Annotated in this window: 53 protein-coding genes (1 of these 53 running past the window's edge); 27 read left to right on the top strand and 26 right to left on the bottom strand. The window is 45.6% G+C overall.

Translation table 11 applies throughout. The annotated features are described in order from the left end of the window. The 10 genes from dapE to KFE26_RS16570 form a co-directional block, all read left to right on the top strand. Positions 1–536, top strand: the 3' portion of a protein-coding gene (dapE, locus tag KFE26_RS16615; RefSeq protein WP_198573325.1) for a succinyl-diaminopimelate desuccinylase. It extends 604 nt beyond the left edge of the window; only the last 536 of its 1140 coding nucleotides appear in the window; its start codon lies off the left edge, out of view; its stop codon occupies positions 534–536. Further along, positions 530–1243, top strand: coding sequence for a M15 family metallopeptidase (locus tag KFE26_RS16610; RefSeq protein WP_212601083.1), 714 nt, complete (start codon positions 530–532; stop codon positions 1241–1243). Before dapE ends, KFE26_RS16610 begins: the two co-directional genes overlap by 7 nt. 148 nt (positions 1244–1391) lie before the next feature. Continuing rightward, positions 1392–2222 (top strand): alpha/beta fold hydrolase, encoded by an 831-nt coding sequence (locus KFE26_RS16605; protein WP_212601082.1) that lies wholly within the window; start codon positions 1392–1394, stop codon positions 2220–2222. 325 nt (positions 2223–2547) lie between these two features. Further along, positions 2548–3726 (top strand): porin, encoded by a 1179-nt coding sequence (locus tag KFE26_RS16600; protein ID WP_212601081.1) that lies wholly within the window; start codon positions 2548–2550, stop codon positions 3724–3726. A 10-nt stretch (positions 3727–3736) separates the two neighbouring features. After that, complete coding sequence (locus KFE26_RS16595; RefSeq protein ID WP_113939603.1) at positions 3737–4174, top strand: phosphate ABC transporter substrate-binding protein; 438 nt, start codon at positions 3737–3739, stop codon at positions 4172–4174. 298 nt (positions 4175–4472) lie between these two features. Then, positions 4473–5090: a carbonate dehydratase gene (can, locus tag KFE26_RS16590; protein ID WP_028760064.1), complete on the top strand. Its 618-nt coding sequence runs from the start codon at positions 4473–4475 to the stop codon at positions 5088–5090. A gap of 193 nt (positions 5091–5283) precedes the next feature. Beyond that, a complete protein-coding gene (kdnA, locus tag KFE26_RS16585; RefSeq protein ID WP_028760065.1) occupies positions 5284–6471 on the top strand; it encodes an 8-amino-3,8-dideoxy-alpha-D-manno-octulosonate transaminase KdnA in 1188 nt (395 codons plus the stop codon). A gap of 20 nt (positions 6472–6491) precedes the next feature. Continuing rightward, complete coding sequence (gene kdnB, locus KFE26_RS16580; protein WP_028760066.1) at positions 6492–7562, top strand: 3-deoxy-alpha-D-manno-octulosonate 8-oxidase KdnB; 1071 nt, start codon at positions 6492–6494, stop codon at positions 7560–7562. Between the two features lie 97 nt (positions 7563–7659). Then, entirely contained in the window at positions 7660–8397 is a 738-nt protein-coding gene (gene kdsB / locus KFE26_RS16575; protein WP_212601080.1) for an 8-amino-3,8-dideoxy-manno-octulosonate cytidylyltransferase KdsB, read from the top strand. A gap of 45 nt (positions 8398–8442) precedes the next feature. Further along, positions 8443–8676: a DUF2897 family protein gene (locus KFE26_RS16570; RefSeq protein ID WP_212601079.1), complete on the top strand. Its 234-nt coding sequence runs from the start codon at positions 8443–8445 to the stop codon at positions 8674–8676. Positions 8677–8864: 188 nt separating this feature from the next. Here the strand turns inward: KFE26_RS16570 and KFE26_RS16565 are convergent, their stop codons facing one another. The 3 genes from KFE26_RS16565 to KFE26_RS16555 all read right to left on the bottom strand — a co-directional run bounded on the left by KFE26_RS16565 (position 8865) and on the right by KFE26_RS16555 (position 10869). After that, a complete protein-coding gene (locus KFE26_RS16565) occupies positions 8865–9332 on the bottom strand; it encodes a hypothetical protein (RefSeq protein ID WP_212601078.1) in 468 nt (155 codons plus the stop codon). Between the two features lie 311 nt (positions 9333–9643). Continuing rightward, a complete protein-coding gene (locus tag KFE26_RS16560; RefSeq protein ID WP_212601077.1) occupies positions 9644–10648 on the bottom strand; it encodes a rhodanese-related sulfurtransferase in 1005 nt (334 codons plus the stop codon). 47 nt (positions 10649–10695) lie between these two features. Next, positions 10696–10869 (bottom strand): hypothetical protein, encoded by a 174-nt coding sequence (locus KFE26_RS16555; RefSeq protein WP_198573292.1) that lies wholly within the window; start codon positions 10867–10869, stop codon positions 10696–10698. A gap of 144 nt (positions 10870–11013) precedes the next feature. On the opposite strand from KFE26_RS16555, the gene KFE26_RS16550 reads away from it, so the two are divergent. After that, the gene (locus KFE26_RS16550; RefSeq protein ID WP_212601076.1) at positions 11014–11670 is read left to right on the top strand and encodes a glutathione S-transferase; all 657 of its coding nucleotides are present in this window, start codon (positions 11014–11016) and stop codon (positions 11668–11670) included. Positions 11671–11857: 187 nt separating this feature from the next. Continuing rightward, positions 11858–12055, top strand: a complete 198-nt coding sequence (locus KFE26_RS24050; protein ID WP_028760072.1) for a hypothetical protein — start codon at positions 11858–11860, stop codon at positions 12053–12055. A gap of 132 nt (positions 12056–12187) precedes the next feature. Here the strand turns inward: KFE26_RS24050 and KFE26_RS16545 are convergent, their stop codons facing one another. Then, on the bottom strand, positions 12188–13945 hold the full coding sequence (locus tag KFE26_RS16545; protein ID WP_105252613.1) for a SulP family inorganic anion transporter: 1758 nt from the start codon (positions 13943–13945) through the stop codon (positions 12188–12190). 184 nt (positions 13946–14129) lie between these two features. Continuing rightward, a complete protein-coding gene (locus KFE26_RS16540; protein WP_028760074.1) occupies positions 14130–14756 on the bottom strand; it encodes a LysE family translocator in 627 nt (208 codons plus the stop codon). Positions 14757–14848: 92 nt separating this feature from the next. On the opposite strand from KFE26_RS16540, the gene KFE26_RS16535 reads away from it, so the two are divergent. After that, entirely contained in the window at positions 14849–16207 is a 1359-nt protein-coding gene (locus KFE26_RS16535; RefSeq protein ID WP_212601075.1) for a PLP-dependent aminotransferase family protein, read from the top strand. A gap of 194 nt (positions 16208–16401) precedes the next feature. Here the strand turns inward: KFE26_RS16535 and KFE26_RS16530 are convergent, their stop codons facing one another. Next, positions 16402–18276, bottom strand: coding sequence for a choice-of-anchor I family protein (locus tag KFE26_RS16530; RefSeq protein ID WP_212601074.1), 1875 nt, complete (start codon positions 18274–18276; stop codon positions 16402–16404). A gap of 452 nt (positions 18277–18728) precedes the next feature. Here KFE26_RS16530 and KFE26_RS16525 point away from each other — a divergent pair, with 452 nt between their 5' ends. From KFE26_RS16525 to ilvN, 3 genes are all read left to right on the top strand, one after another. Then, entirely contained in the window at positions 18729–19952 is a 1224-nt protein-coding gene (locus KFE26_RS16525) for a multidrug effflux MFS transporter (RefSeq protein WP_212601073.1), read from the top strand. A gap of 518 nt (positions 19953–20470) precedes the next feature. Next, positions 20471–22189, top strand: a complete 1719-nt coding sequence (locus tag KFE26_RS16520; RefSeq protein ID WP_212601072.1) for an acetolactate synthase 3 large subunit — start codon at positions 20471–20473, stop codon at positions 22187–22189. Continuing rightward, complete coding sequence (ilvN, locus tag KFE26_RS16515; RefSeq protein ID WP_028759823.1) at positions 22189–22683, top strand: acetolactate synthase small subunit; 495 nt, start codon at positions 22189–22191, stop codon at positions 22681–22683. Before KFE26_RS16520 ends, ilvN begins: the two co-directional genes overlap by 1 nt. A 101-nt stretch (positions 22684–22784) precedes the next feature. Here ilvN and KFE26_RS16510 read toward each other — a convergent pair whose 3' ends face one another. From KFE26_RS16510 to trmJ, 14 genes are all read right to left on the bottom strand, one after another. Next, positions 22785–23228: an Hsp20 family protein gene (locus KFE26_RS16510; RefSeq protein WP_212601071.1), complete on the bottom strand. Its 444-nt coding sequence runs from the start codon at positions 23226–23228 to the stop codon at positions 22785–22787. Positions 23229–23589: 361 nt separating this feature from the next. Then, positions 23590–24021, bottom strand: a complete 432-nt coding sequence (gene ndk, locus KFE26_RS16505) for a nucleoside-diphosphate kinase (RefSeq protein ID WP_011789197.1) — start codon at positions 24019–24021, stop codon at positions 23590–23592. Between the two features lie 197 nt (positions 24022–24218). Continuing rightward, complete coding sequence (locus KFE26_RS16500) at positions 24219–24386, bottom strand: hypothetical protein (RefSeq protein ID WP_081729028.1); 168 nt, start codon at positions 24384–24386, stop codon at positions 24219–24221. Between the two features lie 217 nt (positions 24387–24603). After that, complete coding sequence (gene iscX, locus KFE26_RS16495; RefSeq protein WP_212601070.1) at positions 24604–24801, bottom strand: Fe-S cluster assembly protein IscX; 198 nt, start codon at positions 24799–24801, stop codon at positions 24604–24606. A gap of 113 nt (positions 24802–24914) precedes the next feature. Then, positions 24915–25820, bottom strand: coding sequence for a 30S ribosomal protein S6--L-glutamate ligase (gene rimK, locus KFE26_RS16490; RefSeq protein WP_212601069.1), 906 nt, complete (start codon positions 25818–25820; stop codon positions 24915–24917). 157 nt (positions 25821–25977) lie between these two features. Then, a complete protein-coding gene (fdx, locus tag KFE26_RS16485) occupies positions 25978–26316 on the bottom strand; it encodes an ISC system 2Fe-2S type ferredoxin (protein ID WP_006081852.1) in 339 nt (112 codons plus the stop codon). Between the two features lie 8 nt (positions 26317–26324). Next, positions 26325–28187 carry a Fe-S protein assembly chaperone HscA gene (gene hscA, locus KFE26_RS16480; RefSeq protein ID WP_212601068.1) on the bottom strand — a complete coding sequence of 621 codons (1863 nt, stop codon included), beginning with the start codon at positions 28185–28187 and terminating at the stop codon, positions 26325–26327. 67 nt (positions 28188–28254) lie between these two features. Further along, positions 28255–28779, bottom strand: a complete 525-nt coding sequence (gene hscB / locus KFE26_RS16475; protein WP_012089341.1) for a co-chaperone HscB — start codon at positions 28777–28779, stop codon at positions 28255–28257. 16 nt (positions 28780–28795) lie between these two features. Next, positions 28796–29119, bottom strand: coding sequence for an iron-sulfur cluster assembly protein IscA (iscA, locus tag KFE26_RS16470; protein ID WP_006081855.1), 324 nt, complete (start codon positions 29117–29119; stop codon positions 28796–28798). 14 nt (positions 29120–29133) lie between these two features. Next, entirely contained in the window at positions 29134–29517 is a 384-nt protein-coding gene (gene iscU, locus KFE26_RS16465; RefSeq protein WP_006081856.1) for a Fe-S cluster assembly scaffold IscU, read from the bottom strand. A 37-nt stretch (positions 29518–29554) separates the two neighbouring features. Beyond that, positions 29555–30769 carry an IscS subfamily cysteine desulfurase gene (locus KFE26_RS16460; protein ID WP_028759818.1) on the bottom strand — a complete coding sequence of 405 codons (1215 nt, stop codon included), beginning with the start codon at positions 30767–30769 and terminating at the stop codon, positions 29555–29557. An 80-nt stretch (positions 30770–30849) separates the two neighbouring features. Next, the gene (iscR, locus tag KFE26_RS16455; protein ID WP_006081858.1) at positions 30850–31311 is read right to left on the bottom strand and encodes a Fe-S cluster assembly transcriptional regulator IscR; all 462 of its coding nucleotides are present in this window, start codon (positions 31309–31311) and stop codon (positions 30850–30852) included. A 365-nt stretch (positions 31312–31676) separates the two neighbouring features. Next, entirely contained in the window at positions 31677–32498 is an 822-nt protein-coding gene (gene cysE, locus KFE26_RS16450) for a serine O-acetyltransferase (RefSeq protein ID WP_028759817.1), read from the bottom strand. 40 nt (positions 32499–32538) lie between these two features. After that, positions 32539–33267: a tRNA (cytosine(32)/uridine(32)-2'-O)-methyltransferase TrmJ gene (gene trmJ / locus KFE26_RS16445; protein WP_028759816.1), complete on the bottom strand. Its 729-nt coding sequence runs from the start codon at positions 33265–33267 to the stop codon at positions 32539–32541. Between the two features lie 153 nt (positions 33268–33420). Here trmJ and suhB point away from each other — a divergent pair, with 153 nt between their 5' ends. After that, entirely contained in the window at positions 33421–34224 is an 804-nt protein-coding gene (suhB, locus tag KFE26_RS16440; protein WP_028759815.1) for an inositol-1-monophosphatase, read from the top strand. A gap of 216 nt (positions 34225–34440) precedes the next feature. Here the strand turns inward: suhB and lolE are convergent, their stop codons facing one another. The 3 genes from lolE to KFE26_RS16425 form a co-directional block, all read right to left on the bottom strand. After that, the gene (gene lolE / locus KFE26_RS16435) at positions 34441–35691 is read right to left on the bottom strand and encodes a lipoprotein-releasing ABC transporter permease subunit LolE (RefSeq protein ID WP_212601067.1); all 1251 of its coding nucleotides are present in this window, start codon (positions 35689–35691) and stop codon (positions 34441–34443) included. Continuing rightward, on the bottom strand, positions 35688–36383 hold the full coding sequence (gene lolD, locus KFE26_RS16430) for a lipoprotein-releasing ABC transporter ATP-binding protein LolD (protein WP_028759813.1): 696 nt from the start codon (positions 36381–36383) through the stop codon (positions 35688–35690). The genes lolE and lolD overlap by 4 nt, the downstream gene beginning before the upstream one ends. 134 nt (positions 36384–36517) lie before the next feature. After that, complete coding sequence (locus KFE26_RS16425) at positions 36518–37750, bottom strand: lipoprotein-releasing ABC transporter permease subunit (protein WP_212601066.1); 1233 nt, start codon at positions 37748–37750, stop codon at positions 36518–36520. A 94-nt stretch (positions 37751–37844) separates the two neighbouring features. On the opposite strand from KFE26_RS16425, the gene KFE26_RS16420 reads away from it, so the two are divergent. From KFE26_RS16420 to KFE26_RS16410, 3 genes are all read left to right on the top strand, one after another. Next, positions 37845–38486, top strand: coding sequence for a hypothetical protein (locus KFE26_RS16420; RefSeq protein ID WP_212601065.1), 642 nt, complete (start codon positions 37845–37847; stop codon positions 38484–38486). Between the two features lie 85 nt (positions 38487–38571). Continuing rightward, positions 38572–42057 carry a transcription-repair coupling factor gene (gene mfd / locus KFE26_RS16415; protein ID WP_028759810.1) on the top strand — a complete coding sequence of 1162 codons (3486 nt, stop codon included), beginning with the start codon at positions 38572–38574 and terminating at the stop codon, positions 42055–42057. Beyond that, positions 42057–43058: a peptidoglycan binding protein CsiV gene (locus tag KFE26_RS16410; protein ID WP_212601064.1), complete on the top strand. Its 1002-nt coding sequence runs from the start codon at positions 42057–42059 to the stop codon at positions 43056–43058. Before mfd ends, KFE26_RS16410 begins: the two co-directional genes overlap by 1 nt. 67 nt (positions 43059–43125) lie before the next feature. Here KFE26_RS16410 and KFE26_RS16405 read toward each other — a convergent pair whose 3' ends face one another. The 3 genes from KFE26_RS16405 to KFE26_RS16395 all read right to left on the bottom strand — a co-directional run bounded on the left by KFE26_RS16405 (position 43126) and on the right by KFE26_RS16395 (position 47949). After that, a complete protein-coding gene (locus KFE26_RS16405) occupies positions 43126–43401 on the bottom strand; it encodes an acylphosphatase (RefSeq protein ID WP_028759808.1) in 276 nt (91 codons plus the stop codon). 599 nt (positions 43402–44000) lie between these two features. Further along, positions 44001–45701, bottom strand: a complete 1701-nt coding sequence (locus tag KFE26_RS16400) for a toxin-antitoxin system YwqK family antitoxin (RefSeq protein WP_212601063.1) — start codon at positions 45699–45701, stop codon at positions 44001–44003. Positions 45702–45711: 10 nt separating this feature from the next. After that, the gene (locus KFE26_RS16395) at positions 45712–47949 is read right to left on the bottom strand and encodes a hypothetical protein (RefSeq protein WP_212601062.1); all 2238 of its coding nucleotides are present in this window, start codon (positions 47947–47949) and stop codon (positions 45712–45714) included. 1494 nt (positions 47950–49443) lie between these two features. Here KFE26_RS16395 and KFE26_RS16390 point away from each other — a divergent pair. The 7 genes from KFE26_RS16390 (at position 49444) to hisH (ending at position 57638) form a co-directional block, all read left to right on the top strand. Next, on the top strand, positions 49444–49749 hold the full coding sequence (locus KFE26_RS16390) for a hypothetical protein (protein WP_212601061.1): 306 nt from the start codon (positions 49444–49446) through the stop codon (positions 49747–49749). Then, the gene (locus KFE26_RS16385; protein ID WP_212601060.1) at positions 49715–50782 is read left to right on the top strand and encodes a hypothetical protein; all 1068 of its coding nucleotides are present in this window, start codon (positions 49715–49717) and stop codon (positions 50780–50782) included. Before KFE26_RS16390 ends, KFE26_RS16385 begins: the two co-directional genes overlap by 35 nt. A 1278-nt stretch (positions 50783–52060) precedes the next feature. Continuing rightward, positions 52061–52960 (top strand): ATP phosphoribosyltransferase, encoded by a 900-nt coding sequence (hisG, locus tag KFE26_RS16380; protein ID WP_006086295.1) that lies wholly within the window; start codon positions 52061–52063, stop codon positions 52958–52960. 3 nt (positions 52961–52963) lie between these two features. Beyond that, on the top strand, positions 52964–54286 hold the full coding sequence (gene hisD, locus KFE26_RS16375; RefSeq protein ID WP_212601059.1) for a histidinol dehydrogenase: 1323 nt from the start codon (positions 52964–52966) through the stop codon (positions 54284–54286). A 90-nt stretch (positions 54287–54376) separates the two neighbouring features. Then, complete coding sequence (gene hisC, locus KFE26_RS16370) at positions 54377–55573, top strand: histidinol-phosphate transaminase (protein WP_212601058.1); 1197 nt, start codon at positions 54377–54379, stop codon at positions 55571–55573. A 114-nt stretch (positions 55574–55687) separates the two neighbouring features. Continuing rightward, complete coding sequence (gene hisB / locus KFE26_RS16365; RefSeq protein WP_212601057.1) at positions 55688–56779, top strand: bifunctional histidinol-phosphatase/imidazoleglycerol-phosphate dehydratase HisB; 1092 nt, start codon at positions 55688–55690, stop codon at positions 56777–56779. A 31-nt stretch (positions 56780–56810) separates the two neighbouring features. Further along, on the top strand, positions 56811–57638 hold the full coding sequence (gene hisH / locus KFE26_RS16360) for an imidazole glycerol phosphate synthase subunit HisH (RefSeq protein ID WP_212601056.1): 828 nt from the start codon (positions 56811–56813) through the stop codon (positions 57636–57638). Positions 57639–57671: the final 33 nt, after the last annotated feature.

Here is a 57671-nt window from a genome sequence, read left to right as displayed (position 1 = left end):
ACCTTGCCGATAATCCAATACACAAAGCCGCGCCTTTCTTGGCCGAGCTAAGTCAAATGCACTGGGATAATGGCAATGAGTTTTTCCCACCCACCAGCTTCCAAATCGCCAATATTAATGGCGGCACAGGTGCATCAAATGTGATCCCTGGCGCACTGGAAGTGATGTTTAACTTCCGTTACTCCACCGAAGTGACCGCCGAAATCTTGATTGAGCGAGTTGAAACTCTATTGAAAGCCTATGAGCTAGATTACGATATCAGCTGGATTTTCAATGGCCTACCATTTTTAACCGGTGATGGCCCGTTATTAGATGCAACCCGTATCGCGATCCGCCAAGTCACAGGTTATGAAACCGATCCGCAAACCACTGGCGGCACATCAGACGGTCGCTTTATCGCGCCAACGGGCGCCAAAGTGTTAGAGCTTGGCCCTGTCAACGCCACCATTCATAAAGTGAATGAATGCGTTAAAGTGGACGACCTTGAGCAGTTAGCCCTGTGTTATGAAGTCATTTTGGAACAATTACTGTGTTAGCACATCTGAAGATCCGTCCCGAAACCGCAAAGCTTTACGGCTTAAGCTCCCCTGAATTAGTGGATTATTTAAGCCCGTATCACCTTGGTTATCATAGCTTTGGGTTAGAGGAGAACACAGCTATCGCCTTTAAGTCTATGGCGGCAAAAGCCGAAGATGCGGGCATAAAACTCGCTATTTGCTCGGCTCATCGTCCCTTTGAACGGCAACTGGCGATTTGGAATGCCAAGGCTAGCGGTAAACGCGCGGTATTGGATGCCAATGAGTTACCGGTCAATATTCAGGGCTTAAGTGACGATGCCATAGTTGACTTGATTTTGCTCTGGTCGGCGTTGCCCGGCGCTTCACGCCACCATTGGGGTACCGATCTCGATGTGTTCGATGCGGCTCAAATTGATGTTAAAACCCTGCGCCTTGTTGAAGCTGAATATGTTCAGGATGGTCCCTGCGCTAAATTGCATGCTTGGCTGGTAGAAAATGCCCATGATTTTGGCTTTTACTTCCCGTTTCAGCAGGGACAAAGTGCGGTAAGTCCTGAGCCTTGGCATATCAGCTATTTCCCTGTAGCGCAGTTATTGTTGCCACAATTCGATCGTGCCGAACTGGCAATCCTGTTAGAAAACAGTGATATGTTGCTAAAAGATGCAGTACTCGCCCGATTAGACAGTCTAATAGATGAATACGTGCTGCGTATCGCTCAGCCCTAATCACGAAATACTCGCAAAGATCAGTCAATAAAGGTTAAGCATAGCGCTATATCGTCAAAATGGGCGCCAAAATGGGCGCCAAAATGGGCGCCAAAATGGGCGCCAAAATGCGGTTTAACACAATGATATATTTGATTAAGTAGGTTTTATGGATTTTTCTTCACACCGTCAGCAGCTTGTTATTACCGATCGAAAATTAAGTTACCTTGATGTCGGCTCAGGCCCTGTATTGTTGTTTGGGCACAGTTATTTATGGGATAGCGCTATGTGGGCGCCTCAAATTGCCACCTTAAGCGCCCAGTATCGCTGCATAGTGCCTGAACTTTGGGGCCATGGTCAGTCAGATTTACTGCCCAATAACTGCAAAACGCTACTCGATATTGCCGATCAAATGCTTGAGCTAATGGATGCTCTTGAGATAACTCACTTTAGTGTTGTCGGACAATCTGTCGGTGCTATGTGGGGCGCAGAATTGGTACTGAAAGCACCAACAAGAGTTAAAACCCTCGTTATGCTCAACAGTTTTATCGGCTTCGAACCCGAAGTCACCCGTGCGAAATATGATGGCATGCTGGATATGATTACCGCCGCTAAGGCGATCCCTGCGCCGCTGATCAGTGCGATTTCACCTTTATTCTTCGCCAATGATGCCGCAAATAACACTCCCGAACTGGTTACGGACTTTGAACAGTCACTTGCCAGTATCACAGCGGAGCAAATCCCCACGATAGTTAAACTTGGACGAATGATTTTTGGTCGTCGCGATACCATGGAATACGCCGAGCAATTGACGCTACCCTGCCTCATCATGGCTGGCGTGGAAGATAAGGCCCGCAGCGTATTGGAAAGTTACCTGATGAGTGATGCCATTGACGGCAGCCAACTTGTGCATATTCCTGCGGCAGGACACATATCAACTCTCGAACAAGCGGAATTTATTAACCAACATTTAGCCGATTTTCTGGCTAAACATTATTAATCAATCGCTAAATCTACGCTTCAAGGTGCGAAAACTCGCATCTTGAAGATGAGTATTTCTACTTAGCACATGTTACCAAGATGTGCTTATATCAATATTGCTCACCCATACTTAATTCCTATTTTATGGATAAATACATTAGGCTTTACTTTATTAAAGTCTGTTATTGAGCACACCACATTTCATTAAACTCACCTGTGAAACCTCTATTAACAAGTAAAGACGTTGTTTTTGTTCCAAGCGGCTTAAAAAATGTTGCACAAAGGTGAAATCTACTAATTATCAACTACCTTTATACTGTATTCCCTCAACAAGGTATTCTGCCATGAGAAAAAGTACAGTTGCCCTCTGCGTATTCAGCACACTTTATATGCCGTCTCTTTATGCCGATGTTCAAATAAATGGATTTGCCTCTATTGTCGCGGGCTCAAGTCTAAGTGACGATAAAAGCTATTATGGTTACGACAAAGAACTCGATTTTAATAATGATTCCAAAGTTGCCTTACAATTTACCGCCGATCTTGGTAGTGGCTTAAGAGCTACTGCACAAGTGCTATCCAGAGGCAGTAACGATTATAGCGCTGAATTCGAATGGGCTTATATCTCCTATGACATCAGCGACAAACTTATGCTTATGGCAGGTCGCCAACGTTTTAATCTCTATAAATACTCCGATTATATTGATGTAGGCTATGCCTATCACTGGATCACTCCGCCCCGCGGAGTTTATTCACTGCCATTTAATTCAGGTGAAGGTGTAGGCTTAGTTTATGCCGATTTATGGGGCGATACCGAAGTAGGTTTGACCTATAAATACATTACCACTTCAGTTTCTGACTACTCGCCTACAGGTTCATCAACACCTCCTGCGCCCTTCTCCGCCGAGGGCCACATAATGAACTTTAACTTTGTAACCTATGGGTTTGAGTACGGTTTAAATATTGGCATAGTTACCGATTTCTCCTACGAATTACCCGCACTGCTTGGCTTAGGTAATGCAATTTCTCAAACCGGACTCTTTACTCAGCAAGTAGTTGATGATCTTTTACCGATTAATGACAGCGCGTTACTCATTGGCGCTAACATTAAATATGATGCTGAAAAATGGTTTATTTTGGCCGAATACACACGAATTGATGTCGATCCCAGTAGCTTTAATATTCAAGATTCAGCCTTTGTTTCCGGCGGGATCCGCTATCACGATTTCACCTTCCACTTAACCTACGGTATTGATAAAGGTGAGCCCCAATACGATGCCTATGACGCTATGTTACCTGTTTACAATGGTCTGCCACCGGCAAACCAAGCTGCACTCGCACCGCTTGTTTTTGGAACACAAGCGGCGCTTGAAGCACAGCAGGAAGACAGCGCCTACTACATCATAGGCACCCGCTGGGATTTCCATCCTTCTGCCGCACTGAAACTAGAGTACACCAACTACAGTAACGACAAACCGTCCTCCGATGAACAGTTGCTGAGTATGGCAATAGACTTAGTTTTTTAAGGAGTTAAGCATGAAACTATTAATAAGTTCTCGGTTGATGATAAAAACCTTAGTCGCCAGTGTGCTTCTACTTGGCAGTGCCTGTGTTCAAGCCGAAATTGCCGTCGTGGTGCACCCTTCTAATACGTCAGAAATTAGCGCTGCGGATATTTCACGGATCTATTTAGGCAAACTCAAGTCTTTCCCCAGTGGTGGCACTGTCGTCGCACTCGATCAACCTGAAGGCACGCCCGCACGTGATGCATTTGTTAAACAGATCCTTAATAAAACCGAGAGTCAGTTAAAAGCCTATTGGTCAAAACTGGTCTTTTCAGGCCAAGGTCAACCGCCCAAAGTCGTCGACTCCAGCGCTGAAATGCTCGCATTGATTGCCGCCAATCCCAATATGATCGGATTTGTTGACGTCAGCGAAGTCAACGATAGCGTGAAAGTGATCAGTAAGTTCTAACCCATACTGCATCATCCTTGTCCGCCTTAATCTTTGGCGGACAAGGTTTCCACTCAGCATTAGCGCGATATAAACAACAAGCACATTATCAAATGGTTCTTGAACCCTCAGAGAGGGCTTATCCATTTGCAGTACTATTAAGAAAAAATAATCTCGATTTTTCAATATCCTGATTCAAACCTTAATTGGATAGACCAGCAGAGCCAAATTTGCTGGTATACTCTTGCTAAAAATGTGCTGCTTGCATGAATTAGAGCATGAGAAGACATTTTATATGTCAATAAAACAATAGGTTAAAATGAAACTACTCAAACCTTTATTCGACAATAACCGCCGCTGGGCCGGACGTATACGCCAAGAAAATCCTGATTTTTTTGAACAATTAGCGAAACAGCAACATCCTGAATACCTGTGGATTGGCTGTTCAGATAGTCGCGTACCCTCAAACCAAATCATTGATCTTATGCCCGGTGAAGTCTTTGTTCACCGTAATATCGCCAACATGGTGATCCATACCGATCTTAACTGCTTATCTGTACTGCAATACGCCGTCGATGTGCTCAAGGTGAAGCATATTATGGTGGTGGGTCACTACGGTTGTGGTGGTGTGCGCGCGGCCATGGGTCAGCAACGCTTAGGACTCATCGATAACTGGCTCGGGCATTTACGTGATATCTATCGTATTTATCAGGAAGAATTACAACAGATGGACGAAGCCAAACGTTTTGATCGCCTGTGCGAGCTAAACGTGATTGAGCAGGTTGCTAATGTGACCAGTTCAACCATAGTGCAAGAAGCTTGGGATCGCGGCCAAGAAGTGGCGGTACACGGCTGGATTTACGGCATTGATAACGGTTTACTGACAGATTTAGATGTCACGGTTGACCGTGAACATGGTTTAGCCAATCCACGCTAACAGCCTGAATATAGGCTTTTAACCCTTAGCTGAGTGTCATCTATGCTCAGATAAAACCTGCCCCTGTGCAGGTTTTTCTTTTTCCATGACAATTTTCAGCAATAAAACATCGCAAGGGTCTATTACGCCAGTTATAATCCGCCAGTTAATTGCAGGCGACCTATGCGCCACAAATTCTAAGGAGATACCTTCCATGCCCGGTTTTGAATTATTTGGTCCTGAAGAGAAGCAGGAAGTCGCTGACGTTATGGAAAACGGTTTTACCTTCCGTTACAACTTCGACCATATGCGTAATGATCGCTGGAAGACGCGCGATATGGAGCAACTACTGTGCGAGAAGATGAACGTGAAGCATGCTCACCTTTTATCAAGCGGTACTGCTGCGCTGCAAACGGCCATGATGGCTGCAGGCATTGGTGCTGGCGATGAAGTTATCGTGCCACCTTTTACCTTTGTTGCCTCAGTTGAAGCGATTTTTATGGCAGGCGCGATTCCGATTTTTGCCGAAATCGATGAGACATTGTGTTTATCTCCAGAAGGTATCGAAGCCGCGATTACCCCACGCACTAAAGCCATCAACTTAGTGCACATGTGCGGTTCTATGGCGAAGATGGACGAGATCAAAGCCGTCTGTAAAAAACATAACTTACTGATTTTAGAAGATGCTTGCCAAGCCATCGGTGGTAGCTACAAGGGTCAAGCCCTAGGTACTATCGGTGATGTGGGTTGTTACTCATTCGATTCAGTCAAAACCATCACCTGTGGTGAAGGTGGCGCTGTGATCACTAACAACACAGAAATCTACAACAACGCGCACATGTTCTCCGATCACGGCCATGACCACATTGGTAAAGACCGCGGCGCTGAATCACACCCTATCATTGGCTTGAACTTCCGTATTTCGGAAATGAATGCCGCCTTAGGGTTAGCGCAGTTACGTAAACTCGATACCATTATCGATATTCAACGTAAAAACAAAAAGACCATTAAAGATGCAATGGCCGCTATTCCAGAAGTCACCTTCCGCCAGATCCCAGATCCCGAAGGCGACTCGGCTGGCTTCTTAACCTTTATGTTGCCAACCGAAGCGCGCACGCAAGAAATCAGCAAAAAACTGGCTGAAAACGGCGTTGATGGTTGCTTCTACTGGTATGTAAACAACTGGCATTATTTGAAAAACTGGAAACACATTCAGGAGCTTAAGGCATCTGCTGCGTTGCCAATCACATTAATCGCCGACAGACCTGACTATACTCAAGTTTCTGTGCCTAAATCCGATGCCATTATGAGCCGCACGATTTCTATGCTCATCAAGTTGTCTTGGACCGATGCTCAGATCGCCGAGCGTATCGAAAACATCAAGAAAGCATTTGCCCAATAATTCTACGGGAGTTTGTTGCAATGAGTTTTAAGAATTTTAAAGTAGTTGAAAAAATGATCTTCGGCCGTGGCTCATTCGTCCAATTGGATGAAGTGTTAGCTGCTGAACGTAAAACCGCCGACGACTTCGTGGTGTTTTTAGTCGATGACGTGCATCAAGGCAAAGCCCTTGAGGGCCGCATTCCAGCTAAAGCACAAGACATGATAATTTGGGTTAACGTTGATGAAGAGCCAAGCACAATTCAAATCGATGCCCTGACTGAACAAGTTCAAGCTTTCAATAGCAAACTGCCAGTGAGCGTCGTCGGTTTAGGTGGCGGTTCAACCATGGACGTAGCTAAAGCGGTATCGCTGATGCTGACAAACCCAGGTGGCTCTGCTATGTATCAAGGTTGGGACTTAATCAAGAACCCAGCGGTACACCACATTGGTATCCCAACGATTTCTGGTACTGGTGCAGAAGCGTCACGCACCGCCGTATTATGTGGTCCAGTACGTAAGCTAGGCCTGAACTCAGATTACACAGTATTCGATCAAATCATCATGGATTCTGAGTTAATCGAAGGCGTAGAAACGGACCAATGGTTCTATACAGGTATGGATTGCTATATCCACTGTGTTGAATCTTTACAAGGTACCTTCTTAAACGAGTTCTCTAAATCCTACGCTGAAAAAGCGATGGATTTATGTCGCCAAGTGTACTTAGACGACCACGTAGAAAAAGACGACAAGCTAATGATGGCGTCTTTCATGGGCGGCATGAGCATAGCTTATAGCCAAGTGGGTGCCTGTCATGCGGTTTCTTACGGTCTGTCCTATATCCTGGGTTACCACCACGGTATCGGCAACTGTATCGCCTTTGATGTGTTAGAAGAATTCTATCCAGAAGGCGTTGAAGAGTTCCGTCTGATGATGAAGAAACATAACATCACACTGCCGAAGAACATCTGTAAAGATCTGCCAGACGAAACCATAGCGAAAATGGTTGCCGTGACTAAGAGCATGGGTCCACTATGGGCTAACGTTTACGGCGCGGGTTGGGAAGAGAAAGTCACAGATGAAATGTTGACTGCCCTGTTCCGTCGTATCTAAGCTCTAACACATGTTAAAAGGGCTCAATTGTGAGCCCTTTTGTCTATATGCATTGTATCTCTACACTGTATATCTTTGATAAAAGTAGGATAATTTGATGAATGTGACTCTGTTAATCCCGGCTCGTTACGGTTCAAGCCGCTTCCCGGGCAAACCCTTAGCCCCGATTAACGGCAAGCCAATGATCCAACACGTGTATGAACGCGCGTCGTTAGCCAAAGGCCTCACCAATATTTATGTCGCTACCGATGATGACCGCATTAAAGCGGCCGTTGAAGGTTTTGGCGGCAAAGTGGTCATGACCAGCCCAGATGCAGCCTCGGGTACAGATCGTATCAATGATGCAATAAACCAACTGAGCCTGAAAGATGACGACTTAGTGATCAACCTACAGGGTGATCAACCTCTTATTGACCCAACCTCTATCGAGCAAGTCATCAGCCTCTTCGAGCGTCACCCTGGTGAGTTTGAAATGGCCACCTTAGGCTTTGAAATCGTCAATAAAGCCGAGCTTGACGATCCTATGCATGTGAAGATGGTGTTCGATAACAACAACTACGCCTTGTATTTCTCTCGTTCGCGTATTCCTTTTGGCCGCGATACTCAAGATTACCCCGTTTATAAGCACTTAGGTGTGTATGCTTATACACGCAAATTCGTACAGGCCTTCGCCGCCCTACCATTAGGTCGTCTAGAAGATCTGGAAAAACTCGAGCAATTACGTGCATTAGAGTACGGCCATAAAATCAAAATCGCCATTAGCGCCTTTGATTCTATTGAAGTGGATACGCCAGAAGACATTCGTAAATGTGAGCAACGTTTAGCGGTTGATTAATCGCCCGTTAGGTGTGCGCGAGTCAATTCGAAACAGGAGCTGAGTATGTCGACCTTAGAAGTCTGGATCATTATTATTTTGATCGTCGGTGTCATCGCCAGCAATCTTGCTGCGTTGAAGTACAGTGCTAAGTTCAAACTGCCGCAGTTCGGTCAACATGGTAAAGATAAGCAGATAAAGCCAGGTACTACGAAGGCTTCGGCAGCAGACAATGATGCCGATGCGGCTTCAAACAAGCCAAGTTCAGCGGACTCAGAACCCAATAAAGCAGATAAGTAAAACTGAGCCACCTAGGGGCTAAACTCAATGGCGGCTTTTAAAGAGTGAGTCTAAAGATCGCTCTTGAACACGCCTTTTAAAGACTGTGCTATAAACACTGAGCAATGACGCTCGCAAACATAGAAAAGGCGCCACAGGCGCCTTTTTTGTCTCTCAAATAACAAGCTAGCCAATACCACTCATCAGCCTTAGGCTTTTTTCGCTGATGTGCGACTCAATGGCTGCTCCTCAAGGTGCGCCACTAAAAAGACTAAAAAGCGAAACAGGGATTTAATCTTAAGATCATGATTTTTATTGGACTCAGCCGCGACTAACTTCTGCAGTGATTTAATTCTAGCGTAAGCATTCTCGACTAAAGCGTCGTTCTCTTTACCGACATATTTATTAAATTCGGCAAATTCACCAATAAATTTCAGTGTCACTTTACGGTTATTTAACGCAGTGAGTGCAGCGCCCTCTTTCAGTTTTGCCTCAAAAATACTGCATTCTAAACCGCTGGCGATCGCGCTTTGCGATAAACCGCTGCTTAAGGCATCGGCCAGAAAACCCAAATTGGCTTTTAACTCAAAGGCAATCGCCTGCTTACTGGCGCTTGATTGCTGCCAGCGACTGCGTTCCTTATCGAAAATATCGTATAGCTCTTTCCAAATGCTCATGCGCTTTGCCTACCTTGCACTGAATCGCTCCTTTCGCGTTATAGCACTCGACTTTTTTTAAATGCTAGCGTTGTTAATACTAACATTTTTAATACTAGCGACTGAAAGTTATCATAAATTTAAGGTTTTCGGCATAGCGCTATGATAAATAATGAGTTAAATAATGGCCTAAAAGCACATTCACGCTAAAACTAAAATCGGCATAAAAAAATGGCCCGAACGAGTCGGGCCAGAGTGCGAGCTGCCTGAGTACGAAATGAGCTCAGTGCGAACTCATGACTAACTCACTACTCATCTAATTGCATATAAAGTTAAAGCGCTTGCGATTTTTTCGCGTTATTTTTCTCGGCGGCGAGTCGACGCTGCGCTTCTTTTTTCTCACGGCGCGCTTCAATCACTTGATTTACATCGCTACCGATATGCGCTTCGTTACGGGCTTTTGCCAGATTAACTTGGCGCTCACGCTCAACGAAACGTTTACGCTGCTCGTCAGAAATTTTATCGATACAATGTGGGCAACTGACACCTTGCAGATAGGCAGGACTCTGTTTTTCAGCTTCGGTGATTGGCATACGGCAAGCATTACATTGATCGTATTGGCCTTTCTTCAAGTCATGGTTCACTGCAACGCGGTTATCAAATACAAAGCACTCGCCTTCCCACAAACTTTCTTCCGCTTTCACTTCTTCAAGGTATTTAAGAATACCACCTTCGAGATGATAGACCTCGTCAAAGCCTTGCTCTTTTAAATAAGCAGTTGATTTCTCACAGCGAATACCGCCAGTACAGAACATGGCGACCTTCTTATGTTTAGCAGGATCAAGATTCTGCTTCACATATTCAGGGAATTCTCTGAAGGTTTCAGTCACAGGATTAATAGCATTTTTGAAAGTGCCGATTTGCACTTCATAGTCATTACGGGTGTCGACTAAAATCACGTCAGGATCCGAAATGAGCGCATTCCAATCTTGAGGCTTCACATAGGTGCCGACCACTTTAAGCGGGTCTATACCTTCAACGCCCATAGTCACGATTTCATTTTTCAGCTTGACTTTAGTGCGGTAGAACGGCATTTCATCGTCAAATGATAACTTGTGAACGATATTGTCTAGGCCATTTTGACTGTTGAGCCACACTAATAACGCTTCAATAGCTTCTTGAGTGCCAGCAACTGTGCCATTGATCCCTTCACTTGCGAGGAGCAGAGTGCCTTTGATCTCGGCCTGTTCCATCATAGCGAGCAATGGCGCTCGGATAGATTCAAAATGCGGTAACGACACGAATTTATATAACGCACATACGACAACTTTAGCCATAACACCCTCTTTGCTGGCTGGAACTTAATTTCCAGTGCATAAACAAATCAATCATCTGCAGCCTTGCTGCAGATCCCAAAAATAGCGCGGAATTCTACCTGAGTCACAGCAAGATAAACACAGATAAAATACAAGGTCTTTAATTCTTTACGCACAGTGGTGAGAAAAATCATTCTATGATGGCAAATTAAGCAGAAATCCCAGTATGAAAGCGTTACCATCTGCGCCCTTTGAATATTGCATGATTGGCACGCAACATTCGCATTGGCATACTCGCGTCGTCAATAAGCATGCATAAACATGCTGACGTCAGCTTTAGTCGCATCAACTTCCACGCATGGCGCCGCACAGTAGAGGAAATCCGAATGACTCTAGCCGTCTTATACACCTTCCGCCGTTGCCCCTATGCAATGCGAGCACGTTTGGGACTCTTATTAGCCCAATGCAATGTTGAAGTCCGTGAAATCACCCTTAAAGCCAAACCACCACAAATGCTAGTGGCCTCACCTAAGGGGACTGTGCCAGTATTAGTGCTAGCGAACGGTGAGGTGATTGCCGAAAGTCTTGAGATCATGCGCTGGGCACTCACGCAAGCAGATCCCTTAGAGCTATTGTGTCAGCAAAGTCCTGCTATTGAAGATAAAATGGCACAACTTATCGCGCACAATGATCAGCAATTTAAACCATGGCTTGACCGCTATAAATATGCCGACCGTTACCCTGAGCAAACGCAAGCTTATTATTATCAGCAGGCGAGTTATTTCCTCCTGCAACTTGAAACATGCTTAGGGCAACACCCCTTTTTAGTCGCCGATACACCTCGCCTTGCCGACTACGCAATCGTACCTTTTGTACGCCAGTTTGCCGCAGTGGATCTTAAATGTGCACTTAGTGATGATTTTCCGCGAGTCGCCGTTTGGCTAAATCGACTTATTTCGAGTGAAATATTTATTCGTGCGATGGAAAAATATGTGATCTGGGACGCTAGCCATTCTCCAATTTGCTTGTTAGGAGACGTGTAAGCCAATAAGATTTAAAGATTATTTTTATTTTATGTTATAGCCATCGGTAAAATATTCGAGTAAGGTATTTACCACTAGGTAACTAATTTAGCTAATCGTAGCTAGACAATCTTCTCAAGAAAAGTAACCACGCCTAAAGACTCAAGGACGTGAATGATAGAACACAAGGATAAGACAGTTGGAAAATATGGATATTAATATCGTTATTATGCTTGGGGGCCTAGTGCTATTGCATTGTCTATTTGCCCTTCGGGCTTTCAAGAGTAAAGTGGATCTCAGCACTAACAAAAAGTGCTTATGGTGCCTACTGAGTCTGATACTCGGCCCTATGGGTTATTATGGTTTTCACGGTTTTATTCCCCTAGATAGAATTCTCAAAGACTAAACGGTAAAACTGAATACCTTCAAAAATAAGTCATACCATTGATTTACTTATCAAATTAAGACAAAAAAATAGCGCAACCTTAAGCTGCGCTATTTTATGACCCAGTTTAATCAAACAAGGCATTACAGTTAACTACAAATGACTGTGCAACAATACCGAGTCATCAGGAACTTTTTGGATCACAGGCGCTTGCCCTTCAGCCAAGGCTTGTTTATAGCTTTGATTCATTTTAAGGGCGAGATACAAATCTGGCCGGATCAAAATACCACCTTCCCCTGTCTGCATGCCCGCTTGCTCAAACCAACTCAGCATCTGCCGTTTACGTCCCGCAAGCACTAAACGAACGCCACGTTTTTTAAGCAGTTGATGTAAATCAGCCAACATGGCCATCACACTTAAATCCAAATGGGTAAAACAAGGCACTGCATCAATAATGATGCAATCGACCGGCTCAGATTCCCGAATAAACTTTTCCAGTAAACGGCGCTTAAAATACGTCGCATTAAAGTAAGTTAACGGCGAATTAAAGCGATATATAAATACTCCTGGAACCGATTTAGCTTTACCCGATTCATCGACACTGCGGATAACGCCCTTATGATCTAAACCAAGCACTTGATCCGTAGGCCGCATCACAGTAGCGAGGAACTGGAATAAACCCAGTAATACAGCCAAGGTTATCCCAGGGATAACCCCAATAAACAACACAGAGAACAAGGTGATACAGGCAAGTAGAAAAGCAGACCTATCCCGCACTCGCAGATTCCACAGTGACTTTAAATCGATAAGCGAGATAGAGGCAATCACCAGCACTACACCTAAGGCGGCACTGGGGATAAACTTCAAAGGCGCAGTGAAAAATAGCGCCACAACACCAATCAATACCGCCGCAATGATAGACACTAACTGGCTCTTACCACCATTGGCATCATTAACCGCAGTGCGGGAATCCGCGCCGCTCACCGCAAAACCTTGAGATATGGCAGACGCTATATTGGCTATTCCTAATGCCCTGAACTCTTTATCGGCATCTATATCGTAACCGTTTTTTGCCGCAAAGCTTCGAGCCGTCAACATCATGCTCACAAAGCTCACCATGGCTAAGTTAAGCGCTGGTACCACAAGCTCACGGGCGATACCTAAATCAAATACAGGCGCTTGGAATGAAGGTAATCCAGAGGTCACTTCTCCGACGACGCTAATATCAAAGCTCGTCAGGTTAAACACCCAAACAAGGAAAGCCGCCATCGCCATTGCGCACATAGAAGCAGGCCATTGGGGACGAAACCGTTTCACTAAGGCATAAGTCGCTAGCGTCACAATCCCCATAGTCAATGTCGGCCAATGGGTTTTGGATAAGTAGGAAGGCGCACCGCTGAGGCGCTCAATTAAATAGCGCTCATCGAAGGTAAAACCGAAGATTTTTGAAAACTGTCCCACGATAATGGTAATTGCAACGCCATTAAGCAGCCCCATCAAAATCGGCTTTGATAGAAAATCGGCGAGCACCCCCAGCCTAAAACGACTCGCAATCAAGCACCAAAAGCCTGTCATGGCCGTCATGGTCATCACTAACTGCCAGTGCTTCATGCTATCCCCTGCAGCTAGGGGCGTGACAACCGCGGCGATAACAGCACAAGTCGCCGCATCTGGACCCACGATTAATTGTTTTGAGGTGCCAAATAGTGCGTATACCAACATTGGTAATACGCAGGAATACAAACCCACGGCAGCATTCACACCTGTGAGCTGGGCATAAGCAATCGCTACGGGTAATGCCACAGCGGCAACGGATAAGCCTGCGCGCACATCATCCCTAAGCCATTGCTTTTCATATTGTAATAATTGCGCCAATCCCGGCATAAACGAAATCAAACTAGGGAACTTCACTCGGCAACCTCCATATACACACTATCAAGATAAGCAACAAGTATAACTGAGACTGAAAATGTTCAGCTAAAAGGTCATTACCTAAAAAGCCATCAATAGTATGTTGGTTATGGCATAAAGCCAATCATTACGCGAGTGTCTTCCTCAGAATATTTATAGGCTTAGGCACTTAATTCAAGCCAAGCTAGCGTAATATCATAGGTAATGACACTAAGAGCAAGCTGCCCATAAACCAATTAAAATGGCGCTTACGTCTATCGGTATTGAGTTTCTTACTGATCGCTGCACCGACAAATACCCAAGTAAATGATGCAGGAAATCCCACTATGTTGAACATTAATACGCCAAGAAACGCACTCAACCAAAAGCCATCGCCACTTAATGTAAAAGCGCTACACAGGGTAATCGTCGACATCCAAGATTTAGGGTTAATCCATTGAAATAATGCAGCTTCAATGAGCGTCATAGGTTTTCGTCCATCATCCAAATGCGTGCTCTGCACTGGCGACGTCACTAATTTGTACGCGAGATACAGCAAATATGCTAAAGCGAAATATTTCAATACTTGGTGCAAGACCGGTAATGCTTCAAACAAGGTACCGAGGCCGAATAATACCGCAAGATGTAAAGAGGTCGAACCCAAGCGGATCCCTGCAATATGTGGCACGGTACGCAGCACACCAAAATGCGCTCCAGAGCTAGCTAAGAGAATATTGTTCGGTCCAGGAGTCATTGTCATAGTAGCGCAAAACAGCGCGGTCGAGGCCATTAAAGTCCATAATTGTGGGTCATAAAGCAGTGCAGTATTCATATTCGCCTTAAATTGTATGCATACATTTGTTGACATAAAAAGATGCAATAAATAATATACGGAGAATATTAGAGATCAATGGATTTATTGTCATGGGTACAATCTGGACGCCAGACCTAACGACTTTTTCAGGCCCGAAATATCAGCGCTTAGTCAGTGCCATAGAACAAGGCATTTTGCAGAAGGTGTTAACCCAAGGCAGTAAACTGCCACCGCAGCGCCGTTTAGCTGATGCCTTAGGCATCACAATTGGCACTGTGACCCGCGCCTATGCATTGGCGGAACAAAGGGGTTACGTCGAAGCACGAGTGGGAGATGGCACCTATGTCAACGCCTCCCCTGTACCTGAAATGGGTAACGTACAATTGAATATGGCGACCTGTCAGCAGCCACTCACAGATCAAATCAGCACCCTAAGCGATTGCCTCAGCCAATTAGCGAAAGACCCCACTAAATTGAGTCAGTTACTCGGTTATCGCGCCAGTCCATTAGATCAACACCAACAAGTGTTCCACCAATGGTTAAACCAACGCGGCATACAGCAAACACCCGAGCAACTGGTCTTTACCCATGGCGGCCAGCAAGCCATTTTTGCCTGTTTGAGCGCATTTTTATCAACAGGCGATGTACTGTTACACGAGCAATACAGTTATCCAGGCGTGAGAATTTGTGCTAAACAGCTTGGTGTCACTAGTGTTGGAGTGCCCCTTACCCACGAAGGATTAGATCTGCCGCGCTTTGAAGCCCTATTACAGATCCACAACCCTAAATTAGTCTATCTCACACTGAATAATCAAAACCCCACTTGCATTCAGTACAGTGAATCCCAGCGGCAGAAAATCCTTGAATTATCAGAGCAATATCAATTCTATATCATTGAGGATGACGTGAATTATTGTTTACCTGAAGAATGGCATTCGCCCCTGTGGCAATTAGCAAAACAGCTGGCGATCCCAAGGGTGATTTATATTTCCAGCCTGTCCAAATTGTTTTCTGGCGGCTTAAGGCAAGGTTTTATTCTGGTTCCCGACCCCCTTATCGCCCAAGTGCGACTCGCTATTCATAGCCAATGCTGGATGGTGTCGCCGCTGAATATTGAAATAGCCTGTCAGTTGATAAAGAAAGGTCATATCACTGCAGAACGAGATACGCTCGTACGTCAACGCCAAAGTCACTGTATCGCCATGGGCGAACGGCTGGGATTAACCCAAACTTGGCGAGGGTTAAACGGTTGGATACAACTGCCAGAAGATATCAAAGCCCATCATCTCGTTACCGCACTGGCCGCAAAAGGCATATTAGTCCGTAATGGTGATGACTTTAATTGCCATGACAATTTTATCCGCTTGAGCCTTGGTGGCGCCGAAAACGACACTCAATTTCAGCATGCAATTGAGTGTATCGAGGCAACGATTCACTCCCTCGTACAAAATGCCTATTCCGTGGTGTAAAGGCACTTAAAGACCATTAAGCTCAGCCAATTTTCATGCGCCATTTCAGATGAAGTTAATTCACACAAAATGGCGAATTTTGTAGAAAAGTGAATAAAAAAAGCGTCAGTAGCATGCATGCTACTGGCGCTGATGTTACTGACAAGCTTGATGAACTATCGGTGAGCCATTAGCTATAGCTTACTAGTGCACCACTATTTAATCTTGAGTTGATAAACACTCGTGGTGCCACTAACTTCATTTCCTATGATTAACAAAGGATTACCGTTAGGGCTTTTATCGGCACTGACAAATTTCATCCCTTCTGGCCCTAAATCACCCGCCAATGTTGCATCACCTTTGACTTCGCCAGTATCAGTATCGACAACGAAGTCAGCTTCAAAATCACGATTCACAACATAGTCGACAAAATGCACATCGAAAGGATTAGTCACGTCATAGATCATAAAGCCAGAGGTACGTTCTAAACCAACAAAGGCATATAGTCGTTGACCAATTTGGCCTAGGGCTAAAGCTTCTGGCTCTGGCCCCTTGTCATCGCTGCGACTATCACCTTTATTTTCTTCGTTGTTATTGTTGAACTTATCCCCCAGTAGTGCGGCGGTAATACGCTCAAAATCACTTCCACTGTCAAACACTTGCTGACCATCAGCATTCCAAATCGAGAAGGAACGAGCACCAAAGCTCACGACTTTGTCGTAGTCGCCATCCTTATCATCGTCCCCCATGCTCTTCGTTACCTTAAGACGCGCTAATTGGGTTTTATCTTTTGCGGCGGCAAATTGTGGGTGATTCGGGTCGAGCACTAAATCCCCTGCGCGGGCCTCTTCCGAAAAAGCCGCATAGTCACGGGAGTCACCTTCATTCGCAGTCACAATAAAGTCAGTGTTATTCCAACGGTAGCTAGCAAGGGTATCGGGTTGATACATGCCGTACACCCCTGTGTAGCTTTGCAGGTTAACAAGATTATCTTTGTCACTCGCATCAATTTTATTCACATCAAGCCCGTAATCTTTGAGGCCTAGCGGTAAAATCTTCGAGACTTTCGCATTGGCGATATCAATCACGGCAATAGCATTGTTCTCTTGTAAACTGACAAATGCACGGCGGTTATCTTGGCTAATGGCGATATATTCAGGTTCTAAATCCTGCGCCACACTCGCCATTGGACCATTAATTTTAATGTCAGCGGTGATTTCAGTTGCACGCGCACCGCCCTGATTAAACACACTAAAATCTATGATGGTCGCAGCGGCTGCAGGCTTACCGTCAGTAATAGCAATCAGCGCAACACTGCCTTCAGGATCTAAGGTATAAGCAGGATTAGGTTCGCCTTCATTGGCCACGAGTAAGGTTTTACCGTCGTGGGTGAACACTACATTATCGGGTAAAGCACCGACTTCGACGGCGCTGATAAACTGTGGAGCATCTGTACCATTAAGCTGATAAAAAGCCACAAAACCATTGGCTTGGGTTTTATTGCCTGCAGCGTCACCACGCTCAATGGCAGCCGCTAACAAGTTGCCTGAAATACTCACGCTGTTAACGCTTCCCATAAAGGTTTGACCCACATCCTTAGCAACATCGAGTTCTGCTAATTTTTCGAGATTATTCAATGCTAAAGGATCTGTGGCGTTTGATGAGGTCGCTAATAAGCTGCCATCGATAATATCGACTTTGCCGCTAATCGCATTGACCACAAAAATACGGTTAGATGCACTGTGATATTCAACGATTTCAGCAGCACTTAAGCCATAAACGCCAGTCTGATGACGACCAATTAACTCTGCTTTTAAGCTTGCAGTTTGTGGCTGGCAAACATATTGGGTTTGCGCGACTGCAATTTCATTGTCATCCAATTGTCCATTATAGTTGGCATCTAATCCGGTATCGATACGCTGACCACCGGCGGGACAATTTGCATCACCGATAGTTAATGCGGTCACTTTAACCAGTGAATTTAAGCCGTTGTCGCCTTTATCACCTACTGCGCCATCATCACCGCTGCAAGCACCGAGTAATAAGCTCGCCATAATGGCGGCTGCAAGCGGGAGTCGTTGTGTTTTCATCGTGTCATTCCTGAATATTTTATTTTTAGTAGGGTGAAGCTAAAGCCCACTAAATTAGTCAGCATAAAAGACACCTAGATGACAAAGCAGTGACACTCAGATGACAACTAACACTTTTGAATGAAGCATATTGGAGGATAACGGCTCGAGCCGCCAAGGTTATACCTCGATTATCGAGACTTACTACTTAGTTACAATTTAATCGGTAAAATACGGTAAAGAAATCATCGCAAAGATTGGTTTATTTGTCCTAGCGCTTTACTATGCTATTGCTTAATGCCTTACCGTGAAAATTGATCGAAGCACAATTCACTTTTCCCCAAACATCGCCAATTAGCGCAAGATGCTGGCTAAAAATGGACGGATTAGAGTGAATTGTCCTAGTACAATTTAAACCACGCCGCATAACCCTGAGAAATACGCTTTCAATTCTTTCGCCACCCGAGGTAACAGTGGACCCACAATCACAACCTTCTGCCCATAACGGCAGACGTATACCGAATTTAGCACTGCTTATTCCCATGCTAGCGGCGATTGTCGCGATCACACCATTGGCCATCGACATGTACTTACCTGCGATGTCGACATTGGCCCTTAGTTTTCATACCGATATCACAACAGTGCAACAGTCCCTGAGTATCTACTTAGCAGGTTATGCACTGGGCATGTTGTGTTTCGGTCCCTTAGCTGACCGCATTGGCCGTCGCCCTATGGTGATAATGGGGCTGAGTGGCTTTATGCTAACAAGTTTATTGATTGGTTTTGCTGGTCAAGTCGAAATCTTTCTTGGACTACGCTTTTTGCAGGCCTTTATCGGCGCAGCAGCGACTGTGGTGGTGCCGGGATACATCAAAGAAGTCTATGGCGACAATACCGCCAAAGGTATGTCTTACGTGAGTTTAATCATGATGTTAGCGCCATTACTGGCACCTAGCATTGGCAGCGTTATCTTAGAACTCGGTGATTGGCATTTAATCTTCTTCATTCAATCTGCCTATGCAGCAACCCTGTTATTACTCGTGCTGTTTGCGCTAAAAATGCCCAGCGATAAAGATATGGATACCCGCAGCCAAAAATCGTTTCTTGGTGCCTATGCGACCGTATTTTCCCGATCTGGCGTTAAGTTAAACATTGCCAGCGGCGTGTTAACGTCTTTTGCGTTTTTCTGTTATCTCACCGCATCACCCTTCGTTTATATGGAAGTCTTTGCCTTAGATAAATCCTATTTTGCCATCTTGTTTAGCACCAACGTTGGCGCTTTGATGTTGGCCAATATCATTAATACTCGCATTGTCGGCCGCTATGGTTCGCTGCGTATGTTGCATGTATCAACCTTTTTTGGTGCTATTGCGGGGGCAGGTTTATTAACCGTCAACCTACTGGATATGAGCTATCATTTTACCGTGATCATGCTTATTCCTTTGATGGGCAGCCTAGGGGTGATGTCGGTCAACGCCGATGCGATAGTGCTGATGAAGTTCAAACAAGAAACCGGAACGGCAACGGCGGTTATTGGCACCTTAAGATTTGGCTGTGGCGCGTTAGCGGGGCCGTTATTAGCGGTGTTCTATGATGGCACAGCAGTGCCCTTCTCCGCCCTTATGTTAGGCGCGATAATGTTCGTCGGAGTTTGCCAATTTAATCGTCCAAAGCATCAAATACAGCCGACGATTTAAGGATCTATTTTTAAGAAATCATGGATGCCAATGCCACATCGGCAACACATGTTTGATCGCGTGAAAACAGCGCATTGGCTTTCACTAATGTAGAAAATAAGTAATATTTAATCGCAACAGTTAAGTATCTGCTTATCTAACGTCCCACACCAAAACGGCACTTTTAGTGCCGTTTTTGCTTTTTAAGAATCTAACAATCTGAAAAATATAAGATAAACCCATAAATCAGCCTAGATTACTTGGCGATTCCAGCAAGTTCTCCAGCCATTCAAACGTGAAATTGTTTCAAGTTGGTTATTTTTTACATAAAAGGCTTGAAATGTTGTTTTTTTTGAATATGATGAAATTCTGTTCATTGCAACAGTTGCTGCATCCTAGGGATGAATCACTTGTCTTCTACGAAGTCAGTTCAGCATTTAGGAGTCTGAATTACCCTTCAGGCTTAATTTTTAGAGCGATTACCGTCGCTGTAACAAAATACTGTTTACCGTAACGGTACTATGCAATAGGAGTTCCACATGGAGATGTTATCCGGCGCCAGCATGATAGTGCGTTCTTTGATTGATGAAGGCGTAAAGCATATTTTTGGCTATCCTGGCGGTTCAGTTTTAGATATCTACGACGCCCTGCACGTTATCCCAGGTATTGAACACATACTCGTTCGCCACGAACAAGCCGCCGTACACATGGCCGATGGCTACGCCCGTGCCACGGGTAAAGTGGGCGTGGTATTAGTCACTTCAGGACCCGGTGCCACCAACGCGATTACCGGTATTGCCACCGCCTACATGGACTCTATTCCCCTCGTCGTATTATCGGGTCAAGTACCGAGCAACCTTATCGGTAATGATGCTTTCCAAGAATGCGATATGATCGGTATCTCTCGTCCAGTGGTCAAACACAGCTTTTTAGTTAAAGATCCAACTCAAATCCCTGAAACGATAAAAAAAGCCTTTTATATTGCCTCTACCGGCCGTCCTGGGCCTGTGGTCGTCGACCTGCCAAAAGATTGCTTAAACCCAGCGCTGCTGCACGAATATATTTATCCCGAAAGCGTGAAAATGCGATCATACAACCCGACAACCTCGGGGCATAAAGGACAGATCCGTCGTGGACTACAGGCACTATTAGCGGCTAAAAAGCCTGTGCTCTATGTCGGTGGCGGCGCCATTATCTCGGGTTGTGATAAGCAAATTTTACAATTAGCTGAGAGATTAAATATTCCCGTCGTCAGCACACTCATGGGACTCGGGGCTTTTCCAAGTACCCACAAAAACAGCCTAGGTATGCTAGGGATGCACGGTCGCTACGAAGCCAACATGACTATGCATAACTGCGATTTGATCTTCGGTATTGGTGTGCGCTTCGACGATAGAACCACGAATAATGTGGAAAAATATTGCCCGAACGCGACCATTTTGCACATAGATATCGATCCCTCGTCTATTTCAAAAACTATCCACGTCGACATTCCCATCGTAGGGTCGGCCGACAGTATTTTAGACAGCATGTTGACACTGTTAGATGAATCGAACGATCACAATGACAACGATGCCATCGCCACTTGGTGGAATGATATTGAGCAATGGCGCGGCCGCGATTGTCTGGCCTATGACAAAAACAGTGGTCGCATCAAACCACAGCAAGTGATTGAAACCTTGTATAAGCTGACCAATGGCGATGCCTATGTCGCCTCTGATGTTGGCCAGCATCAGATGTTTGCCGCCTTGTACTATCCGTTCGATAAGCCGCGCCGCTGGATCAACTCAGGGGGTCTAGGCACCATGGGATTTGGCCTACCCGCCGCGATGGGGGTTAAAATGGCGATGCCTGATGCCACGGTTGTCTGTGTCACGGGTGATGGTTCAATTCAGATGAACATTCAAGAGCTTTCGACCGCGCTGCAATATGATACGCCGGTTAAAATTATCAACTTAAACAATCGTTTCCTTGGTATGGTTAAACAATGGCAGGACATGATTTACTCTGGCCGTCACTCACATTCCTATATGGATTCAGTACCCAATTTTGCCAAAATTGCCGAGGCCTATGGCCATGTAGGTATGACGATCAGCGATCCCGCCGAACTTGAGTCAAAAATGGCTGAAGCGCTGGCGATGAAAGACAGATTGGTCTTTATCGACATCATGGTGGATGAAACTGAGCACGTGTATCCTATGCTGATCCGCGGCGGTGCGATGAATGAAATGTGGCTGACCAAGACGGAGAAATGCTAATGCGTCGAATTATATCTGTATTATTAGAAAACCAATCCGGCGCCCTGTCTCGTGTGGTCGGTTTGTTTTCACAGCGCGGTTATAACATTGAAAGTTTAACGGTGGCGCCAACGGACGATATCACACTGTCGCGGCTTAACATCACGGTCGTTGCCGACGAAATGGTGTTAGAGCAGATAGAGAAGCAGTTACATAAACTCATCGATGTGTTAAAAGTTTCGAATATTACCGAGTCTGCTTATATTGAACGCGAATTAGCCCTTATCAAGGTCCGCGCCCAGGGCGAGTTTAGGGAAGAAGTTAAACGGATGGCGGACATTTTCCGCGGCCAAATTGTCGATGTCACCGCCAATTTATATACCATCCAAATGGTCGGCACATCAGAAAAACTCGATGCGTTTATTCATGCGCTAGGTGAAGTGACTAAATTGGTCGAGGTCTCTCGCTCCGGTGTGGTGGGTTTGGCTCGCGGCGAAAAGGCCATGAAAGCGTAACTTTCTCACGGAAATCTCGCGGACATTTTTTTGCGTAAACACAAAAACATCAAGGGGAGCATTATGCTCCCCTTGTTTTTAGGTGGTTACCGCAGTGTCAATTATGAATGGCTGTCTAGCAAGCGCGATGAAGTGATCTCGATTTTGCGTGGTTTCAACGCTTCAGGGATTTCACGCACTAAATCAATATTGAGTAAACCATTTTCTAAACTTGCGCCGAGCACAGTGACATAGTCTGCCAGTTGGAAAGTACGCTCAAAACCGCGTTCCGCTATGCCTTGGTATAAGTATTTACGCTCGGTTTGGCTTTCAGCTTTATTGCCTTTCACCAGTAATTTCTCACCTTCACTGCTGATCTCAAGTTCATCCATTGAGAATCCGGCCACGGCCATAGTAATGCGATAGCGATTTTCGCCTAATAATTCAATGTTATATGGGGGATAGCCAGTATTGCCATTATTAGCGGCGGCATGTTCTGCCAGCTGAGCTAAACGGTCAAAACCAATGGCACTACGGTACAGGGGAGCTAGATCATAATTACGCATATTCATATCCTTGTCTTAAGCAATATGGAGAATTGGCGGACGGTTTTCACGATGAAAACGCTTGCAGAGTCTGCCGAGTTAAATCTTCTGTCCTTACGGCACAGAATTCACACTAGGATCCTCATCGAGCGATCCTGAAATAGATATAAGGACAGGAGAGAAAATTTCAAGCAAGAAAATTAAAAAAATGTGCAAAATTTAAAAAGACTAATAAAAACAAAATTTTATTAAGTTTTAACACTTTGAATTGACGTATGATTTGTATAAAGGGATTAGCGTCATTGCAATATGGAAATCTATATTCGCTAAATTGCAGCCAATAAAAAAGGAGCCTAGGCTCCTTTTCAGTCTTAGCATCGAATTAACGAGTGCGTGGACACAATTCTTCAGCGCTGAAGAAGTAAGCAATTTCACGAGCAGCAGATTCAACAGCATCTGAACCGTGAGCCGCGTTTTCGTCAATGCTTTCTGCGAAATCAGCACGGATAGTACCAGGAGCTGCTTGAGCAGGATTAGTTGCACCTAAAATTTCACGGTGAGCTAAAACAGCGTTTTCGCCTTCTAATACTTGGACCATGATTGGACCAGAAGTCATAAATGCAACCAGAGCACCGAAGAAACCGCGCTCGCTATGCTCAGCATAGAAACCTTCAGCTTGTTCTTTGGTCAGGTGTAACATTTTAGCTGCAACGATCTTAAGACCAGCAGTTTCAAAACGATTGTAGATAGCACCGATGTGGTTTTTTGCAACAGCATCTGGCTTGATAATAGAAAATGTGCGTTCGATCGCCATAACTAGCTTCCTTTGTCAGCAAGTTTAAAAAAATTCGCGCGGATTATACGAAATTTAAAAGCTAAATCCTATCTTTATAGCAAATTAGTCTGAGATATTGCGCACATTCGCTTTATTCGTAATCAGTTTGATCACACAAAATACCCCACTAGGATAATAAAATCTTAGCAGGGCATGTTAACTCATTAATAATGGGATTATTTTTTGTTTTTTGCCCAAATACCAGCCCATGCAATTAAAGCGACTAAAATGACTGCGGGTGCAAGATCTAACAAGTGATGGAATAAACCGACACCGCCATGACCTGGATGAGCCCAAGCCATTGAAGGGACAAGCATACATAACAATACAAGCAAAAGTTTCATGTGAACATCCTTGCAGTTGCGATAATAAAGTTAAGCCATATAAATGCCTTAACCAATATACAACAAATTACGATATCCACTGAAAATGAACTTGACTGTGATCAAACTCTCGCCAAATATTCTCTGCGCCACTGCAAATACGTGAGGCAAATCACCTTAGTTAATCTTCTGAAGGACAAGATGCCTCACATAAAAAGCCGTACCACAACTGTGCTCACTACTTTTCATCAATCCAACACTGCTGAATTGCTTCCAGTATTTTTTCATTACAATACTTAGGATCATCAGCAAAATCATTCAAAGCTAACACCCACTCATACAGTTGGGTAAAATGCAGTTGAGTAGGATTAACCTCTGGGTGTGCTTCGAGTAATTCCAACGCAATATCTAACGAATCTATCCAAGTTAATGTCATCGTTTTCCCCTATTCTGTTCGCTTGAATGGATAAGCTAGTGCTTAACGCCGTTACCCATAAGGAGGTGAATCAAGTGTTGATATTCCGTAGTCAATACTCGACACCAAGGGTGTTAACCCTGTGCTTGCGTCAGCTTTTTTACTTTAATCGCATTTTTTTCAACAAAATCAATAATAGCACCCGCCACATCTTTCGTGGTGGCACCTTCAATCCCTTCAAGTCCAGGTGAGGAGTTCACTTCCATGATCACTGGACCATGGTTTGAGCGTAACAAATCAACCCCTGCCACATTCAATCCCATCGTCTTCGCCGCACGAATAGCCACAGAGCGCTCTTCAGGAGTTAGTTTGACTAGACTCGCCGTGCCACCACGGTGCAAATTAGAGCGGAACTCACCGGGCATAGCTTGACGTTTCATGGCGGCAATCACTTTATCGCCGAGCACGAAACAGCGAATGTCTGCGCCGTTGGCTTCTTTGATATATTCCTGCACCATGATGTTGGCTTTCAGGCCCATAAAGGCTTCAATCACGCTCTCAGCCGCTTTGCGGGTCTCGGCTAATACCACGCCAATGCCTTGGGTGCCTTCGAGTAATTTAATCACCAGAGGCGCGCCACCCACCATATCAATTAAGTCAGGAATATCACTCGGTTTATTGGCAAAACCGGTAATAGGCAAACCAATACCGCGGCGTGACATCAGCTGCATAGAACGCAATTTGTCCCGTGAGCGGGAAATTCCAACTGAATCATTTAAGGCATAGACGCCCATCATCTCAAATTGACGCAACACCGCCGAACCATAAAAGGTAATCGACGCCCCAATACGGGGGATCACGGCATCAAATGCAGGTAACTCTCGCCCGCCAATGTGGATACTCGATTGCCGCATGTTGATATTCATATAACATTCAAGGGGATTGATTACGTGTACTTCATGACCACGTAATTGAGCCGCTTCAACGAGTCGCTTCGTTGAATATAACTCTGGCCCTTGCGATAAAATCGCTATTCTCATTTGGTCTCCGGCAACCATTAATTTTGAGCGCATAATACGCTTGCGCAAGGATAAATCAAACAACTAGAGGCATAGACAAGATTAGTTGCACAAATGCTCAACGCCAAAAGCAAAAAACCAGTCACGTGGACTGGTTTTAATCATTATCGAAGCAATATTAATTGCCTTCGCTAACCATGTTAACCGTGTATTTAGGGATCTCAATCACCATGTCAGTGTCGACCACTTTAGCCTGACAAGATAGACGGCTTTCGGGCTCGAGTCCCCATGCTTTGTCTAACATGTCATCTTCTAGCTCATCACTTGGCTCAAGATCATTAAAGCCTTCACGCACGATACAGTGACACGTCGTGCAAGCACAGGACTTTTCACAGGCATGCTCGATATTGATGCCATTACGCAGCGCAACATCGAGAATGGTCTCACCAACATTCGCCTCAAGCACAGCGCCATCAGGGCACAACTCGGCATGGGGAAGAAAGACTAATTGGGGCATTACATCACCTATATGTTGTCGATCGACTGGCCTTTAAATGCCACTCGAATAGAATTGTCCATACGTCTGGCAGCAAAATCTTGGGTTTGCTCATCCAGTTTTTCAATCGCGAGTTTAATCGCATCGGCATCATCGCCCGTAGCCACTTGCGCCACATCGGCCATAGTAGCATCGATCTGAGCACGCTCATCAGCATTCAGCAAATCGCCATCCTTCGCTAACGCGGCATGTAAAGACTCGAGTACCCTCGCCGCCTCCACTTGCTGTTCGGCCAGCATACGACGACCGATATCGTCTTTGGCATACTTCATCGAATCTTTCAGCATAGTGGCAATTTCAGTATCCGATAAACCAAAAGACGGCTTAACTTGAATACTAGATTGCACGCCGGTGGATTTTTCCATCGCGGTCACACTGAGTAAACCATCGGCATCCACTTGAAAGGTCACCCGAATGTGCGCAGCGCCAGCGGCTAACGGCGGAATACCCTTTAAGGTAAAACGCGCCAGTGAGCGGCAATCAGCGACGAGCTCACGCTCGCCCTGCACCACATGGAATGCCATGGCCGTTTGACCATCTTTAAAGGTGGTAAATTCCTGCGCCCGTGCAACCGGAATCGTGGTATTACGCGATACCACTTTTTCCACTAAGCCGCCCATGGTCTCTATGCCTAATGACAAAGGGATCACATCGAGCAATAACAAATCCGATTCGGGTTTGTTACCCACTAAAATGTCGGCTTGAATGGCCGCGCCAATGGCGACAACACGATCGGGATCGATAGACGTCAGGGGTGGTTTACCGAAGAAAGCTTCGACCTGTTCACGCACTAATGGCACGCGCGTTGAACCGCCAACCATCACAGTTTCAAGCACTTCATCCGTCGTCACGCCCGCATCACGCAGGGTACGGCGACAGCTGGCAATCGTCTTTTTCACCAATGCCGCAATCATGGCATCAAATTCAGCTTTAGTAACGATTTGCGTCAGTTCAGTACCATCGGCAAGGATCACTTTTGCTTCAGTTTCTGCTGCATCCGTTAAGGCTTCTTTGACTCGACGCGATTCAATCAACAACTGACGACTTAATTGTGAGTCGATGTCGCTAAGCTGCCACACTTGTTGCATATGTGCTTGCAGTAAATGATCGAAATCATCGCCGCCAAGCGCTGAATCACCACCAGTGGCTAACACTTCGAATACACCGCGATTCAAACGCAAAATAGAAATATCGAAAGTACCGCCGCCTAAATCATAGATGGCAATAACGCCCTCTTGCTTAGAATCTAAGCCATAGGCAATCGCAGCAGCCGTCGGTTCATTCAACAAACGTAGCACTTTAACACCCAGCAAAGCTGCGGCATCTTTTGTGCCTTGGCGCTGAGCATCGTCGAAATACGCAGGCACAGTGATCACCACGCCTTGCAGTTCGCCACCTAAGGTTTTTTCAGCGCGGGCGATCAGCGGACGTAAAATCTCCGCAGACACTTGCACGGGATTCACTTGGCCTTGGGGAGTCACGAATAAAGGTAAACCGTTTTCGCTTTCGGCAAACTCGTAGGGGAATGATTGCTCGCCGGCTTTGATATCAGCCAGGCTGCGGCCCATAAAACGCTTTACCGAAACGATAGTGTTTTGCGGATCCTGCGCCGAACTCAACGCTGCAAGCGCGCCGACTTCGACTGAATCTTGGGTATAACGCACGATAGAAGGTAATGAATGCTGTCCAAGTTCGTCCGGCAGGGTTGCCGTCTCTCCACTTCGAACGGCCGCCACCAAAGAATTGGTCGTACCTAAATCGATGCCAACGGCAAGTCTATGTTGGTGCGGCGCGGCACTTTGACCGGGCTCAGCTATCTGCAAAAGGGCCATATATATCCAACTTAGTAATGCCAACCCAAGCGTACTTGAGTCAGCAAAGTAACATAAACACGGAAAATCAATCTAACAGAGCGTCTTCGACTCTGGTCAACTCGTCGTGTAATTTTGCCATAAATTTGAGTTTGCGAACTTGATCCGCCGCTAACAATGCGTCTTCAGCCTGCTCACTGGTTAATAGTTGAGTCAATTGCTGAGTGAGTTGCGCGCGGTACTGCGCAAACGATTGATATAGCTCGTCAATACTCGCTTGAGGATCGGCACTATCGCGTATATCTTCTAACGCCTCGCGCCATTCCATTTGCTGCATCAAGAAGCCAGTATCTTTCACTGTCGTGGTTTCATGGCTTAATTCAATTCCACGCAGCGACAACATATGCTCGGCGCGGCGAATGGGATCTTTTAAGGTTTGAAAACCATCATTGACTTGCGCCGTGCGCTGCACCGACAGCAATTTTTGCTGCTCAGTATCATTGGCAAATTTATCGGGATGAACCGCCCGTTGCAGTTCGCGATAGCGTTCTGCAAGTAAGGCGGTATCAATATCGAAGGCAGGGGAAAATTTAAACAGCTCGAAATAATTCATGCGTCAACTTTAGCGGTTAAACAGTGAAACTCTCACCACAACCACACTCACCTTTTGCGTTAGGATTATTAAATTGGAAGCCTTCATTCAGCCCTTCTTTAACAAAATCCAGCTCGATCCCTTGAAGATAGATAAGGCTCTTGGCATCTATGATGATTTTCACATCTTCGATATCAAACACTTCATCGTCATCATTTAAAGAATCAACGAACTCAAGTACATAAGCCATACCAGAACAGCCTGATGTTCTTAAGCCGAGACGCAGGCCTACACCTTTGCCTCGGTTGACTAAGAAAGATCTGACACGATCGGCTGCCGCTGGGGTCATTGTAATCGCCATCTTAACTCCAGATGTTACTTAGCTTGTTTCGATTTGTACTCGTCGATAGCAGCTTTAATGGCATCTTCAGCCAAAATTGAACAGTGGATCTTCACTGGTGGCAATGCCAATTCTTCAGCGATATCCGTGTTTTTGATCGCCGCAGCTTGTTCGATAGTCTTGCCTTTAACCCACTCAGTTACCAGTGAGCTAGACGCAATCGCGCTACCACAACCGTAGGTTTTGAACTTAGCATCTTGAATGATGCCATCAGCACCAATTTTCAACTGAAGTTTCATCACGTCACCGCAAGCAGGCGCGCCTACCATACCGGTCACGACCGAAGGATCGTTTTTATCAAAAGAACCAACGTTACGTGGATTCTCATAATGATCTATCACTTTTTCACTGTAAGCCATGGTACTGCTCCAAAATTATCTATTGTAAAGGTCAGAATTAATGATGTGCCCATTGAACTTGGTTCAGGTCGATCCCATCTTTAAACATTTCCCACAAAGGAGACATTTCTCTTAATTTATCAATAGATTGAGTAATTACTTCGATAGCGTGATCGATTTCTTCTTCGGTTGTGAAACGGCCGATTGAGAAACGAATCGAGCTATGTGCCATTTCATCGTTCAAGCCAAGTGCACGTAATACGTAGCTAGGCTCTAGGCTGGCTGAGGTACAAGCCGAACCCGATGAAACCGCTAAATCTTTCAGTGCCATCATTAACGACTCACCTTCAACATAGTTGAAGCTGACGTTGAGGCTACCGCTAACACGGTCAATCGCATCACCATTGATATAGGTTTCTTCAATGTGCTTGATGCCATTCCATAATTTGTCACGTAATGCACCGATACGGGCATCATCAGAGGCCATTTCCGCTTTTGCGATTGCAGCCGCTTCACCTAAACCTACGATTTGATGCGTTGGTAACGTACCGCTACGCATGCCACGCTCATGACCACCACCGTGCATTTGCGCTTCTAGGCGAATGCGTGGCTTACGACGAACATATAGTGCGCCTATACCTTTAGGGCCATACATTTTGTGACCAGAAATCGAGATCAAATCCACTTTAGTGGCTTGCACATCGATAGGCACTTTGCCTGCACTTTGCGCCGCATCCATGTGGAAAATAATGCCCTTTGAACGGCATAGCTCACCGATTGCATCGATATCGTGGATAACACCGATTTCGTTGTTCACGTGCATGATGCTGACAAGGATAGTGTCGTCACGCATCGCTGCTTCTAAACGTTCCATCGGAATGATGCCGTTAGCCGCAGGCTCTAAATAAGTCACTTCGAAACCTTCACGCTCTAATTGGCGACAAGTATCGAGAACCGCTTTATGTTCAGTCTTACTGGTGATGATGTGCTTACCTTTCTTGTGATAGAAATGAGCAACACCTTTTATCGCTAAGTTGTTCGATTCCGTCGCGCCAGAGGTAAACACAATTTCGCGGTGATCGGCGTTAATTAACTCGGCAACTTGGTTGCGAGCAATATCCACCGCTTCTTCGGCTTGCCAGCCGTAGCGGTGTGAACGTGAGGCCGGATTACCAAAGATGCCGTCCATTGTCATGCATTGGAACATCTTTTCCGCGACTCTAGGATCAACAGGCGTGGTGGCGGCATAATCTAAATAGATAGGAAGCTTCATAACACACTCCGTACTGAGCAGTCTCTGGTAGAGGCTACATACAACGTACAAAAATTATTTTTATATATAACAAAGTGCCGCTATAAACTGACTCTTTGTTCCTTTTGCATAGTGTCTTGCTTAAGTGAGATAAATTGCACATCTCGCTTCTGCATCAAGCCGGCAAGACTGATACCATCTAAAAAATCGGAAATTTGTTTGCTTAAATCGCCCCAAAGTGAATGGGTTAAACAGCGAGTTCCACTCTGGCAATTGCCAAGTCCTTGGCAACGAGTCGCATCGACAGACTCGTCTACAGCATGGACAACCATGCCGACTGAAATATCATTGGCTTCTAGACCTAAGCGATAACCACCGCCCGGTCCACGTACACTGGCAACTAAACCGTGTTTTCTTAGCTTAGCGAAGAGTTGTTCCAGATAGGAAAGCGAAATCCCTTGTCTTTCAGAGATATCCGCTAAGGGAACTGGTCCCGATGCTGAGTGGATTGCCACATCTAGCATAGCGGTTACTGCATAACGACCTTTTGATGTAAGTTTCATAACTACCATAGCTCCCGAACAGGTATGCATTATTTCAACATACCCGAGTAATTCAGTCAAGTATTAAAACCTACTAAAACACTCAAGTATATGAGTGTGCACATAACCAATACCCTTTCATCTTGGTGGGGTATTTAACCTTTTTCTAGCCTAAGATTCAATGCTAAAGCGCCAATTAATCGACATCTAGCACGATATAAACGCAGGATAAAAGTGATCTCGGTACTATAGCGCGATCAAACTCAGGTTTGATCGCAATATGCGCCTTTACAACAGGATAAGCTAAAGTAAAACGCTAAACGAGACCCTTGTAAGGGTCAGCCCTTAAGCAAGTTAGACCGCTAAGTTGAACCATTTCTTGAAACTTAGATACTCGGATCAAACTCATCTAATGCACTATGGCGTTTTTCCGCTGCCGCTTTTTCTGCATCATTAAACTCGCCCATATCAAGCTCTGGCAGTTTTTCAGTGCAGACATTGCCACCCAGCCCTTGAATGGCTTGACACAACTCTTGAACTTTCGAGTCCATCAAATGCATGTGATCGAGCATCTGCCCTATTGCATTGGCCACCGGATCGGGATTATCCGGTGATACCGCGTACGCATCGAAGCCATATTTTTTTGCCATCGCGCTGCGGCGTTCAGTTTTCTCTTTCGATTGCGGTGACGGTGTAGCCACCACGCGCCCAGGAATCCCCACAACCGTGGTATCTTTGGGCACATCTTTCACCACAACAGAATTAGAACCCACACGCGCACCATCGTGCATGGTAATAGGACCGAGGATTTTTGCCCCTGCGCCCACCACCACGTTATTGGCTAACGTCGGGTGACGTTTCCCTGCCTGCCAGGTGGTTCCACCAAGCGTGACACCGTGATAAAGGGTGCAATCATCACCGATCTCAGCCGTTTCACCTATCACAACGCCCATACCGTGGTCGATAAAAAATCGATGACCTATGGTTGCACCAGGATGGATTTCAACCCCTGTCAACCAACGGGAAAACGTCGATAAACAACGTGCCGTTAAGCGCCAATCGCGCTTCCATAGCTTATGGCTTATCCGATGCAACCAAATGGCATGCATGCCTGGATAGTTAACCAAGATCTCAAACGCGCTACGCGCCGCAGGATCACGGTGATATATAGATTCAATATCTTCTTTTAGCCTAGCTATCACGCCCATTGTTTATCCTTCGCGATTAGTGTTAATTATTAAGGTTTGGCTATTTTTCTTTAGAACCCGCCACTTTCTCAATTGACGTCAAAATACCCCTGAGGATATTCATTTCCTGACTCTCAATCCGTGCACGACTAAACAAGCGGCGAAGTTTCATCATCACTTGTCCAGGATGGTTCTTGATGATAAATCCAGTTGATAACAGTGTCGTTTCAAGGTGTGCGAAAAAACGTTCCTGATCGGCAGCCAAGGGATACTCAGTCAGCTCTTCTTCTGCAACGTCTTTTTGCGCGAGATGGGCAACGCGGGTTTCATAACAAATGATTTGTACGGCTTGCGCCAGATTAAGCGAGCTGTACTCTGGATTTGCAGGGATAGCCACATGATAAGTGCACTGTTGCAGCTCTTCATTGCTTAAACCATGGTTTTCACGGCCAAACACAATCGCAACAGGGCCTTTAAGTGCCTCGGTCGCTAATTTCACCCCAGCTTGTCTTGGTTCTAACATGGGCCAATCTAAGGTGCGACTGCGCGCGCTGGTTGCAATCACTAGACTGCAATCGGCAATCGCTTCAGCAAGTGAATCCACTTTCACAAGATGTTTCAGAATATCCGATGCACCCGCGGCTAATGCTATGGAATGACCGTCGGGTTCAACCCGAGGCTCTGCAAGATACAGAGTAGACAGACCCATAGTCTTCATCGCTCTGGCAGTAGAACCAATATTGCCGGGGTGCGAAGTCCCCACTAAAACCACTCGAATATTACTTAGCATGAAACAACTTAATTTAATTCATAAAACGTTGGGGACGAATATTATCACAGCCATTGCCGAATGCTTATATGAAAATCGGTATTTGATATAACTATCAAATCGAGTATAATACCGCCCGCTATTTTAACGTTCTTTAACATCCAGGGGATTGCAATGCATCCGATGCTGACGATTGCTGTACGCGCTGCCCGCGCGGCCGGCCAAACTATTATGCGCGCCTATACTGAACTTGACCGTATCGAAGTCAGTTCAAAAGGTATCAACGATTTTGTTACCAGTGTAGACAAGGAAGCAGAAGCGACAATTACTTACCAAATTCGTAAATCTTACCCTGATCACACTATCGTGGGTGAAGAGAAAGGCGAAAACCGCGGTGAGAATAAAGACTATGTTTGGATAGTCGACCCTCTGGATGGCACTAACAACTTTGTTAGAGGCATTCCCCACTTCGCGGTTTCTATCGCTCTGCAATACAAAGGCAAGACTGAAGTTGCCGTTGTTTACGATCCTGTCCGTGAAGAACTCTTTACCGCCGTCCGTGGTAAAGGCGCCAAACTCAATGATTTCCGTCTGCGTGTTACCAACGTGAATGAATTAGCGCCTACCATGATTGGTACTGGCTTCCCATTCAAGGCGCGTCAACACACTGAAACTTACATGGCTATTTTCGGCGAAGTCTTCGGCCAATGTGCTGACTTACGTCGCGCAGGTTCTGCCGCATTAGATTTAGCCTATGTTGCCGCGGGTCGTTTGGACGGTTTCTTTGAAATCGGCTTAAAGCCATGGGACATCGCTGCTGGCGATCTGATTTGCCGCGAAGCAGGCGGTACAGTGACTGATTTTACTGGTAACCATAACTATTTGGTTTCGGGCAACATCGTTGCTGGCTCACCTAAGGTGACCACAGAATTAGTGAAGATCATGCGTCCATTATTGAACGAAGGCTTAAAACGTTAATCGAGATTAACGCTTAGCTTTAAATAAACGCATAAAACAGATACAAAAAAGGCCAGTGGTAATCTCTTTAAGAGCGCCCACTGGCCTTTTTGTTTATGTGCCATTCATTCCTAAATCATCAAGGAGTGTCCTGAAAACATCTGCACTGATTTCAGCCCACATCGGCTAACATGACGAACAGCCATCGGCTAACAGGACGAACAACCACTTATCCAGTTATCTACCCGCTAACGCTTGTGCTGGTGCAATTTGGCTCGCCTTCCAAGCGGGATATAAAGTCGCGATTAAACTCATCACAAACGCCATCACAATCACCAGTACCGCATCCGAAACATGCAATTCAGACGGTAAAAAATCGACAAAGTAAACATCGGCCGAGAGCAGTTGAATACCGAGTAACTGCTCAACTGAGCTCGCAATCGCACTTAAATTCAGCGCCACACTAATGCCGATAATGCCGCCAAGGCCACAGCCAAGCAGACCATTTAACGCGCCCTGCACCATGAAAATCCCCATCACAGCCAAACGACTCAGGCCCATGGTCATCAAAATCGCAATTTCGGACGCTTTATCCCGCACCGCCATGACTAAGGTGGAGACAATGTTAAAGCAGGCCACACCAATCACCAACACTAAAACTAAATACATCACAGTGCGAACTAACTGAATATCTTGATATAAATGCCCTTGGGTACGGGTCCAGTCACTGATATACACAGACTGCTTTTGCGCATAACCGAGTTCGCGCACTTTTACTGGTGCATCAAACACTTTATCGACGCTAATACGCACACCCGTTACACCGTTATTCATGTTCAAGATCTGCGCCGCGTATTGCAATGGAATATAAGCGGTTGTCAGTTCAAGCTCGCCGCCCAGATGATAGGTGCCTGACACCACAAAACGATGGCTCTTCGCAGCACGTAAACTACCTGCCGCGTCTGGATCGATATCCTGCACATATAAGGCCAGTGTATCACCCACCTCAAGCCCCAACTTAGCCAATAAACTCTCGCCAAGGACGATATGATTCTCATCTTGGCTCAGACTCTGCCAGCTTGCATCACTCATAAACTGTGACAAAGTTGAAACCTTCGTTTCTTCTTTCGGATCAATACCCACCACGGCTAAGCCTTGAAAACCACCAGGCTTCTGCACTAAACCTTGCATTCGAATAAAGGGGGCAGCACCACGAATACCTTCAATTTGTAGCGCACCTTGCGCAACACTCTGCCAATTGACGATAGGTTCGTCCACCCCGACAATGTCCGCCTGCGGCACTACACCCAGTAATCTTTGCTCTAGCTCGCGCTCAAAACCATTCATTGCAGACAGAACTATGATCAATACCGCCACACCTAAAGCGATACCGGCAGTCGATGCAAAGGAAATAAAACTAATAAAACTGTTGGATTGGCGGGCGCGATAAAAACGCCAACCAATGGATAGGGCTAACGGTCCTTTCATACTTGGGTTTCCGCCGCTAATTGCAAGTAACCGTTTTTCATCATCAGTTGGCGGTCCATACGGGCAGCCAATTTATGATCATGAGTCACCACCACAAACGCCGTACCTAACTGATCGGCCAGCTCTCGGATCAACTCATAAACCGCATCGCCACTGTTAGCATCTAAATTACCCGTAGGTTCATCGGCCAGCACTAACTTAGGTTTATTAATCAACGCCCTTGCGATAGCGACACGCTGACGCTCGCCGCCCGATAGTTCGGCGGGAATGTGGGTCATGCGATGGCCTAGCCCTACCCGCTCCAATAAGACTTTGGCATCGGCGAGCGCTTGTTTACGATCTTTACCTTGAATAAATGCCGGCATAGCGACGTTTTCTAGGGCAGTGAATTCAGGCAATAAATGATGGAATTGATAGATAAAGCCAAGATCTTGATTGCGGATCTGCGCTTGGCGTGCACTAGACACTTGGTATAAATCTTCGCCTAGCAACAAGACTTTACCCGCGGTTGGCTCATCCAAAGTTCCCATAATATGCAGCAGCGTACTCTTACCTGAGCCTGAGCTGCCGACAATCGCCAACTGCTCGCCCTTGAACACCTGCAAATCGACATTAGACAACACTTGCGTGGTCACGGCGCCATCATGGTAACTCTTACTGACACTCTGCACTTGCAGTAACACGTCTTGCATTGAAGTTCTCTCTTAAACATGCTTTGGCATCGATTTATATTTTAAATCAATACATTAAATTATTTGCATCTTGGCAAGCCATTACTCACGGATGAATGCCCATGGGTAACGACTATTCGTAAAAGCTCACGAGTTTACTCGTATCTCAACGCAGTTGCAGGTTGCACTCTGGCCGCACGCAGCGCGGGATATAAGGTCGCCAACAAGGTGACCAATAGTGTGCCTATCACGATCACTGACAACTGCATCAACTCCAGTTTTACTGGCAAACTCTGCCCCGCACCTAAAATCGAAATGCCTAAGGTCGTCATAATGCCATTCAGATTCAAAGTGATAAGTATACCTACCGCGAGCCCAAGCACTAAACCAAGTACAGCATTGAGCGAACCCTGCACCACAAAAATGCCCATCACGGCGGGCGTGGTTACGCCTTGGGTTTTTAGCACTGCCACATCCGTGGTTTTATCGACCACCATCATCACTAGCGCCGAAACAATATTGAATGCGGCCACGGCCACAATCAGGCTCAGCATCAGTGACATCATGTTCTTTTCCATTTTTACCGCACCAAACAAGTGACCATAGGTATCACGCCAATCGCTGGTTGTTACCTTAATATCTTGTTTAGCGAGAACATCCTGCACTTTAGACGCTAAAGCGGGCGCGCTAAAGGGATCGGTTAAATAAAGTCTAAGCTGATCAATAGCCTCACTCGGTTGGCGCATCAAACGCTTTGCATCTTGATAATGGATATATGCAACGCCGGCATCAACCTGAGAGCCCATTTCAAAAATGCCAGATACCAAGAACTTACGTTGACTCGGCACTGGGCCTAATGGGGAGTACACCACACCATCGCCACTCAATAATCGTACCGTATCACCGGGAGCGACTTTGAGTTGCCGTGCGAGCTCAGATCCTAAAATCACCTTGAAGTCGCCACTCGCCAACTGTTCAAATGCACCTGAGTAAGTGTGCTGCGCAACGGAGGATAACTTTTGCGCTAATTCGGGAAACACCCCATAAACCTGCACAGCGCGAATATTCGACGCAGATTGCACCATGGCCTGCGTCGATACGCTCGGTGTCACGCCTAACACACCCGGTAAGGCTTTAAGCGCACTCGCCTGCTTTGTCCAATCGACTAATGGCGCTTCGCTATAAAGGGTTAATTGTGGCACGGCACCTAAGATACGTTGCTTAAGTTGGCCTTCAAGGCCATTCATCACTGAACTGACAACGATCAGGGCTGCAACGCCTAAAAAAATGCCCGAAACGGCAAATAAGGTAATGAACGACGCGAACGCGTTCGCTTTTTTGGCCCGCCAATAACGGTAACCAATGTAGAAAGGGAATCCTGGATTCATTGAAAGAGGGTTGCGTCCTGTGTGCTGAACTTGCTAAATCATGAAGATGGGCACGATAATAGGGGTATTGGTCCTATAAATAAAGAGGCAAGCCTTGTTCACTGACACCAATCCGTATTTTAGTGTGCCTCACCACTTTACCGCCTACCTAAGCCAATGGCCGAGTTCCCAGCCATTACCCTCAGAAATGGCACTGAGATCAATGCAATCATTAGGCATTCAACTGCTCAGCGAAGTCAAAACACTCGAAGCTAACTGCTTGCTACAGCTGCGCCATTTAGATAACGAGGCAAAAGTTGTCGTGGATTTTTTAAAGCTGCAATCCCGCAAAGTAGATCTAGTGCTGCAACATGTATTAGAAAAAGAAACCCAAGAGGGCGAAAAATGCTTTGGTAACCAATTTGGTGGCAGTGGCCTGAGATTACTCACCCCAACAGCCTTAGACATTGGCTCCCACTATAAAATAACTCTGTTTATTCACGACGAATTAGTTGCCATTCTCTGTTTTGGCAAAGTCATCGCCACTCAAGCACAAAAAATAGCACAAGCCGAAGGCGATATGAGTCGTAATGACAGAACAGAACAACATACTCAACCTGAACATCTACAATGGCAAACCGACTTTGAATTCAGTCAAATTCTTGAATCTGACGTGGAGCAATTAGTCAAAGCCAGCCTCAATGTGCAACAGAAACAACTCAAGTTACGCAAACTCGCCAGAGACGAGCGTCAATAGCCGCTGACTTTTCTCTGGCACCTACGCCATCAAGTCTCTACAATGTCTGCAACTCTTTGTGAATGAATCAGTTTATCGCACGCCAATGACTCACATATCAGCCCTAACGCCGCCAGCCGTCAAAAATGGCACTCAAATTCAGACTCTGTCCACCGTGGGCGGCGTTTGCCAAGCCGTTACACTCGCCAATTTAGCGCGTCAACATAAGGGAACGACCTTAGTCGTCACCAGTGACACGCCAAGCGCCTTAAGCTTAGAGTTAGAGCTGAGTTATTTGCTCAGTAAAACAGGCATTAAGGTCAGATTATTCCCTGACCGCGAAACCTTGCCCTACGACAGTTTTTCGCCCCATCAGGATTTAATTTCCCAGCGACTCGAAACGCTATCACAGCTGTCTCAGATTGAGCAAAATATCGTTATCGTGCCCGTCACCACCTTGATGATACGCCTGCCACCTAAGGCCTATTTAAGCGCCAACGTGTTTGTGCTCAAAAAGGGGGATAGCTACAAGTTACACGATGTACGCCAGCATTTAACCGACACTGGCTACCATTCGGTGGAGCAAGTGTATGAACATGGCGAGTTTGCCATTCGCGGATCGATTCTGGATATCTTCCCAACGGGGATGAATATGCCACTGCGCATCGAGCTATTCGATGAAGAAGTGGAAACCATTCGCCATTTTGATCCAGAAACCCAACGCTCATTGCAACCTGTCGACTCGATTCGCCTATTGCCCGCGAAGGAATTCCCAACCGACAGTTCGGCCATCGAAGGTTTTAGGCAAAGATACCGCCGCCGTTTTGAGGTCATAGTCAAAGAGCCGGAATCGGTTTATCAGCTAGTGAGCCGTAACTTGATGCCGGCGGGGATCGAAAACTATCTACCGCTGTTTTTTGATGACACCGCCACCCTATTCGATTACTTGCCCAAGGACACTCAACTCGTCACCTTAGGCGATATCGAAAAGTCGGCGCGCGCCCATCTGCAAGAAGTCGAGCATCGCTATCAAGACAGACGCGTCGATCCGCTGCGGCCATTACTGGCGCCTAAAGAGCTGTATTTACTCATAGAAGAGTTATTTGCCGCCTTTAAACCGCTGCCACGTTATCAAATGCAAGTGCCAACAGATGGCACTGAAACAACGAAAGCGGTTGTTATTGCCGCCAGTACCCTGCCCGACATCAGCGCCAATCATAAATTAAAGCAACCGCTGCTAGCGCTGCAAGATTATGCCAGCAGCGCCAAACGCATGTTGTTTAGCGCCGAGTCCGAGGGTCGCCGCGAAGCGCTGCTTGAATTGCTCGCTAAAATTCAGTTAAAACCTGCACTGTTTAACCATTTTGATGAATTTATTCAAAGTGATGCCAAGTTAGGCCTTATCGTGTCGCCGCTGTCACGCGGTTGTTTACTGCAAATCAGCGCCAAAGAAAGTATCAGTATCATTTGTGAGACTGAACTCTTCGGCCATCGTATTTCCCAGCAACGTCGCCGTGAAAAACAGCGTCAGATCAGTAATGATGCCCTGATTAAAAACTTGGCCGAACTCAAAGTTGGCCAGCCCATAGTGCATTTAGAACACGGCGTTGCACTTTATAGGGGCTTAGTCACCCTAGATACGGGTGGACTGGTCGCAGAATACTTGCAATTAGAATACGCTGGCGGTGACAAACTGTATGTGCCAGTGTCTTCATTGCATCTCATCAGCCGTTACAGTGTTGGCGCCGATGAAGACGCCCACTTAAATAAACTCGGCAACGAGACGTGGGCTAAAGCCAAGAAAAAGGCGATTGAAAAAATCCGCGACGTCGCAGCCGAGCTGCTCGATGTCTATGCCCGTCGCCAAGCGCGTCCCGGCGAAAGCTGCGCAATTGACGAAGAAGAATACGCTCAATTCGCCCGCGGCTTCCCCTTCGAAGAAACCGTTGATCAAGAAAGTGCCATCATCGCCGTGTTAGCCGATATGCAATCGCCGACCGCAATGGACAGATTAGTCTGTGGCGATGTGGGCTTTGGTAAAACCGAAGTCGCCATGCGCGCCGCCTTTGTGGCCGTCAACGCTGGTAAACAAGTAGTCGTGCTAGTTCCGACCACATTGCTTGCCCAGCAACACTATGAAAACTTCAAAGACAGATTTGCCGACTGGCCCGTGGTCACTGAAGTGATGTCACGCTTTCGTACCGCCAAAGAGCAGACTCAAGTGCTGCAGCAATTGGAAGAAGGCAAAGTCGATATTGTTATCGGTACCCACAAGTTACTGCAATCTGAGGCCAAGTTTGAAAACTTAGGCCTGTTGATTATCGACGAAGAACACAGATTCGGTGTGCGTCAAAAAGAGAAAATCAAGGCGCTGCGCGCCAACGTGGATATCTTAACCCTGACCGCAACGCCTATTCCGCGCACCTTAAACATGGCCATGTCGGGCATGCGCGATTTGTCGATTATCGCCACCCCGCCCGCCAAACGTTTAGCAGTGAAAACCTTTGTACGGGAATCAGATCCCGCGACTGTGCGCGAAGCCATTTTGCGGGAAATTCTCCGTGGCGGCCAAGTGTATTACCTGCACAATAATGTTGAAAGTATTGAGAAATGTGCCCAAGGCATTATCGATTTATTGCCTGAAGCGCGAGTCGTCGTTGCACACGGTCAAATGCGTGAGCGCGATCTAGAACGGGTAATGTCAGACTTTTACCATCAAAGATTCAACGTGTTAGTCTGTACCACTATTATCGAAACCGGTATAGACGTCCCAAGTGCCAACACCATTATTATTGAGCGCGCTGATACCTTTGGTCTGGCACAGTTACACCAATTGCGTGGCCGCGTCGGGCGATCGCATCATCAGGCCTACGCTTATTTGATGACGCCGCATCCCAAACGTATGACCCCAGATGCACGCAAACGTTTAGAAGCCATTGATGCTCTTGAAGATCTCGGTGCGGGCTTTATGCTGGCGACCCAAGATTTAGAGATCCGCGGCGCAGGTGAACTCTTGGGCGATGAACAGAGTGGCCATATTTCGAAAATTGGTTTTAGCTTGTACATGGAAATGCTCGAAGCGGCAGTCAAAGCCTTAAAACAAGGCAAAGAACCGTCACTGGCGCAAATGCTCAATCAGCAATGCGAAATTGAACTGCGTATCCCCGCCCTTCTGCCTGAAGCCTATGTGAGCGACGTAAATATTCGTCTGTCGCTCTATAAACGCATCGCAGGTTGCGAAACACAGGCGGCGCTGGATGAGTTAAAAGTCGAATTGATCGACCGTTTTGGCTTATTACCTGAACCGACGCGTAACTTAATGGAAATGACACTCTATAAACATGAGGCGACTCGCTTAGGTGCGACTAAAATAGAAGTGCACAGTAAAGGTGGCAGCATCGAATTTAGTGATGATCATGTCATAGATCCTGTGTTTATTATTGGATTACTCCAAAGCCAGCCACAAATCTATCGAATGGAAGGACCGAATAAGTTAAAGTTCAGCCTTGCAGCCGAAACCAGTAAAGACAGGCTCGCTTTAGTGAAACTCTTGCTAGAACAATTATCGCAACATCGTCTTGGAGATAAATAGTGTTACGTAAACTCGCGGTCTCTATCGCTACACTCATTGCACTATCACACAGTCAGGTCGTCCAAGCAGAAGCTTGGTTCGAGGTTGAAGTCTATGTGTTTGAACGCCAAAGTCAGTCAAGTGAACAATGGCCTGATGCGCCAAACAAGACGAAAACCGATAACGCAATAGACTTAATCTCCCCCGCTATCGCGCAAGCAATCACGCCGATACCCAGCGCATCTGCGCCTTGCACACTGGTCTTTGATGCCGATGCAAATAGCCACTGCGCTGAAACCTTAAACGGTACCTCGACGTCAGAACCTATGCCTGCCGCGCCTGCGAGTGTGGAATATCGTTACCCGCCGGTGATCCCATCAGAAATCAGCAGCGCAACGACCAGTTATGCCAGCGCCAATGGCGGCCCAGTGTTATTAGCACGCAGCCAAAGTCAGTTCGCGAGTATTATCAATAGTATCTCCCGCGAACGTGGTACGCGCAGTTTACTGCACATGGCTTGGCAACAACCTATGCGTGGTAAGAGTGGCTCAGTACCCATACGCTTATTTGCGGGTAAAGATTTCTCAGGTACTTATCACTTCGATGGCAGAAAAATCATTAAGCAAGCTCAAGCAGAGCCTATGACTAATGCCGATGGCACATCAATGCTTGCACCTGCTGTATCACCAGTATGGGAATTAGATGGCACACTGAATATCTATTTAAGCCACTATTTGTATATTGAAACCGCATTGCACTTGCGCAAAGAAGGCAGAAAATTAATGCCAGCCGTACCCAGTGATGCGGCCGATACCAGCGCAACACTCACGGCGCCCAAAGTCATGACACCATTTTTAATGTCTGTGCCTTTGGAGCAAAACCGCCGTGTGAAGAGTGAAGAAATCCATTATTTAGATCATCCCGAAATGGGCATGGTGATCCAAATCCGCAAGATGGCGCAACCCAGTGCAATGCAAAATAATCAGAATGCCGAATCAATACAGACTGTTGGCCAATACTGAACAAACGCACAACCCGCACAATTCTTAAGTTAAAACGGTGCAGTTAAGTTAACACTGTACGTTTAAATTAAGACTGAACGATGGAGAAATCGAGGTAGATATCATCAGCCTCGTCTTCTCCTACCGTTACGGTTAATCCCTCAGTGCAAGGCACACCTACTTCGCACCAAGCAATTAAAGCATTAACAGCAATGTCACTGCCTTGGGCGAGTACTTCAACACTGCCATCGCGGCAATTGGTTACATATCCTGTCACGCCAAGGGCTCTGGCCTTAGTCAAGGTCGCATGACGGCAACCAACACCTTGCACTTTTCCCGTCAAATTAATTAATACTCGCTTCATCTCACGCTCCTTTTTCACGGAACCTTGTTATAGAAATAAGCATAGCCGCAATTATCTAAAGGCTAAGTGTTAACCTATGGATTTGTAGAGCAAAAAACAAACAATATTTAAATTTAGGCAAAAAAAACAGCTAACAAGACTGCTGCTAGCTGTGTCGGGCGACATACGCAAAGGGATATCCAATAAATGGACAAATAAAACAGCAACTCTGTATCATTTTGTTACAAAATAGCAAGGGTCGCTACTTTACACAATAAATAATTATTTTCAAGAGTTTGAAAAGTAAAACTATCCATCACGAATGAATATAATGCTTTTAGCTGAAAATCAGCTCGTACACCCATCTGCATTGTTCATGTTTAAAAACACCCCCTGTGATAGCCGAAGAAGTATGAAGGCGTATTGACGTTTAACGCTGAGATTGTGTTTGTTCTGGCAAGTTAGTAAACGCGAAACGAGGGTTTGAGAAGTGAGCCCTTTAATGACAAGCGGTGCGTATGCCTGACGATAAAGCAAGGCAAGCAAACTAGATGCAAAAAAGCAAAAAACCGGCCTAATTAGCCGGTTTTTGCTTGATTGTGTGGGTAGGTAATGAAGTGCTACTCGCTGATCATCAGACCATTTTGATAGCGATACTCGGATGAGGGTTCACCATTAAAGTAGTACACCGACCTGCCGTGCAGTTGATTATCAAGATACTCATCACTTTGCAGTAGGCTGCCATCTTCGTTAAAACTATAGCCTTTGCCTTGCAATTGACCTTGATCATCATACTGGGCCTGCCCTAATAAATGGCCATTGGCGGAAAAGGCTTGCCAGTGACCCACTTCGTGTCCTGCTTTATAGTTGCCATGCCAGAGCTTAACCATGCTATAGCTGCTTTCATCTTGCAGCAGCCATTGGCCTTCGCGCTGACCGTTAACATATTGACCTTGAGCTTGCAGTTGTTTATCAAAGCCACGCAGTAAATACGCGCCATGTAACTTAGCGTTTTTATAAAACTCTCGGCGCATTATCGTGCCATCGGCTGCGATTTCTGTTTGTTCACCACTCAGCTCACCTTGTTGGTTAAACTGCTCATTGCGCGTCGTATCCGCGTTTTTTGTGACCCACTTGCCGGACTTTAACCCTAAGTGATATTGGCCGATGACAAAACCGCCGTCCTCGGCCTTGTCTTCTCGATATGCACCGTGCATTTGACCTTTGCGGTAGTTTATCCGCCTGATATAACCATTCCAGCCTGCACCGATATACAAGCCATCGTATCGCCCCTTGAGTTGTTCATCACGTTCAATCAGCTCACCTGCTGCATCAAAACGCTGACGTAAGCTCCAGTCTTTTGTAGTATCTTGCTGATATTGATAAGTTAACTTACCCGCAGAATCGAAGCGCTGTTCAGTGCTAGTCTGACCTTTAGCGAGGTATTGCGTGTCGGTTTGGGTCGCAACGTTACCGGCAATATCATAGGTAATATGTTGAATTTCACGACCATCCTTATCATACTTTTGCAGCTCTGCTAACCGCCCTTGTTCATCAAAACGCTGCTGGTTTCCCACCTGTTTATCATGCTCGTAGTGTTTAATATCTTGCAGCACATCGGCAGATCGGTAAATCAACACTTCGCCGTGTATTTTCCCCTTAAGATAAAACTCTTTAGTGTATAACCAGCCTTCTTTTGTCCAATACAGTCGCTCGCCTTCTCTTTTTCCCGCCACCATATTAACGGTTTGCTCCGGCTGACCATTGTTATGAAAGCTTTCATATAGCCCTTCCATACCGTTAGCGCCGTAGGTTACGCGTGTTTGCAACTGGCCATTGTTAAAATAACTTTGCGATAATCCTAATTCAGCCCCATTAACACGATGCTGAAGCTCCCGCAATTGACCATTGGTATGGTAACTTTTCTGATCTCCATGCAACTGGCCATTCTGGTAGTGGTACTCTCCCGAGAGCGCTCCGTCTTCCCAATAATGCAGATGCGTGCCCTGATAACGCCCTTGTGCATCGCTACTGCCCTTGCGAGACAGTTGACCATCGGGATAGAAAAACTCGAAATCACCAACGATAAAACTCTCGGCTAAATTGGGACTGTTGACGCTGCCCTTAAAAACGGGTTTATCCGTCTCCAGATAAAAGAGTTGTAGCGGCCACACGCCATCTTTCTCTGTTGGTGCTTGCTCCTGATAATAAATGGCTTCACCAGGCACATCACTAAGCCGCCATAGTTCGTCGAGTAAAATTCGCTCAGCCGACAGATTAAACGACATAAGTAGCGCAGATAATAGTAATAAGACTCGCATATTCTGCTCCTTAAGGTAACGCAGGGAATGTATTAACCCACTGTTTATTGACCGGTTCGCCGCTTATCGTCAGCTGCTCTATCTGTGCTGCGCGCCCCGCCAGTACAAACCAGCGTTCCTCACGTAATACTTGCTGCAACGGACGCTGATAAAAATCACTACTGTCACCTTGAATAGCAGGAGCTAGCTGTAAATTTTGCGCATTTAAAAAACGATAGCGCCGCATAAAGTCGGCCACAGTTTGATGGGCATCAACATTCGGCAACTGAGTGATATCAATCAACCAGCTTTGCTCGGGTTGATACGCTAGCGCTTGCCATTTGGGCGTACCAGTACAGACCAAAGTGCTGCTAACATTGATGTCGTAAAAATTGCGGCGGATCCCATCAGCGCTAGTCAGTTGGTACAGTACAAACTTATCCAGCCCTCCACCAAAACCCGTGTTGTTAGTGCTTGTGTTTGTCCATTGCAGTATGTGCCCGTTGACCTTAGGTGCATCGACAACACTGAGCGTGCACACTGCTGCCTGCTCGGAAGTTAACAGCAAACTGACGCCGTATTTGGCCACGACTTGCGGCTCAAGTAAGGCGGGGTCTTCAGGTGCAGTAACTTGCGGCTGATTAACATAGGACGCATACATATCATCACTATAAAGCAGTTGTTGCTGCGCCGGCGGATAGGCGACATTTTGCGCGTAATCTTGAGTTGGAATAAAACGAATGTTCTTAGTCAGTTCACCACTGTCAACCACAGTATTCACATAGAGTGTCAGCGTCGGCGGCGCTGCGGGAAAGGTAAACTGTGTGATCGATTCATATTGTGTCGATGAGGCCAACGCCAGCATATTTTGCTCTGCCGGGGTTAACCAATCCGGTCCAGTGGGTGGCGGTGAAAGATATTTCACCATAGAGCCTTCGGCACCGTCAAAGCGCCGGTATAACCAAGATTTGTCAGTGCTGCCTCGCGATTTCAGCAAATAACTGAATGGTTTATCTGGGATTGGCGAGAGTTCCAGCTGTATATCTTCATACTGCAAGGCCACCGTTTTGCTGGGATCGGGGGTCAGGTTAAGTTTGACTAATTTCGCGCCGCGATAATGGGCCGTCGCGCGAAACTCAGCAACCTGAGCTAATAGGTCATTCGGTGCATTCCAACCGATAAGCAAATTCTGCTGCTCAGACTGATGGAAACCATCCTGTTCTGGATAACTGTAACTGCCTACCTTGCTCAATTGCAGCGGCAGTACTGTGCCATCCGCACTGTGTGCTGTGATATCGGTTAAGTTAAACCCGCCTTCGGGTTTAAAACCTGAAAAGTCATACTGATAAGTCAGCTTTAATAAATCATCTTGCTGGTAAAAGTAGCCCGCATCATAGGCAAATACAGCATCTTGGGTTAAGGTCTTATTGACGTTATCCAACACAACGTCAGGTTGTGTTTGATACTCAAATACTGGGAAATCATAAAAACCTAAATACTGCGTCAGATCGCCCAACTGGCGCTCCTGCGGCAACATAATAACGTTGCTGCGCACTGTGCCCTTATAGCCGTAGCGCTCAAACGGCGCTTCCGCCACTAAGGCTAACTGCGCTAACCAACCCCGCTCACGCTCTAACATCAACTGACCGTATATTTTGGCTTGTTCGCCGCCACTTTCAACTTTGGCTAACACATGAGTATCAGTGACTTGCAAGACGGTAAGTTTTGCATTTGCGTGGCCTTGATAAGCAGGAAGTGCGACGACCGCCCCCGCTTTGGCGGGTATGGTGCTAAGAAAGGCGGATGAGCTAAAGAGCTTTTTCAGTTCCTGCTCAAGCTCTGCGCCGCGTTCAGCCAACAGCGCCTGCCATACAGGTTTGTTCAGTGCACTGAATTCTTTAACCCTGCCATCGTCTAGATTTAACGTAAATTCAAACCCCTGCGAGAAAATAGCGTGCATTTCTGGATTACGATCGGCCCGCTGGCCACTACTGACGCCGCTCCCTTGGCCATCGCGCATGTTCATATAATCGACATGCACTTGAAACCGACTGTTTTTGCCTGTTTCGAGGACCTTATAACGCAGCAATTGATGTGACGTGGCGTTAACCGTTTCGGTACGACTACCATTGTCTACCGTGATGTTAGTGGTGCTATACAGCTGATAAGAGCGCTCTTCCCCTTTTTCAGGCGTAAACTCAACATCAGCATCCCCAAAAGAACAGGCCGATAATAAACAGCATGCAACTACGCTAACCAAGTACTTCATGGTTATTCCTTGTATCTCAAACAAATAGTAAGCGCCGCATTATGCCCTTTCATACCCAGTAAATAAAATGCTTTGCTATTTATGCCAGTTCGGCACAACACCTTAATACGCGACTAAAGCATCCTTTTTAGATAGTCACAGGTACAGCAATGCCAATCTTAGGCAAATTCTTAATGACGAATTCCGGCATCAAGAACTGATGCAAACAGCTAGCTGTGCGGCATTAATTGTCATTGTTTCCCAGTGACTCGCCGATTTTTTATTTAATAAGAAGTATCCCTTTGGACTCGACGGTAACATCTGCAGCACATGGAAGTGTAAATACCGCGTTCACATGGTCAATGATGTTCCCGACATCATAGTGACATTTCCCATATCCCTATGGGTCAGATGTGAAAGAGCGGCCATGTTACCAACGGTCACGATTGCAACAATGCCAATCCTAACTAACACTTCTGCTGTTCGTTTAGCTAAAAAGATATTTGCCCCAAAGCAAGATAATTTTGTCGTCAGTTTGCGACTTGAATTGTCATTGCTTCCCCAGTGACACGCCATAAACTCGTCTCTGAGGGCTCGACGGCGGCATCCATGCCGCCAACGGTCACTGGTGCAACAATGCCTATTCAGAAATGAATCACCAGATCTTTTGCTATCGACCCAAAGCCATCAGTACGGTTACTTAAGCTTGCGAAATGAACCAACACCTTACATATTCTAACGTTCCTATGCACAACATATGCAATAGAAACAGCATTCACTTTTTTCATGAGATTACTGTATTTATGTTGTGATTCTATGAGTTAACAATGAAAAAACAAAAGGCGGATCAGATATGGTGAGCATGTTTATCTTTTTATTATCGAGACAATTATTTGAAAATATTATCTTTTTTATTATTCGTAATTAACATATAGCACCAACAATTGTCTTGGCATGTAACGTTTCACTTTTTCTGCATAAAAAATATTGGAATCTCATGGCAAGCGATGCTAAGTTACTGGCATATTTAAATTATTTTTGATATCTAAGTCATTTATTATTTAAGTTCCACTAGAAGTCTGGGTAGTACGCTGTTACGTGACGCTCTAAATGTTATCGAACCCCAAGAGATTGGGAAATCCACAAAAATGGAATAAAAGTTTACTATGCAACAAATAGAAAAAAACTCTCCGCTTGTGAACATATCACTTCTAGAAAGCTTGCAGGGCCAAAAAAAGCAGATGAACTAGATCTTTTTATTCCATTTTTAGCTGATATTTTAGAAGATCTTAACACTGAAACAATTGATAAATCTGATCTTCAAAACGCATTCAATGATCGGTTTAAAATAGTCACACCACTAGGAGCATTAAATTCGCTACTTATCAGAGCGAAAAACTTAGGGATATTGATAAAAGATAACAAACAATATTTTGTTCAATTTAAAAAAGTACATGAACTAACACAGCAGTCAAAGCTAAAAAATATGAGATTAAAAACTCAATAAATAGTATAGTGGAATATTTAATAACTTATGCTAAAGAAGAATTTGGAGAGGATATAACCTATGAGTTTGGTGAAGAATCACTTTATAATTTCATAAGGGCTAACATATCAATATTCACTGAGAATATTGATGGAGGCATTCCAGAAACAAAGACAAAAATCAAAAACAAACAATATTTGTTAGCAAGCTTCATTAAATATATTCATCAACAGAAAAAATCTTTAATCCCAGACATCACTAGAATAGTAAAAGGAACTTTATTAGCAAACTATTTAACCTTTGCAGATAAAAGTTCCAAAAAAAACAAAATTTAATAACATCACAATTTATTTTGACACTCCAATCATAATCGGTTTACTCGGTTGGAATGGGCCTACTCGTAAGAAATATCTGCATGAGATTCTAGAGCTAATTGTCGATCTAAATGCAAAAGTAAAAATATTTGATGTTACTGCACGAGAGATAAGGGGCGTTTTCTCTTTCTGGATAGAAACATTACAAAACAAAAAATATCATTTATCACATGAAATGACACGTCAATTATTCAATTCCAAAGGTGTTACACCTGAACAAATTAACACTGAGTCAGTACTATTAGAGTCTAATTTAAATGGAATTGGAATTGAAATAGATAATGACTTTATATTAAAAGAGCAATTCTTTTTTGATGAAAATAAATTAGAAAAATTTCTAAGACGAGTTGGATTTAAAAGAACATCACATGACATAACATGTGTTTCTAGAGTATTTAATTCTAGAGATGGAAAGTCAATAAACTCCTTAAATGAAAAATTCTCAACCTTTATAACATCAAATAAAACAATTGAAAATGTTACAAACCGTTTCTTTAAAAATGAGATAGAAAAAAATTCGATCCAAGTTGTTACATCGGAGAAATGGTTAGCAACATTTCTATGGCTGAAACACCCTGAGCATTTTGCTTCGTTACCTTTTGATATGTTATTGACCGATGCTTATACTGCGTTAAACTCTGATGATGTGTTTTGGGATAGCTTTTTAAAACGTTTTAAAGACCTAAAAAAGAAAGGCAATATTTCAGAAGATTATTTCAATTTAGTCAGATGGAACAGTTCACTATTTAATATGGTACAGCATGCATCCGTACTTGGTGGTGAAGATATTGCTGAAGATGATATTTATGCAATTGTGGAAGAAATAAAATCAAAACAATTAGCTGAAAAAAATGCTGAAATAGCCGAAAAAACTAATGAGCTTGGTTCTGTAAAGTCGGAGTTTAATCATACAAGCCAAAAGGTAAAAAATGCAATTAACATATTCACTCACGGCATATCCTCAACAATTGCAATCACTTATAGTTGGTTATAGTCTGTTGGAATGTATTACTTTGGACCAAGTATATATGCTATAAATCAACAAGATAGAAATAATGGAATTATTGAAGCATCTGGCTATCTAGGCTTTTTTATTATTTTCTCTCTAGCAGCAATTGGTGCGATAGGTGGTGGTCTTTACATATATAAAAAAGTATACAGTTCACTTTCAAACTTAATTACAAAACATTTCTTTTTAAAAAATTAATAAAAATCCATTTGAAACAATACAACTCAAAAATTAACATATCTCTACAAAAACAGAGTTGGAATAAACTTATATTGTATCGCGCCTAATGTGCTAATACCCAGTTTTCCATCACTGTCACAATGCGCGTAACATGAAGTATGAAAGCCAAAACATAAAGTTAAATAGTCGATTAGATTAGCACAAACCCACTCCTTTTATCTTGCTTTCATTATTTGCAATAACCGGCGTACCATACATTTAGTCCAATATAGTGGTACCTACGATCGTTAATTTAGATCTAGTATTTTAACCTACAGACTAAACGAATGCTCAAAGATGAGCCATGGTGATTAGCGAGACGACCGTCCGCCCCATGGACGGGGCGGTCGAGCATCCAAGGACGGACTAGCTGCGAGTCGGTGAGTGAACACCATGGCAAGCCTGTATTAATGAATATCAGCAAATGCTCACAACTCAAGTTACAGTTCCCCCTGCACGACTTCCAACACATTTCCATCCACTTTCAACATCCCTCCAACAAAAATGCTCAATAACTTTATTTAACGATAACCCTCTGCCTTTCACAAAAACGCATAAATATTCTCATTTAATTCAAATTGACTGTTGCAAAGGCTCATAAAAGCGGTTAGTTTAAATCCACTTATACGGATAGACGTCCGTAACAACGAATTAAACGCTTCACTGTATTTCGAACAGTTAAGCCAATAAAGTTAAATACCGAGAAAGTAAAATGAGCCCACTACTGAACGCTATCCACCACCATCACCACCATATGCGGTAGCCTTCGGACGCTCACTGCCGGAGGACTATATCCTTCTGGCGGACTGATTCAAGATGATCATAAACCCCTGGAAGGAATTCCGGGGGTTTTTGCATTTAGGCGTTAATTTGGGTTTTAATTTAAATAAGAAACTTTAGATATTTAATAAATTATCAATACGTTAGCTAGAACACTTAGCTAGATTTCTTAGCTAGGGCCCATTGAATGGCAAGGCGTATTAAACCGATTAAACAACATTTTTTGAATCTTTTAATTTTGATACTTTTGAGCGAGATAACACTATGACTGAATCGAACCGTTTACGCATCGCCATCCAAAAATCTGGCCGTCTTTCTACTGACTCTCAGCAACTGCTAAAAAGCTGTGGTGTTAAATTTTCCATTAATGAACAACGCCTTATAGCTCATGCTGACAATATGCCTATCGATTTACTGCGCGTTCGTGATGACGATATCCCAGGTCTAGTGATGGACGGCGTAGTCGATATGGGGATCATAGGTGAAAACGTGCTCGAAGAAGAACAAATCGAGCGTCAAACTCTGAACAAACCCGCAGATTGTCTCAAACTGCGTCAGTTAGATTTCGGATCATGTCGCCTCTCGTTAGCCGTACCAACAGAATTCAGTTACGCCGATGCCTCCTCGTTAGAAGGATTACGCATCGCCACTTCTTATCCGAACCTTCTGCGCCGTTTTATGCAACAAAAAGGCATAACTTATCGCGACTGTATGTTAAAAGGCTCGGTTGAAGTCGCCCCGCGTGCCGGCCTTGCCGATGGGATTTGTGATCTCGTGTCAACGGGCGCCACCTTAGAGGCCAACGGTTTATACGAAACTGAAGTGATTTACCGCTCTATGGCCTGCATCATTCAATCGACCCAAACCCAAACACCGACTAAACAAGCACTCATCGACAAAATTCTGTCCCGCGTCAATGGCGTTATCCGCGCCCGTGAGAGCAAATATATCCTGCTGCACGCGCCAACCGAGACCTTAGATCAAATCGTCGCCCTGCTGCCCGGCGCGGAAAACCCAACCGTATTGCCATTAAATGATGATACTAACCGCGTTGCTATACACGCCGTCAGTACCGAAGATTTGTTCTGGGATACTATGGAACAGCTGACCGCACTCGGTGCCAGCTCGATTCTGGTGATGCCAATCGAAAAAATGATGGGGTAATGTATGGAAATCCTAACTTGGTCAACCTTATCAACCGCCGAGCAAAAAACGGCGCTGAAACGCTCGCCTTTAATTGGTGACAGCGGCTTAGAGCAAAGCGTTCGCGCCATTATTGATGCGGTGGCAACGCGGGGTGATGCCGCTATTGCCGAATTTAATCAAAAGTTTGATGGCTTCAATAGCGCGACTAGAGATTTAAATGGACAAGGTAGTGGTGAGCTGCGTCTGAGTGAAACCGACATTACTGCAGCAAGCGCACGAGTATCACCAGAGCTTAAAGCGGCGATCGCCAAAGCCATGGCAAACATAGATGTGTTTCACAGCGCCCAGCAATTTCGCCCGATTGATATGGAAACCGAGGCGGAAGTTCGCTGCGAGCTACGTAGCGAACCGATTGAAAAAGTGGGTTTATATATCCCCGGTGGCAGCGCACCATTAATTTCTACCGTGATGATGCTTGCCCTCCCCGCCAAGATCGCCGGCTGCGAACAAAGAGTATTGGTCAGCCCACCGCCCATCAACGATGCCATTATCTATGCAGCCAATGCCTGCGGGATCACTGAAATCTATCAAGTGGGCGGCGCACAAGCCATTGCGGCACTGGCCTTTGGCACAGAAACGATTCCGGCGGTCGATAAGATTTTTGGTCCTGGTAATCGCTACGTGACTGAAGCTAAACGCTTAGTGTCACAGGATGGCCGCTGCACTGTGTGTATCGATATGCCGGCTGGTCCTTCTGAGGTGTTGGTGATTGCCGATAGCGACGCCAATTGCGAATTTATCGCCGCCGATTTGCTTTCACAAGCTGAGCACGGCCCTGATTCACAAGTGATTTTAGTAACGGATTCGCAAGCTATCGCCGATGGCGTGAATGACGCACTGACAAGACAGCTCGCTGCTCTGCCGCGTTGTGATATAGCCACAACGGCGCTCCTCAGCAGTCGCACTTTTGTTGTTGACGATATGCAGCAAGCCGCGCAGGTTTCTAATCAATATGGGCCTGAGCACTTGATCATCCAAACGCGCTTTCCCCGTGAGGTATTGAAAAATATTCGCGCCGCGGGCTCGGTATTTTTAGGCGCTTATACACCTGAATCTGTTGGCGATTATGCCAGTGGCACCAACCACGTGCTGCCGACTTACGGTTACAGCCGCGCCGTGTCGAGCCTGTCATTAGCCGACTTTAGCCGCCGCTTTACCGTGCAGGAACTCAGTGCTAAGGGCTTAATAGGATTGGGGCAAGCAGTCATGACGTTAGCCAGTAACGAATTGCTCGATGCGCACAAAAATGCGATCGCAGTACGTTTAGCTAGCCTAGAGAAATGACCCGCCTAGATCTTAAGTGATTAGCACTTAAGTGAATAACTCTTAAGTGATTAGCCCTTAAGTTTATAAAAATAGAGCTGAGTGAAGAAAATGAGCCAAATGAGCAGCATGGAAAAGACAGCAGAACCCACAGCATTAACGGCATCAAAGTTAACACCATCAACGTTAACGCAATCGGCGCCACTAAATTTAGCCGAGCGTTTAGCGCGCCCTGAGTTACTGGATTTAACGCCCTACCAGAGTGCCCGCAGACTGGGCGGTCGTGGTGATATTTGGATCAATGCCAACGAATCGCCCTTTAATAATGTCGATACCGCAGCGCTCGATTTATCGAAATTGAATCGTTACCCAGAATGCCAACCGCCGCAGCTTATCAGTGCCTACAGCGAATATAGCGGCGTGAGCACCAGCAAGATAGTCGCCAGCCGCGGCGCCGATGAAGCGATTGAACTGTTAATTCGCGCCTTTTGTATACCAGGCGTCGACAGCATTGCCTGCTTTGGCCCGACGTACGGCATGTATGCCATCAGCGCGAACACCTTTAATGTGGGCGTTAAAGCGTTAAATCTCAGCGCGGAATATGGCTTGCCGACAAGCTATGCCGAGGACGTTCGCGGCGCAAAACTGGTGTTTATCTGCAATCCCAATAACCCGACTGGCACAGTGATCGACAAAGCCATTATCGAGCAAGCAATCAAAGCCTTGCCCGACGCGCTTGTGGTCATCGACGAAGCTTATATTGAGTTTTGCCCTGAATACAGTGTGGCGGATTTGCTGGAAAGCTATCCGAATCTAGTGGTACTGCGCACCCTGTCAAAAGCCTTCGCACTCGCCGGCGCACGCTGTGGTTTTATGCTGGCAAACGAGGCTGTAGTCGAAATCATTATGCGCGTGATTGCGCCCTATCCTGTGCCGCTACCCGTGAGTGAAGTCGCCACACAGGCTCTATCGAGCGCAGGCGTTGCGCGGATGAAAGTGCAAGTCGCACAATTAAATGAGCAAGGCGCCAGACTCACAGCGGCGATCAGCGCTTATTGTTCAAAATCGAATAGTTCAGAGTCCCGCGCCCGCGTGCTTAAGCCTAACGGCAATTATGTGCTGGCTGAATTTGATGATGTCGCCAAGGTCGCTGCGTTACTACAAAGCAGCGGTGTTGTCGCCCGCGCCTACAAAGACCCAAGGCTTGCTAAGGCCATCCGTTTTAGCTTTAGTTCAAAGGCGGATACCGATGTGTTAGTGAATTTATTTGAATCGCAACGCACTGAGCAGTCATCAGAAAACGAATAATAAGTCACTGATAATAAATCTCTGATCATAAAAAACTAATAAAAAGCGAATGCAACGCTGAAAGTTAAATCAGCTTAAGCATTAGCTAAACGAATTGAATTTGAAGGTAGAGCCATGAACCCACAATTTGTCCCGCACGTTGCACAAAAAATTCTGTTTATCGACCGCGATGGCACCTTGATTGAAGAGCCCATCACCGACAAACAGGTCGATAGTCTAGCGAAATTAGTGTTCGAGCCACAAGTGATCCCCGCTTTGCTACGTCTGCAAAAGGCGGGGTTTCGTTTAGTCATGGTCAGCAATCAAGACGGCCTTGGCACACCGTCTTTCCCGCAGGAAGATTTCGACGCGCCCCACAATATGATGATGCAAATCCTCAAAAGCCAAGGGGTGAACTTCGAAGATGTGGTGATTTGCCCGCACTTTAACGATGAAAATTGCAGCTGCCGTAAACCTAAGCTTGGGCTAGTAAAAGACTATCTCGCCCAAGGCTGCATCGATTTCACCCAATCAGCTGTAATTGGTGATCGCGAAACCGATGTGGAACTCGGCAATGCCATGGGCATTAAAAGTCTGAAATATCAACGCGAAACGTTGGGCTGGAACGCCATCGCTGATGCGCTGCTCAATAAAGGCCGCACCGCCACAGTCGTACGTACCACCAAAGAAACCGATATTCGCGTGACTGTGGATCTCGACAGTTCAGTCAAAGGTAAAATTGATACGGGCATTGGCTTTTTCGACCACATGCTCGATCAAATTGCCACCCACGGTAATTTTAGAATGGATGTGAAAGTCGATGGCGATCTGGAAATCGACGATCACCACAGCATCGAAGACACGGCACTGGCCATAGGTGATGCCCTGCGCCAAGCGCTCGGCGACAAACGCGGCATTGCCCGTTTCGGCTTTAGCCTGCCGATGGACGAAGCCAAGGGCGAATGTCTGCTGGATATCTCTGGTCGTCCTTTTATCAAATTCTCGGCCAATTTTGAGCGTGAGCACGTCGGCGAAATGGCCACTGAAATGGTGCCGCACTTCTTCCGATCCTTTGCCGATGGCCTGCGCTGTACGCTACATGTCGCCGCCGAAGGTGATAACGATCACCACAAGGTTGAAGCCCTGTTTAAAGTGCTCGGCCGCGCGCTACGCCAAGCGGTTAAAGTCGAAGGCGATATTCTGCCATCGAGCAAAGGCGTGCTTTAAGGCATCAGCATAAATCGTTTAAGAGGTTAGGATGCAACAAGACACTCTATTAACAGCTGGTCAGCAATTAACAGCTAGCCCGCAATTAACAGCAAATGAATCACCAGATGCTGAAACCGTCATCATAGACACGGGCTGTGCCAATTTAAACTCAGTACGTTTCGCCTTCGAGCGTTTAGGCGCTAAGGTATTGGTCACAGACGATAAAGCCAAAATCAAAGCGGCAAAACGTGTGGTACTGCCGGGTGTGGGCACCGCGGGTGCCGCCATGGCGTCCTTACATGAAAAAGGCTTGGTCGAACTCATTCAAGGCCTGACTCAACCTGTGCTGGGCGTGTGCCTTGGCATGCAAATGTTGGCGGCAATTTCGAAGGAGCGCGGCGGCAAAGGTCAAGATTGCGAGTGCTTAGGCATAATCCCGACCGACATTTGCGAGCTGGATACGCAGTTACTCAAAGCTGAAAGCCTACCTTTGCCGCACATGGGCTGGAACCAACTTAAGCTAACGACAAACTCACAAGGAGCCAAAATCCCTAACGTTCACCCGCTGTTTACGGGCATTGAAGATGGCAGTTATGTGTATTTCGTCCACAGTTACCGCGCGCCGTTGAGTGAATTTACCTTAGCCCAATGTTCCTATGGTGAAGACTTTAGCGCCGCCATCGGCAAAGGCAACTTTATGGGCGTGCAGTTCCACCCCGAAAAAAGTGCCGCCGTGGGTGCGCAAATTCTGCGTAATTTTTTACTGATGGACGAGTTGCAAATGAACGAAGCTCTGATGAACGAAGCGCTGATGAACAACGCGCTGCAAAGCAACTCTGCTGATGGCCAATCTGGTGTAAAGAAGGCTGACCAATGAATAAATTACTCATTAAAAAAGTATTTATTAATA

The sequence above is a fragment of the Shewanella sp. M16 genome, assembly GCF_018224605.1.
GTDB classification, from domain to species: Bacteria; Pseudomonadota; Gammaproteobacteria; order Enterobacterales; family Shewanellaceae; genus Shewanella; species Shewanella oncorhynchi.
This window is presented reverse-complemented; position numbering and strand designations above follow the sequence as displayed.

What these genes read in the sequence shown, in the direction of transcription:
- KFE26_RS16605 (WP_212601082.1), top strand. Translation starts at nt 1,392, where the DNA reads ATGGATTTTTCTTCACACCGTCAGCAGCTTGTTATTACCGATCGAAAA.
- KFE26_RS16600 (WP_212601081.1), top strand. Translation starts at nt 2,548, where the DNA reads ATGAGAAAAAGTACAGTTGCCCTCTGCGTATTCAGCACACTTTATATG.
- KFE26_RS16595 (WP_113939603.1), top strand. Translation starts at nt 3,737, where the DNA reads ATGAAACTATTAATAAGTTCTCGGTTGATGATAAAAACCTTAGTCGCC.
- can (WP_028760064.1), top strand. Translation starts at nt 4,473, where the DNA reads ATGAAACTACTCAAACCTTTATTCGACAATAACCGCCGCTGGGCCGGA.
- kdnA (WP_028760065.1), top strand. Translation starts at nt 5,284, where the DNA reads ATGCCCGGTTTTGAATTATTTGGTCCTGAAGAGAAGCAGGAAGTCGCT.
- kdnB (WP_028760066.1), top strand. Translation starts at nt 6,492, where the DNA reads ATGAGTTTTAAGAATTTTAAAGTAGTTGAAAAAATGATCTTCGGCCGT.
- kdsB (WP_212601080.1), top strand. Translation starts at nt 7,660, where the DNA reads ATGAATGTGACTCTGTTAATCCCGGCTCGTTACGGTTCAAGCCGCTTC.
- KFE26_RS16570 (WP_212601079.1), top strand. Translation starts at nt 8,443, where the DNA reads ATGTCGACCTTAGAAGTCTGGATCATTATTATTTTGATCGTCGGTGTC.
- KFE26_RS16565 (WP_212601078.1), bottom strand. Translation starts at nt 9,332, where the DNA reads ATGAGCATTTGGAAAGAGCTATACGATATTTTCGATAAGGAACGCAGT.
- KFE26_RS16560 (WP_212601077.1), bottom strand. Translation starts at nt 10,648, where the DNA reads ATGGCTAAAGTTGTCGTATGTGCGTTATATAAATTCGTGTCGTTACCG.
- KFE26_RS16555 (WP_198573292.1), bottom strand. Translation starts at nt 10,869, where the DNA reads ATGGTAACGCTTTCATACTGGGATTTCTGCTTAATTTGCCATCATAGA.
- KFE26_RS16550 (WP_212601076.1), top strand. Translation starts at nt 11,014, where the DNA reads ATGACTCTAGCCGTCTTATACACCTTCCGCCGTTGCCCCTATGCAATG.
- KFE26_RS24050 (WP_028760072.1), top strand. Translation starts at nt 11,858, where the DNA reads ATGGATATTAATATCGTTATTATGCTTGGGGGCCTAGTGCTATTGCAT.
- KFE26_RS16540 (WP_028760074.1), bottom strand. Translation starts at nt 14,756, where the DNA reads ATGAATACTGCACTGCTTTATGACCCACAATTATGGACTTTAATGGCC.
- KFE26_RS16535 (WP_212601075.1), top strand. Translation starts at nt 14,849, where the DNA reads ATGGGTACAATCTGGACGCCAGACCTAACGACTTTTTCAGGCCCGAAA.
- KFE26_RS16530 (WP_212601074.1), bottom strand. Translation starts at nt 18,276, where the DNA reads ATGAAAACACAACGACTCCCGCTTGCAGCCGCCATTATGGCGAGCTTA.
- KFE26_RS16520 (WP_212601072.1), top strand. Translation starts at nt 20,471, where the DNA reads ATGGAGATGTTATCCGGCGCCAGCATGATAGTGCGTTCTTTGATTGAT.
- ilvN (WP_028759823.1), top strand. Translation starts at nt 22,189, where the DNA reads ATGCGTCGAATTATATCTGTATTATTAGAAAACCAATCCGGCGCCCTG.
- KFE26_RS16510 (WP_212601071.1), bottom strand. Translation starts at nt 23,228, where the DNA reads ATGCGTAATTATGATCTAGCTCCCCTGTACCGTAGTGCCATTGGTTTT.
- ndk (WP_011789197.1), bottom strand. Translation starts at nt 24,021, where the DNA reads ATGGCGATCGAACGCACATTTTCTATTATCAAGCCAGATGCTGTTGCA.
- KFE26_RS16500 (WP_081729028.1), bottom strand. Translation starts at nt 24,386, where the DNA reads ATGAAACTTTTGCTTGTATTGTTATGTATGCTTGTCCCTTCAATGGCT.
- iscX (WP_212601070.1), bottom strand. Translation starts at nt 24,801, where the DNA reads ATGACATTAACTTGGATAGATTCGTTAGATATTGCGTTGGAATTACTC.
- rimK (WP_212601069.1), bottom strand. Translation starts at nt 25,820, where the DNA reads ATGAGAATAGCGATTTTATCGCAAGGGCCAGAGTTATATTCAACGAAG.
- fdx (WP_006081852.1), bottom strand. Translation starts at nt 26,316, where the DNA reads ATGCCCCAATTAGTCTTTCTTCCCCATGCCGAGTTGTGCCCTGATGGC.
- hscA (WP_212601068.1), bottom strand. Translation starts at nt 28,187, where the DNA reads ATGGCCCTTTTGCAGATAGCTGAGCCCGGTCAAAGTGCCGCGCCGCAC.
- hscB (WP_012089341.1), bottom strand. Translation starts at nt 28,779, where the DNA reads ATGAATTATTTCGAGCTGTTTAAATTTTCCCCTGCCTTCGATATTGAT.
- iscA (WP_006081855.1), bottom strand. Translation starts at nt 29,119, where the DNA reads ATGGCGATTACAATGACCCCAGCGGCAGCCGATCGTGTCAGATCTTTC.
- iscU (WP_006081856.1), bottom strand. Translation starts at nt 29,517, where the DNA reads ATGGCTTACAGTGAAAAAGTGATAGATCATTATGAGAATCCACGTAAC.
- KFE26_RS16460 (WP_028759818.1), bottom strand. Translation starts at nt 30,769, where the DNA reads ATGAAGCTTCCTATCTATTTAGATTATGCCGCCACCACGCCTGTTGAT.
- iscR (WP_006081858.1), bottom strand. Translation starts at nt 31,311, where the DNA reads ATGAAACTTACATCAAAAGGTCGTTATGCAGTAACCGCTATGCTAGAT.
- cysE (WP_028759817.1), bottom strand. Translation starts at nt 32,498, where the DNA reads ATGGGCGTGATAGCTAGGCTAAAAGAAGATATTGAATCTATATATCAC.
- trmJ (WP_028759816.1), bottom strand. Translation starts at nt 33,267, where the DNA reads ATGCTAAGTAATATTCGAGTGGTTTTAGTGGGGACTTCGCACCCCGGC.
- suhB (WP_028759815.1), top strand. Translation starts at nt 33,421, where the DNA reads ATGCATCCGATGCTGACGATTGCTGTACGCGCTGCCCGCGCGGCCGGC.
- lolE (WP_212601067.1), bottom strand. Translation starts at nt 35,691, where the DNA reads ATGAAAGGACCGTTAGCCCTATCCATTGGTTGGCGTTTTTATCGCGCC.
- lolD (WP_028759813.1), bottom strand. Translation starts at nt 36,383, where the DNA reads ATGCAAGACGTGTTACTGCAAGTGCAGAGTGTCAGTAAGAGTTACCAT.
- KFE26_RS16425 (WP_212601066.1), bottom strand. Translation starts at nt 37,750, where the DNA reads ATGAATCCAGGATTCCCTTTCTACATTGGTTACCGTTATTGGCGGGCC.
- mfd (WP_028759810.1), top strand. Translation starts at nt 38,572, where the DNA reads ATGACTCACATATCAGCCCTAACGCCGCCAGCCGTCAAAAATGGCACT.
- KFE26_RS16405 (WP_028759808.1), bottom strand. Translation starts at nt 43,401, where the DNA reads ATGAAGCGAGTATTAATTAATTTGACGGGAAAAGTGCAAGGTGTTGGT.
- KFE26_RS16400 (WP_212601063.1), bottom strand. Translation starts at nt 45,701, where the DNA reads ATGCGAGTCTTATTACTATTATCTGCGCTACTTATGTCGTTTAATCTG.
- KFE26_RS16395 (WP_212601062.1), bottom strand. Translation starts at nt 47,949, where the DNA reads ATGAAGTACTTGGTTAGCGTAGTTGCATGCTGTTTATTATCGGCCTGT.
- hisG (WP_006086295.1), top strand. Translation starts at nt 52,061, where the DNA reads ATGACTGAATCGAACCGTTTACGCATCGCCATCCAAAAATCTGGCCGT.
- hisD (WP_212601059.1), top strand. Translation starts at nt 52,964, where the DNA reads ATGGAAATCCTAACTTGGTCAACCTTATCAACCGCCGAGCAAAAAACG.
- hisC (WP_212601058.1), top strand. Translation starts at nt 54,377, where the DNA reads ATGAGCCAAATGAGCAGCATGGAAAAGACAGCAGAACCCACAGCATTA.
- hisB (WP_212601057.1), top strand. Translation starts at nt 55,688, where the DNA reads ATGAACCCACAATTTGTCCCGCACGTTGCACAAAAAATTCTGTTTATC.
- hisH (WP_212601056.1), top strand. Translation starts at nt 56,811, where the DNA reads ATGCAACAAGACACTCTATTAACAGCTGGTCAGCAATTAACAGCTAGC.